This is a genomic window from Streptacidiphilus sp. ASG 303, assembly GCF_020991365.1.
Classification (GTDB): Bacteria; Actinomycetota; Actinomycetes; order Streptomycetales; family Streptomycetaceae; genus Peterkaempfera.
Genome location: NZ_JAJLRA010000005.1, coordinates 229413 through 287083, shown reverse-complemented (window position 1 = coordinate 287083; position 57671 = coordinate 229413). Strand labels below are relative to the sequence as shown.

Annotated in this window: 45 protein-coding genes and 3 tRNA genes; 36 read left to right on the top strand and 12 right to left on the bottom strand. The window is 75.9% G+C overall.

Translation table 11 applies throughout. The annotated features are described in order from the left end of the window. The first annotated feature begins 125 nt into the window (after nt 1–125). From LO771_RS10025 to LO771_RS09980, 10 genes are all read left to right on the top strand, one after another. Complete coding sequence (locus LO771_RS10025; protein ID WP_230650259.1) at nt 126–926, top strand: TIGR03936 family radical SAM-associated protein; 801 nt, start codon at nt 126–128, stop codon at nt 924–926. Between the two features lie 392 nt (nt 927–1318). Then, nucleotides 1319–4618 carry an Rne/Rng family ribonuclease gene (locus LO771_RS10020; RefSeq protein WP_255744033.1) on the top strand — a complete coding sequence of 1100 codons (3300 nt, stop codon included), beginning with the start codon at nt 1319–1321 and terminating at the stop codon, nt 4616–4618. Between the two features lie 227 nt (nt 4619–4845). Continuing rightward, complete coding sequence (rplU, locus tag LO771_RS10015) at nt 4846–5160, top strand: 50S ribosomal protein L21 (RefSeq protein ID WP_230649998.1); 315 nt, start codon at nt 4846–4848, stop codon at nt 5158–5160. 13 nt (nt 5161–5173) lie between these two features. After that, entirely contained in the window at nt 5174–5431 is a 258-nt protein-coding gene (gene rpmA / locus LO771_RS10010; protein WP_230649996.1) for a 50S ribosomal protein L27, read from the top strand. Between the two features lie 111 nt (nt 5432–5542). Beyond that, the gene (gene obgE, locus LO771_RS10005; protein ID WP_230649993.1) at nt 5543–7006 is read left to right on the top strand and encodes a GTPase ObgE; all 1464 of its coding nucleotides are present in this window, start codon (nt 5543–5545) and stop codon (nt 7004–7006) included. 315 nt (nt 7007–7321) lie between these two features. Then, nucleotides 7322–8455: a glutamate 5-kinase gene (gene proB, locus LO771_RS10000; protein ID WP_230650256.1), complete on the top strand. Its 1134-nt coding sequence runs from the start codon at nt 7322–7324 to the stop codon at nt 8453–8455. A gap of 79 nt (nt 8456–8534) precedes the next feature. Next, nucleotides 8535–9047 (top strand): hypothetical protein, encoded by a 513-nt coding sequence (locus tag LO771_RS09995; protein ID WP_230649991.1) that lies wholly within the window; start codon nt 8535–8537, stop codon nt 9045–9047. 171 nt (nt 9048–9218) lie between these two features. Next, nucleotides 9219–10511, top strand: a complete 1293-nt coding sequence (locus tag LO771_RS09990; RefSeq protein ID WP_230649988.1) for a glutamate-5-semialdehyde dehydrogenase — start codon at nt 9219–9221, stop codon at nt 10509–10511. Between the two features lie 272 nt (nt 10512–10783). Continuing rightward, nucleotides 10784–11359, top strand: coding sequence for a hypothetical protein (locus LO771_RS09985; RefSeq protein WP_230649985.1), 576 nt, complete (start codon nt 10784–10786; stop codon nt 11357–11359). A 306-nt stretch (nt 11360–11665) separates the two neighbouring features. Then, nucleotides 11666–13069, top strand: coding sequence for a hypothetical protein (locus LO771_RS09980; protein WP_230649983.1), 1404 nt, complete (start codon nt 11666–11668; stop codon nt 13067–13069). An 82-nt stretch (nt 13070–13151) separates the two neighbouring features. Here the strand turns inward: LO771_RS09980 and LO771_RS09975 are convergent, their stop codons facing one another. After that, on the bottom strand, nt 13152–14255 hold the full coding sequence (locus tag LO771_RS09975; RefSeq protein ID WP_230649980.1) for a M48 family metallopeptidase: 1104 nt from the start codon (nt 14253–14255) through the stop codon (nt 13152–13154). A gap of 221 nt (nt 14256–14476) precedes the next feature. Here LO771_RS09975 and LO771_RS09970 point away from each other — a divergent pair, with 221 nt between their 5' ends. From LO771_RS09970 to LO771_RS09930, 9 genes are all read left to right on the top strand, one after another. After that, nucleotides 14477–14629: a hypothetical protein gene (locus tag LO771_RS09970; protein WP_230649977.1), complete on the top strand. Its 153-nt coding sequence runs from the start codon at nt 14477–14479 to the stop codon at nt 14627–14629. A 186-nt stretch (nt 14630–14815) separates the two neighbouring features. After that, nucleotides 14816–14962: a hypothetical protein gene (locus tag LO771_RS09965; RefSeq protein ID WP_230649975.1), complete on the top strand. Its 147-nt coding sequence runs from the start codon at nt 14816–14818 to the stop codon at nt 14960–14962. A 110-nt stretch (nt 14963–15072) separates the two neighbouring features. After that, entirely contained in the window at nt 15073–15717 is a 645-nt protein-coding gene (gene nadD / locus LO771_RS09960) for a nicotinate-nucleotide adenylyltransferase (RefSeq protein WP_230649972.1), read from the top strand. Nucleotides 15718–15757: 40 nt separating this feature from the next. Beyond that, complete coding sequence (locus LO771_RS31300) at nt 15758–17698, top strand: LCP family protein (RefSeq protein ID WP_308188871.1); 1941 nt, start codon at nt 15758–15760, stop codon at nt 17696–17698. 92 nt (nt 17699–17790) lie between these two features. Further along, the gene (rsfS, locus tag LO771_RS09950; protein WP_230649969.1) at nt 17791–18234 is read left to right on the top strand and encodes a ribosome silencing factor; all 444 of its coding nucleotides are present in this window, start codon (nt 17791–17793) and stop codon (nt 18232–18234) included. Further along, nucleotides 18231–18878: a histidine phosphatase family protein gene (locus LO771_RS09945; protein ID WP_230650250.1), complete on the top strand. Its 648-nt coding sequence runs from the start codon at nt 18231–18233 to the stop codon at nt 18876–18878. Before rsfS ends, LO771_RS09945 begins: the two co-directional genes overlap by 4 nt. A 247-nt stretch (nt 18879–19125) precedes the next feature. Beyond that, nucleotides 19126–19198: transfer RNA gene (locus tag LO771_RS09940), tRNA-Ala, on the top strand. Between the two features lies 1 nt (nt 19199). Then, nucleotides 19200–19272: transfer RNA gene (locus LO771_RS09935), tRNA-Ala, on the top strand. A 163-nt stretch (nt 19273–19435) separates the two neighbouring features. Further along, a tRNA-Ala gene (locus LO771_RS09930) sits at nt 19436–19508 on the top strand. A 94-nt stretch (nt 19509–19602) separates the two neighbouring features. Here the strand turns inward: LO771_RS09930 and LO771_RS09925 are convergent. Both LO771_RS09925 and LO771_RS09920 read right to left on the bottom strand, forming a co-directional pair. Further along, a complete protein-coding gene (locus LO771_RS09925) occupies nt 19603–21117 on the bottom strand; it encodes an NADH-quinone oxidoreductase subunit NuoF family protein (protein ID WP_230649967.1) in 1515 nt (504 codons plus the stop codon). Then, complete coding sequence (locus tag LO771_RS09920) at nt 21117–22871, bottom strand: hypothetical protein (RefSeq protein ID WP_230649964.1); 1755 nt, start codon at nt 22869–22871, stop codon at nt 21117–21119. The genes LO771_RS09925 and LO771_RS09920 overlap by 1 nt, the downstream gene beginning before the upstream one ends. 709 nt (nt 22872–23580) lie before the next feature. On the opposite strand from LO771_RS09920, the gene leuS reads away from it, so the two are divergent. From leuS to LO771_RS09895, 5 genes are all read left to right on the top strand, one after another. After that, nucleotides 23581–26472 carry a leucine--tRNA ligase gene (gene leuS / locus LO771_RS09915; RefSeq protein WP_230649961.1) on the top strand — a complete coding sequence of 964 codons (2892 nt, stop codon included), beginning with the start codon at nt 23581–23583 and terminating at the stop codon, nt 26470–26472. A gap of 355 nt (nt 26473–26827) precedes the next feature. Next, the gene (locus tag LO771_RS09910) at nt 26828–27568 is read left to right on the top strand and encodes a hypothetical protein (protein ID WP_230649958.1); all 741 of its coding nucleotides are present in this window, start codon (nt 26828–26830) and stop codon (nt 27566–27568) included. Between the two features lie 90 nt (nt 27569–27658). Next, entirely contained in the window at nt 27659–28504 is an 846-nt protein-coding gene (locus LO771_RS09905; RefSeq protein ID WP_230649955.1) for a DegV family protein, read from the top strand. Between the two features lie 196 nt (nt 28505–28700). Then, a complete protein-coding gene (locus LO771_RS09900; RefSeq protein ID WP_230649952.1) occupies nt 28701–29789 on the top strand; it encodes a ComEA family DNA-binding protein in 1089 nt (362 codons plus the stop codon). Between the two features lie 28 nt (nt 29790–29817). After that, nucleotides 29818–32352 (top strand): ComEC/Rec2 family competence protein, encoded by a 2535-nt coding sequence (locus LO771_RS09895; RefSeq protein WP_255744031.1) that lies wholly within the window; start codon nt 29818–29820, stop codon nt 32350–32352. 328 nt (nt 32353–32680) lie between these two features. Here LO771_RS09895 and LO771_RS09890 read toward each other — a convergent pair whose 3' ends face one another. Further along, nucleotides 32681–33166, bottom strand: a complete 486-nt coding sequence (locus tag LO771_RS09890) for a MarR family winged helix-turn-helix transcriptional regulator (RefSeq protein WP_230649950.1) — start codon at nt 33164–33166, stop codon at nt 32681–32683. Between the two features lie 97 nt (nt 33167–33263). On the opposite strand from LO771_RS09890, the gene LO771_RS09885 reads away from it, so the two are divergent. Then, nucleotides 33264–33827: a carboxymuconolactone decarboxylase family protein gene (locus LO771_RS09885; protein WP_230649948.1), complete on the top strand. Its 564-nt coding sequence runs from the start codon at nt 33264–33266 to the stop codon at nt 33825–33827. 119 nt (nt 33828–33946) lie between these two features. On the opposite strand, the gene LO771_RS09880 is transcribed toward LO771_RS09885, so the two are convergent. After that, nucleotides 33947–34240: a hypothetical protein gene (locus tag LO771_RS09880; RefSeq protein ID WP_230649946.1), complete on the bottom strand. Its 294-nt coding sequence runs from the start codon at nt 34238–34240 to the stop codon at nt 33947–33949. Between the two features lie 275 nt (nt 34241–34515). On the opposite strand from LO771_RS09880, the gene holA reads away from it, so the two are divergent. Further along, nucleotides 34516–35508: a DNA polymerase III subunit delta gene (holA, locus tag LO771_RS09875; RefSeq protein WP_230649943.1), complete on the top strand. Its 993-nt coding sequence runs from the start codon at nt 34516–34518 to the stop codon at nt 35506–35508. 496 nt (nt 35509–36004) lie between these two features. On the opposite strand, the gene rpsT is transcribed toward holA, so the two are convergent. Both rpsT and LO771_RS09865 read right to left on the bottom strand, forming a co-directional pair. After that, nucleotides 36005–36274 carry a 30S ribosomal protein S20 gene (gene rpsT / locus LO771_RS09870; RefSeq protein ID WP_230649940.1) on the bottom strand — a complete coding sequence of 90 codons (270 nt, stop codon included), beginning with the start codon at nt 36272–36274 and terminating at the stop codon, nt 36005–36007. A gap of 118 nt (nt 36275–36392) precedes the next feature. Continuing rightward, a complete protein-coding gene (locus tag LO771_RS09865) occupies nt 36393–36698 on the bottom strand; it encodes an antibiotic biosynthesis monooxygenase (RefSeq protein ID WP_230649937.1) in 306 nt (101 codons plus the stop codon). A gap of 60 nt (nt 36699–36758) precedes the next feature. Between LO771_RS09865 and LO771_RS09860 the strand changes: the two genes are divergently transcribed. Next, nucleotides 36759–37181, top strand: coding sequence for a hypothetical protein (locus LO771_RS09860; RefSeq protein ID WP_230649935.1), 423 nt, complete (start codon nt 36759–36761; stop codon nt 37179–37181). A gap of 68 nt (nt 37182–37249) precedes the next feature. Continuing rightward, nucleotides 37250–39124 (top strand): translation elongation factor 4, encoded by a 1875-nt coding sequence (gene lepA, locus LO771_RS09855; protein WP_230649933.1) that lies wholly within the window; start codon nt 37250–37252, stop codon nt 39122–39124. Nucleotides 39125–39277: 153 nt separating this feature from the next. Here the strand turns inward: lepA and LO771_RS09850 are convergent, their stop codons facing one another. Both LO771_RS09850 and LO771_RS09845 read right to left on the bottom strand, forming a co-directional pair. Next, nucleotides 39278–41176: an ABC transporter ATP-binding protein gene (locus tag LO771_RS09850; RefSeq protein ID WP_374228127.1), complete on the bottom strand. Its 1899-nt coding sequence runs from the start codon at nt 41174–41176 to the stop codon at nt 39278–39280. A 59-nt stretch (nt 41177–41235) separates the two neighbouring features. After that, nucleotides 41236–42969: an ABC transporter ATP-binding protein gene (locus LO771_RS09845; RefSeq protein WP_230649930.1), complete on the bottom strand. Its 1734-nt coding sequence runs from the start codon at nt 42967–42969 to the stop codon at nt 41236–41238. 319 nt (nt 42970–43288) lie between these two features. Here LO771_RS09845 and LO771_RS09840 point away from each other — a divergent pair, with 319 nt between their 5' ends. After that, entirely contained in the window at nt 43289–45187 is a 1899-nt protein-coding gene (locus LO771_RS09840) for a long-chain fatty acid--CoA ligase (protein WP_230649927.1), read from the top strand. An 89-nt stretch (nt 45188–45276) separates the two neighbouring features. Beyond that, nucleotides 45277–46506, top strand: a complete 1230-nt coding sequence (hemW, locus tag LO771_RS09835; protein WP_230649925.1) for a radical SAM family heme chaperone HemW — start codon at nt 45277–45279, stop codon at nt 46504–46506. Between the two features lie 33 nt (nt 46507–46539). Here the strand turns inward: hemW and LO771_RS09830 are convergent, their stop codons facing one another. From LO771_RS09830 to htpX, 3 genes are all read right to left on the bottom strand, one after another. After that, on the bottom strand, nt 46540–47379 hold the full coding sequence (locus LO771_RS09830) for a DUF3097 domain-containing protein (RefSeq protein WP_230649922.1): 840 nt from the start codon (nt 47377–47379) through the stop codon (nt 46540–46542). 155 nt (nt 47380–47534) lie between these two features. After that, complete coding sequence (locus tag LO771_RS09825; protein WP_230649919.1) at nt 47535–48119, bottom strand: hypothetical protein; 585 nt, start codon at nt 48117–48119, stop codon at nt 47535–47537. Between the two features lies 1 nt (nt 48120). Continuing rightward, a complete protein-coding gene (htpX, locus tag LO771_RS09820; protein ID WP_255744028.1) occupies nt 48121–49089 on the bottom strand; it encodes a zinc metalloprotease HtpX in 969 nt (322 codons plus the stop codon). A gap of 308 nt (nt 49090–49397) precedes the next feature. Between htpX and hrcA the strand changes: the two genes are divergently transcribed. From hrcA to LO771_RS09790, 6 genes are all read left to right on the top strand, one after another. Continuing rightward, entirely contained in the window at nt 49398–50417 is a 1020-nt protein-coding gene (hrcA, locus tag LO771_RS09815) for a heat-inducible transcriptional repressor HrcA (protein ID WP_230649916.1), read from the top strand. Nucleotides 50418–50447: 30 nt separating this feature from the next. Further along, a complete protein-coding gene (gene dnaJ, locus LO771_RS09810; RefSeq protein ID WP_230649913.1) occupies nt 50448–51590 on the top strand; it encodes a molecular chaperone DnaJ in 1143 nt (380 codons plus the stop codon). Nucleotides 51591–51686: 96 nt separating this feature from the next. Further along, entirely contained in the window at nt 51687–52436 is a 750-nt protein-coding gene (locus LO771_RS09805) for a 16S rRNA (uracil(1498)-N(3))-methyltransferase (protein ID WP_230649909.1), read from the top strand. A gap of 197 nt (nt 52437–52633) precedes the next feature. Next, a complete protein-coding gene (locus LO771_RS09800) occupies nt 52634–56050 on the top strand; it encodes a S41 family peptidase (protein ID WP_230649907.1) in 3417 nt (1138 codons plus the stop codon). Between the two features lie 120 nt (nt 56051–56170). Beyond that, the gene (locus tag LO771_RS09795; RefSeq protein ID WP_230649904.1) at nt 56171–56533 is read left to right on the top strand and encodes a histidine triad nucleotide-binding protein; all 363 of its coding nucleotides are present in this window, start codon (nt 56171–56173) and stop codon (nt 56531–56533) included. A 15-nt stretch (nt 56534–56548) separates the two neighbouring features. After that, nucleotides 56549–57469 carry a ribonuclease Z gene (locus LO771_RS09790; protein ID WP_230649902.1) on the top strand — a complete coding sequence of 307 codons (921 nt, stop codon included), beginning with the start codon at nt 56549–56551 and terminating at the stop codon, nt 57467–57469. Nucleotides 57470–57671 lie beyond the last annotated feature (202 nt).

The following is a 57671-nucleotide window of genomic DNA, read 5'->3' as shown; positions in this document are numbered from 1 at the left end:
CCGTCCCGCCGCGTACCCTTGGTGGTGCAAGGGTTCCGGTCCGCGAGGGCCGGACACGGCCACTCACGAGGGACTGAACGACACTGGCACGCCGCATGCCCGAAGGCCCGCCCCCCGCTCCGGCGGTGCAGCGCATCCGGCTGCGCTACACCAAGCGCGGACGCCTCCGGTTCACCAGCCACCGCGACTTCCAGCGGGCCTTCGAGCGGGCGCTGCGGCGCTCCGCGGTCCCCATGGCCTACTCGGCGGGCTTCACCCCCCACCCGAAGGTCTCGTACGCCAACGCCGCACCCACCGGCGTCGCCAGCGAGGCCGAGTACCTGGAGATCGCCCTCACCGAGGAGCGCGACCCCGAGCGGCTGCGCGCGCAGCTCGACGCGTCGCTCCCGCCCGGCCTGGACGTCGTCGACGCGGTCGAGGTCCGCACGCCGAACCTCGCCGACCGGCTGCAGGCCTCCGTCTGGCGGATCAGGCTGGACGGCGTCTCCCCGGAGGAGGCTGAGAGGGCCGCCGCGGCGTTCCTCGCCGCGGAGTCCGTGGAGGTGGAGCGGCTCACCAAGAACGGGGTCCGCGTCTTCGACACGCGCGGCGCCGTGGCCTCCCTGGAGGTGTCCGACGGGCGGTCCGGGGACGGCGCCCGCGGGGGTGCCGAGGGTGGTGCCGATGTTCGGCCGGGCCGGGCCTGTGCGATACTGCGGCTGGTAGTGCGGCACGCCACACCCGCCGTACGACCTGACGACGTCCTGTCCGGTCTCCGTGCGACGGCCGACCTGGCGCCGCCGGTCCCCGCAGAGGTGACCAGGCTGGCGCAGGGGCCGCTCGACGAGGAGTCCGGCACGGTGACCGACCCGCTGGCGGCCGACCGCGCCGCAGCCTCGGCCGTCCCACCCGCGACCGCCGGGCCGCGCGCCACCGCGACCGCCTAGCGCCGGCCCCGCCGCTCAGCCGAGTGCGCGAGCGTCGTCGAACGAGGGACCAGCCCTCCTGCCCCGCCACCGGGGCGGGAGGCCCACCCCGCACCCGCACCGGGTGCGGGAACCCTCCCCCGCCGCGCGGCCCAGAGCCCGCAGGGCGCGGGGAGTGGTCCCGGCCCCAGGGAGCCACCCGGGGTTGGGGACCGTGCACTTTGAGAAGACTGGTCAGACCAGAAGACTTTCGGCCTCCCGCCCAGGCGGGGCGCCGAGCGAGACAACGAGCCCCCGTGCGGCCCCGCGCCCGCGCGGCGGCGCCGAGCGACCGCCGAGCGTACGACCCGGCGGCACCGGCGCCCCGCCGTGCCCGGCCCGGAGCCCGGGGGCCTGACGGGAGATACGCCCGCATGCTCGAGAACAACGAGCCGCAGAACGCGGCGCTGGACGGCACCGCCGGCGGCACCGCGTCGGCGGCCTCCGAGGAGGCCGCCGTGAGAAGCGCGACCGCGCCCGAGGAGGGCGCCGCCGCGGCGCCGCGGCGCCGCCGCCGCGCCGTGTCGCGCCCGGCCGGACCGCCGCAGGGCCCCGAGGCCCCGGCCGCCGGGCAGGCCCCGGCCGCGGAGCCGCAGCCGGCCGCCGGGCAGGCCCCGGCCGCGGAGCCGCAGCCGGCCGCCGCCGAGCCGCAGGCCGCCGAGTCGCAGGCCGGGGCCGCGGTGGCGGAGGAGGCTGCTCCGGAGAAGCCGAAGCGCGTCCGCCGTACCCGCAAGAAGGCCGAGACCGCGCCCGAGCCGGCCGCCGAGCAGGCCCCGGCCGCGGAGCCGCAGGCCGAGGCGCCCGCCGCCCCGCAGCCGGCCGCCGCCGAGCCGCAGGCCGAGGAGGAGCAGGAGGAGGCCGCGCAGGCCGAGACCGCGCAGCCCGAGCCCGCCGTCGAGCTGGAGCCCGAGCCCGCCCCGCGGCCGCGCCGCCGCGTCGTCCGCCCGCCGACGGCCGTCTTCCAGCCCCCGGTCTTCCAGGAGCCCGTCGCCCCGGTCGCCCCCGCCGCCCCGGCCCGCCGCCGGGACGAGGAGGAGGAGACCGCCGAGGAGTCCGAGCTGGGCGGCCGCCGCCGTCGCCGCCGCCGCGCCGCGGCCCCTGCCGGTCCCGCCTTCGCCGAGGAGGCCCGCGCCGAGCTGCCCGCCGAGGCCCGCGTCGAGCCGCCCGCCGAGGAGGAGCCCGCCGAGGAGGAGCCCGAGGACCGCGAGGCGGAGTACGGCGAGGACGAGGGCCGCCCCTCGCGCCGCCGCCGCCGCGGCGGACGCCGCCGCCGTCGCGGGGACGCCGAGGACCGCGCCGACGAGGACCGCGACGAGTCCGAGGAGGAGTCCGGCGAGGAGGCCTCCGCGGAGGGCGACGACGAGGAGGAGGACGAGCTGGCCGCCGGCCTGGCTTCCTCGCGCCGTCGCCGCCGTCGCCGCCGCCGCGGCGGCGACACCGGCGCCGACCTGGAGGACGTGGGCTCCGACGCCCCGGAGCGCACCGTGGTCAAGGTGCGCGAGCCGCGCAAGAAGGCCTCGCACGAGCCGTCCTTCGACCCGGACGAGGTGCAGTCCATCAAGGGCTCCACGCGTCTGGAGGCCAAGAAGCAGCGCCGCCGTGAGGGCCGCGAGCTGGGCCGCCGCCGGGTGCCGATCATCACCGAGGCCGAGTTCCTGGCCCGCCGCGAGTCCGTGGAGCGGGTGATGGTCGTCCGGCAGAACGGCGAGCGCACCCAGATCGGCGTGCTCGAGGACGGTGTGCTCGTCGAGCACTACGTCAACAAGGAGCAGGCCACCAGCTACGTCGGCAACGTCTACCTGGGCCGGGTCCAGAACGTCCTGCCGTCGATGGAGGCCGCCTTCGTCGACATCGGCAAGGGCCGCAACGCCGTGCTGTACGCGGGCGAGGTCAACTTCGGCGCGCTCGGCCACGGCGGCCCGCGGCGCATCGAGTCGGTGCTCAAGTCCGGCCAGCCGGTCCTGGTGCAGGTCACCAAGGACCCGATCGGCCACAAGGGCGCCCGGCTGACCAGCCAGGTCTCCCTCCCGGGCCGCTACCTGGTGTACGTGCCCGAGGGCTCGATGACCGGCATCAGCCGCAAGCTGCCCGACACCGAGCGCACCCGGCTGAAGCAGATCCTCAAGCGGATCGTCCCCGACGACGCGGGCGTCATCGTGCGCACCGCCGCCGAGGGCGCCAGCGAGGAGGAGCTCACCCGCGACGTGCAGCGGCTGCAGGCGCAGTGGGAGGAGATCCAGAAGAAGTCCTCCTCCGGCAACGCCCCGTCGCTGCTCTACGGCGAGCCGGACATGACCGTCCGCGTGGTCCGCGACATCTTCAACGAGGACTTCACGAAGGTCATCGTCCAGGGCGGCGACGCCTGGTCCACCATCCACGAGTACGTCAGCCACGTCGCCCCCGACCTGGCCGACCGCCTCCAGCGGTGGACCTCGGACGTGGACGTCTTCGCCACGTACCGGATCGACGAGCAGCTGATGAAGGCGCTGGACCGGAAGGTCTGGCTGCCCAGCGGCGGCTCGCTGGTGATCGACCGCACCGAGGCCATGGTCGTGGTCGACGTCAACACCGGGAAGTTCACCGGCCAGGGCGGCAACCTCGAGGAGACCGTCACCCGGAACAACCTGGAGGCGGCCGAGGAGATCGTCCGCCAGCTGCGGCTGCGCGACCTCGGCGGCATCATCGTCATCGACTTCATCGACATGGTCCTGGAGTCCAACCGCGACCTGGTGCTGCGGCGCCTGCTGGAGTGCCTGGGCCGCGACCGCACCAAGCACCAGGTCGCCGAGGTCACCTCGCTGGGCCTGGTGCAGATGACCCGCAAGCGGGTCGGCCAGGGCCTGCTGGAGTCGTTCTCGGAGCAGTGCGTGCACTGCAACGGCCGCGGCGTCATCGTCCACATGGACCAGCCCTCCACCGTCGGCAACGGCTCCGGCGGCGGTGCGGCCGGCAGCAAGCGCCGCCGGCGCGGCAAGGGCGGCGTCGCCGCCGAGCAGCTCCACGAGCACGACCACGACCACGAGCACGACCACGACCACGAGCACGAGCACGAGCACGAGGAGGAGCTGGAGGCGGAGGAGGAGGCCCCCGAGGCGCCCGCCGCCGAGGTCCAGGTCGCCGAGCCCGTCGCCGAGCCGGCGGCCGAGGCCCCCGCCGCGGAGGCCGCGCCCGAGCCGGCCGCGGCGGAGCCGGAGGCGGCGCCCGTCAGCCTGGTGGAGCTGCCCGCCGCGGCGGCCCCCGGCGGCCGCACCCGGCGCCGGGCGGTCCGCAAGGCCACCGCGCCCGCCGGTCCGCCGGTGGAGGCGGAGGCCGCGGTGCTGGTGCTGCCGGCGCGTCCGGCGGAGGCCGTGCCGGACGGGGCCGTCCCGGCCCCCGCCGCCGAGGTCCCGACCGCCGAGGTCCCCACCGCCGAGGCCCCTGCGGTCTCCGGTGCCCCCGCCGAGGCGGAGGCCCCGGCCGAGGCGGAGCCCGAGGCGGAGGCGCCGCGCAAGCGGGCCGCCCGCAAGACGGCCGCGAAGAAGACCACCGCGGCCAAGAAGACGGTGGCGGCCAAGAAGACCACCGCCACCCGCAAGACCGCCGCCAAGCGGACCACGGCCGCCAAGAAGGCCGCTGCCCCGGCGGAGGGCGGGTCCTCCGCCCCGGCCGAGGCGACCGCCCCGGCGGCCGAGTAGCGGCCCTCCGGCGGCCGCGCCGGACGGCACCGGGCCTCTCCGCGACACCCGCGGGGAGGCCCGGTTTGCTCCCTGGTGGGCCGGTCCGTATCCTTGGCCTTCGGCGTGTCTGCGCCATGCTCCCGAGCAACCCGCCTCCCGGGGTCCCCCCGGGGGAGGCCTCCTGTGTACTCGCCAGGAAGGCTGGCGTCGGGAGTTCCGACCGAGTAGCAGAAAGCAGGTACCGCGTGTACGCGATCGTTCGCGCCGGCGGCCGCCAGCACAAGGTCGCCGTCGGCGACGTGCTGGAGATCGACCGTGTCGATGTCAAGCCCGGTGACTCGGTCGAGCTCTCGACCATTCTGGTCGTCGACGGCGACACCGTGACCAGCGACCCGTCGGTCCTGGGCGGCGTCAAGGTCCACGCCGAGGTCGTCGACCACACCAAGGGTGACAAGATCACCATCCTGAAGTACAAGAACAAGACCGGTTACCGCAAGCGCATGGGCCACCGCCAGCAGCACACGGCCGTGCGCGTCACCGGCATCGACTCCGCGAAGTAAGGGGCAGGGAGACATGGCACACAAGAAGGGCGCAAGCTCCACCCGCAACGGCCGCGACTCCAACGCCCAGCGCCTCGGCGTGAAGCGCTTCGGCGGCCAGGTCGTCAACGCCGGCGAGATCATCGTCCGCCAGCGCGGCACCCACTTCCACCCGGGTGCCAACGTCGGCCGCGGCGGCGACGACACGCTGTTCGCGCTGACCGCCGGCGCCGTCGAGTTCGGCAACCGCCGCGGCCGCCGCGTCGTCAACATCGTCGCCGTCGCCGAGTGACCCTGGCGACAGCCTGACGCAGCACCAGCAGCATCACGAGGGGTGGACCGGAATGCCCGGTCCACCCCTTCTGTTTCACCCCGCAATGACCCATCCCTGGAGGCACATCCCATGACCACCTTCGTGGACCGCGTCGAGCTGCACGTCGCCGCGGGTAACGGAGGCCACGGCTGCGCCTCCGTCCACCGGGAGAAGTTCAAGCCGCTGGGCGGCCCCGACGGCGGCAACGGCGGCCGCGGCGGCGACGTCGTCCTCGTGGTCGACCCCGACGTCACCACGCTGCTCGACTACCACCACTCGCCGCACCGCAAGGCCACCAACGGCAGGCCCGGCGCCGGCGGCAACCGCTCCGGCGCCGACGGCCAGGACCTGGTCCTGCCCGTGCCGGACGGCACCGTGGTGATGGACGCCCACGGCGAGGTGCTGGCCGACCTGGTCGGCGCCGGCACCAGCTACGTCGCGGCCGCCGGCGGCCGCGGCGGCCTCGGCAACGCCGCCCTCGCCTCCGCCCGCCGCAAGGCCCCCGGCTTCGCGCTGCTCGGCGAGCCCGGCGACGTCCTCGACATCGTCCTGGAGCTCAAGACCGTCGCCGACGTGGCCCTCGTCGGCTACCCCAGCGCCGGCAAGTCGTCGCTGATCTCGGTGCTCTCCGCCGCCAAGCCGAAGATCGCCGACTACCCCTTCACCACCCTGGTCCCCAACCTGGGCGTGGTCACCGCCGGCGAGGTCGTCTACACCGTCGCCGACGTCCCCGGCCTGATCCCCGGCGCCAGCGAGGGCCGCGGCCTCGGCCTGGAGTTCCTGCGCCACGTCGAGCGCTGCTCCGCCCTGGTGCACGTCCTGGACTGCGCCACCCTGGAGCCCGGCCGCGACCCGCTCTCCGACCTGGAGACCATCGAGGCCGAGCTCGCCGCGTACGGCGGCCTGGAGGACCGGCCCCGGCTGGTCGCCCTCAACAAGACCGACGTGCCCGACGGCCAGGACCTCGCCGACATCGTCCGCGCCGACCTGGAGGCCCGCGGCCTGCGCGTCTTCGAGGTCTCGGCCGCCTCCCGCAAGGGCCTGCGCGAGCTCTCCTTCGCCATGGCCGGCCTCGTCGCCGAGGCCCGGGCCGCCAAGCCGGTCCAGGAGGCCACCCGCATCGTGCTGCGGCCCAAGGCCGTGGACGACACCGGGTTCACCGTCACCGTCGAGGACGGCTTCTTCCGGGTGCGCGGCGCCAAGCCCGAGCGCTGGGTCCGCCAGACCGACTTCGCCAACGACGAGGCCGTCGGCTACCTCGCCGACCGCCTGGCCCGCCTCGGCGTCGAGGAGCAGCTGTGGAAGGCCGGCGCCAAGGAGGGCGCCGAGGTCGTCATCGGCCCCGACGAGAACGCCGTCGTCTTCGACTGGGAGCCCACCATGGCCGCCGGCGCGGAGATGCTCGGCCGCCGCGGCGAGGACCACCGCCTCCAGACCCAGCGTCCCGCCGTGGACCGGCGCCGCAACCGCGCCCGTGACGAGGTCGATGCCGAGTACGCGGCCTTCGACCCGCTGTCCAGCGGCCGCGCCGCCGAGGACGACGAGGACGTCTGACCTGCACCACCGTGCGCCCCCGGCGCCCGTCCGAGGCGTGAAATGCCGGACGGGCGCCGGGGGCGCATCGCGTAGATTGCGGGAGGCGGGCGCCGCACGGTGCGCCCGCGGCCGGGTGCGGCGCGACCGGACGCCCGGCGGCCGGACCCGGCGGCACGGAGCCGGGCGGCCGGACACCGGGCGGCGGGGCGCACCGCCGCACGTCCGGCACGGACGGGCGCGATCTGCACGGGAGATGAGGGCGTGGCGGTGGCCGCAGCGGGAGCCGGGGACGGGAACACCGGCGGGAACGACGGCGGGAACGACGGCGGGGGCCTGCGGGAGGACGTCCTGCGGGCGCGGCGGATCGTGGTGAAGGTGGGGTCGTCCTCGCTCACCACCGCCTCCGGCGGCCTGGACGCCGACCGGGTCGACGCCCTCGTCGACGTGCTCGCCCGGGTGCGCGCCCCCCGCAGCGGCGACGAGCCGCCCACCGAGGTCGTCCTCGTCTCCTCCGGCGCCATCGCCGCCGGCCTCGCCCCGCTCGGCCTCGGGGCCCGCCCGGGCGACCTCGCCCGGCAGCAGGCCGCCGCCAGCGTCGGCCAGGGCCTGCTGGTGGCCCGCTACACCGCCTCCTTCGCCCGCTACGGCATCCGGGTGGGCCAGGTGCTCCTCACCGCCGAGGACGCCGGCCGGCGCGCCCACTACCGCAACGCCTACCGCACCCTGGAGCAGCTGCTGGCGATGGGCGCGGTCCCGGTCGTCAACGAGAACGACACCGTCGCCACCGCCGAGATCCGGTTCGGCGACAACGACCGGCTGGCGGCCCTGGTCGCCCACCTGGTCCGCGCCGACCTGCTCGTCCTCCTCTCCGACGTGGACGGCCTGTACGACGGCGACCCGGCCCGGCCCGGCACCCGCCGCATCGCCGAGGTGCGCGGCCCCCACGATCTGGAGGGCGTCGAGATCGGCAGCGCCGGCAGGGCGGGCGTGGGCACCGGCGGCATGGTCACCAAGGTGGAGGCCGCCCGGATCGCCACCGGCGCGGGCATCCCCGTGGTCCTCACCGCGGCCAGCAGCGCCGCCGACGCCCTCGCCGGGCGCCCCACCGGCACCCTCTTCCACCGCACCGGCCGCCGTGCCGCCGACCGCCTCCTGTGGCTGGCGCACGCCAGCAGCCCGCGGGGGGCGCTCAGCCTGGACGCGGGCGCCGTCGACGCGGTGGTCCAGCGCCGCAAGTCGCTGCTGCCCGCGGGCCTGACGGGCGTCCGCGGGGACTTCAGCGCGGGCGACCCCGTGGACCTTCTTGACGAAAACGGCCACATCGTCGCCCGCGGACTGGTCAACTTTGATGCGAGGGAGTTGCCCCACCTGCTGGGCCGGTCCACCCACGACCTGGCCCGGGAGCTGGGTCCCGCGTACGAGCGCGAGGTCGTCCACCGCGACGACCTGGTGGTGCTGCGCGGCTGAGGCGCGGCGGGAGCAGGGGTGTGAGCGGGCCCGGAGGCGGTCGGGCCCGGCGACGACAGCGCCGGACAGGAGGCCCCCGGTGGGACGCAGGCGTCAGGAAGCGCTGTCCGGAGGACCGGTGGAGCGGCCCCTGACCGGCATCGACGGAGGCCGTGCCCTGAGACCCGCACCCGGGCGGGGCCCCGCGCCCGTGCCCGCCCCCGTGACCGTGCCCGCGCAGGCACAGGGGGCCGCCGCGGTCCCCTCCGAGCAGGGGCGGCTCTGGCACGTCGTCCTCAGCGTCGCCGGCCGCAGCACGCCGCTGCCCGAGCTGCGCAGCGGCCTGGAGCGGCTCGCCCAGGACCACCCCTTCCTGCTCACCGCCCGCTACGCGGCCGACCACGCCGAGGTCCGCTACTGGGAGCAGGCCCGCGACCTCCACGACGCGGCGGCGATCGCGCTGCGGCTCTGGGGCGAGCACCGGGCCACCGCCGGGCTGCCGGCCTGGGAGATCGTGGGCCTGGAGGTCGTGGACCGGGAGACGTACCTCACGCGCGCCGCACAGGGGCACGGCGGCCCCCCGGCCCCCGTGGGCGGCGTCCACCCGTACTGAGCGGACGCCCGTCCCGGGCGCCCGACGGGCCCGGTCCGTCCGGCCCGGCAGGCCCGGCCGTCCGTTCGCCCGGCCCGCCGCCCCCCGCCCGCCCCGTCCGCAGGGCGACCCGCCGTCTCAGCGGGTGGAAAGAACCGTGGACCGCGCCGCCCGGCTCAGTACCCTTCGGTCATGACCAGCACTGACGCCCACGCCGCAGAGTCGCCCGTCCTCGCCGCCGCGCGCCGCGCCCGGGAGGCGGCCGCCGCGCTCGCCCCGGTCCCGCGCGCGGCCAAGGACGCCGCGCTGCTCGCGATCGCGGACGCGCTGGAGGCCCGCACCCCGGAGATCACCGCCGCCAACGCCGAGGACGTCGCCCGCGCCCGGGAGGCGGGCACCCCCGACTCCATGGTCGACCGGCTCACCCTCACCGCCGAGCGGGTGGCCGCCATCGCCTCCGACGTCCGCGACGTGGCGGGCCTGACCGACCCGGTCGGCGAGGTCGTCCGCGGCTACACGCTCCCCAACGGCCTGGACGTCCGCCAGGTGCGGGTGCCGCTCGGTGTGGTCGGCATCATCTACGAGGCCCGTCCCAACGTGACGGCCGACGCCGCCGCCCTCTGCCTGAAGTCCGGCAACGCCGTGCTGCTGCGCGGCTCCTCCTCCGCCTACCGCTCCAACACGAAGCTGGTGGAGGTGCTGCGCGACGCGGTGGCCTCGGCCGGCCTGCCCGCCGACGCCGTGCAGCTGGTGCCGGGGGAGGGCCGCGACTCGGTCAAGGAGCTGATGCGGGCCCGCGGCCTGGTCGACGTGCTGATCCCGCGCGGCGGCGCCTCGCTGATCCGCACCGTGGTGGAGGAGTCCACCGTCCCCGTCATCGAGACCGGGACCGGCAACTGCCACGTCTACGTGGACGCCGGCGCCGACCTCTCCATGGCCGTGGACGTCCTGCTCAACTCCAAGGCGCAGCGGGTCAGCGTCTGCAACAGCGCGGAGACGCTGCTGGTGCACCGGGACGCCGCCCCCGCCTTCCTGCCGCTCGCGCTGGACGCCCTCGCCGAGGCCGGGGTGACCGTGCACGGCGACCCGGCGGTGGTCGAGGCCGCGCGGGCGCACGGTGGTCCGGCGGTGGTCGTCCCGGCCACGGACGAGGACTGGGAGACCGAGTACCTGTCGTACGACATCGCCGCCGCCGTGGTCGACTCGCTCGACGACGCGGTGGCCCACATCCGCCGCTGGTCCTCCGGCCACACCGAGGCGATCGTGACCGGCTCGCAGGCCTCGGCCCGCCGCTTCACCCGTCTGGTCGACTCCACCACGGTCGCCGTCAACGCCTCCACCCGCTTCACCGACGGCGGCCAGTTCGGCTTCGGCGCGGAGATCGGCATCTCCACGCAGAAGCTCCACGCCCGCGGCCCGATGGGCCTGCCGGAGCTGACGTCGACGAAGTACATCCTCACCGGCGACGGCCACGTCCGTCCCTGACGGGCGGCGGGGTGCGCGCACCCCGGGCCGCCCCTCCGGCGGTCTCCCGGCCGGTCCCCCCGGGCGGTCCCCCCGGCAGCCGGAGGGACCGCCCGGGGCGGCGCACGGGGGCGGCCCGCGGCCGTACGGGGGCGGCGCGGAGGCGGGCCCGGGGGCGGACGCGGTGCCCGCGCGCCGGTCCGCGCGGGCGCACCGCTGCGGGGTCCGGCCGGGTCGGAGGGGCTTTGGGACGAGCCACAGACAAACGGCCCCCGCGGTAATACGCTGAGTCCGTGCCCGAGGATGTGGGGGATTCGCCGTACCCGGACGGCGCCGACCACGGCGGTGCGGACGACGCGTTCGCAGCCGTGGTCTTCGACGAGGCCTTCGTCCGGGCCGCCACCGTGCACGAGCCCTCCGCCCACGAGCGGATGCTCGCCGCCGTCGAGGCCCGGCTGGAGCTGGAGGCCACCGGCGCCGGCCGCGCGTACGGCGGCGCCGACGACCCCCGCGACCCGGCCGACGACGGCCTGCCGGAGGAGCTGCGCCCGTACCGGGGCGACGAGGACGACCTCGACTGGCCCGGCCCGGCGGTGCACCGCAGCCGCCTCTCCGGCCGCCGCGCCCCCGGTCCGCGCGGGCGCCGCGCCTCCGCCCACGTCCGCTGGCACCGGCCGGTGGCCTGGTTCCTCGCCGTGGTCATGGGGCTCGGGGTGGTCGCCGTCGCCGTCGCGGCCGTCTACCGGGGCACCACCGGGCCCGCCGCGCCCGCACCGTCGCGTCCCGACAGCGGCAGCTTCGGCAGCCCGGCCGCCGACGTGCCCCGTCCCCCCGTGGTCAGCGCCCCCTCGGCCGCCTCCGGCGGCTGACCGCCGGCACGCCCGGCTGCGTGCGCGGCCCGGTGCTCCGGCGCGGGGTCCCGTCCTTCCGCCGTCGTCCTGCCGTCCTCTCCTCCTGCCGTCCTCTCCTCCTGCCGTCCTCTCCTCCCGCCGTCCCGCCGTCCCGCTGTCCCGTCGGCCGTCCGGGAGCCGCCCGGCGTACGGCCGGACAACGGCCCGGGAACGCCGCCCTGCACCCCGACTGCCGTGTCCCGCAAGGGACTTCGGTGATTCCGTGTCAGAACGTGACCGGACCGGCATCGTTCGCAGACGCCCGGGAGACTTACCCTTGTGGGCATGGGTGGCCGGGAGGAGCCTCCGGAGGGCGCGCCCGAGGGCGTTCCCGGCGGGGATGACGAGTTCCGATCCGTCGTGTTCGACGAGTCGTTCGTCCGTGCTGCCCGGATCCGCGAGCTGTCCGCCCGGGAGCGCCTGGGCTTCACCGACCGCAGGCCGTCCGGCCGCGGCCCCCGGTCGGCCGCGCTGCTGCCCCGGCAGGCCTTCGCACTGATGCTGCTGATAGCGGTCGCGTTCGCGGCCGCCGTCTACATGGGCGTCCGCCACCCCTACCGCCAGCCCGAGCGGAGCCGGACCCTCCTCACGACGACGGTGGTCCCCCTGGCGCCGCGCTCGGCGCCCCGGGCGGCGGGCGGCAGCACGACCGACGGCCCCTTCGCCCGCTTCGACCGGCGCACGGACGGCGCGGGCTTCGCCGACGGCATGGTCGGCCTCACCCTGCCGGCCCCCACGGCGACCAAGCGGTTCCCGGAGGAGCAGGTCACCCGCGCCCTGGCGGCCGTGCAGCAGTTCCTCTTCGCCTCCTCGCTGGACTCCAAGGTCCTGGTGGAGGGCGGGACGGGCGCCGTCCGCGACCTGCTGGTGCCGGCGCAGCGCGCCCAGTTCGACGACAGCGTCGGCAACCCGAGGGACGACCTGCACCACGCGGCGACCGGCTGGATGGTGCGCTTCGACCCCGCGCAGGTCACGCTCGCGGTCTCCAAGGTGAAGGTCACCGGGACCATGTCCTTCCGCGACGCCGACGACGACACCCTCGAGGTGCTCACCGACCACACCTTCGTCTACGCCCTGCAGGCGGCGCCGCGCACCGGTCCGTCCTCCCCGGCGGACGGCACCGCCGCATCCGTGCCCGGTCCTGCGGGGCCGACCGTCCTCGGGCCGACCGCCTCCGGGTCGCCCGCCTCCGGGTCGCCCGCCTCCGGGTCGGCCGTCCCCGGGCCGGCCCTCCCCGGGTCGGCCGCGGCTCCCGCCGCCCCGGGCGGCACCGCCACCGCCCTCCCGGGCGGCACAGCACCGGGTCAGGGGCCGTCGGCTGCGGGGTCGCCCGCCTCCGGTTCGCCGTCGGCCACCCCCACGACGGCGTTCGACCCCGACCAGCTCTCCGTGCCCGGTGCGCCGGTGACCCTCTTCACCGTCCGCCGCGAGCTGCGCTTCCGCTTCGACCGCGACGACATCGCGGCCTCCCAGGTGCGGCTGGTCGACTCCGTGGTCCAGGCCGGGCCGATGGCGTGCGACGCGGACACCAGCCGCTACCTGCGCCCCGTCCTGGCCGGGCAGCCCGCCGCGGGCGCCGTCGCCGGCCCGGCCGCCGGGATCGACCCGCTGGACCGCCTGCACCGCCCCGCCTGGCAGGTGTGCGGGGTCCTCGGCGGGCCGATGGCCGATCTGGCCGCCGCCGGCTGAGCCACTCCACTCCGGCCGGGGGTGCGGCCGCGGGGGCGCGCCCGCCCGTTCCCGGGACGGGTGCGGCCCCCGCGGCCGGCGCTCAGCTGCCGCCGGAGCCGGAGCCCTTGCCCTCCGCGGCGCCGTCCGCCCCGGAGCCGTCCGTCCCCGCGCCGCGCGCCCCGGAGCCGCTGAAGACGTCGCGGATCCTGCCGCCCACGTCCCCCGCGCCCCCGGTGATGTCGCGGATCAGGCCCATCAGCGGGTCCTTGCTCTCCTTGACCGACCGGGCGTACGACTCGGCGGTCGCCCGCCACTGCTCGCCCACGGAGGTGTCCGGGTCGTCGGCGCGCCGCGGGTAGGCCCCGGCCATGATCGACCGGTACTCCTCGCTCTCCGCCCACTTCTTCAGCCGGGCCACCCGGACCGTCGCGAAGGGGTGGCTCTGCGGCAGCAGCTGGAGCAGCTTGAGCACGCCGTCGCGCAGGTCCCCGGCGCGCTCGTACTCCTCCGCCTGCTCGATGAACGCGTCCACGTTCATCTCCGCCAGGTGGTGGCCGCCCGCCAGCTTCATCAGCCCGCGCATGGACGCCTGGAGGTCCTGGCCGACCAGCAGCCCGGCCCGGTCGCAGGAGATCTCCGACTTGCGGAACCACTCCTTGAGTGCCGTGATGAGCGCCGTGATCGCGATGTTGCCGAGCGGCAGCCAGGCGATCCGGGCGGCGATGCCGGTCAGGATCAGCAGCATCGTCCGGTAGACGGCGTGGCCGGACATCGCGTGCCCCACCTCGTGGCCGACGACCGCCCGCAGCTCCTCCTCGTCGAGCATCTCCACCAGGCCGGTGGTCACCACGAGGACCGGCGTCTCCATGCCGATGCACATGGCGTTGGGCCGGGGGTCCTGGGTCACGTAGAGCTCCGGGACCTTCTCCAGGTCCAGGACGTACGCGGCGTCGCGCACCATGTCGTGGATGTGCGGGAACTGCCGCTCCGATGCCCTGACGGCCGTCGCCAGGAACATCAGCCGCACGCTGCGCTCGGACACCAGCCCGGCGAGCTTCTTCAGCACGTCGTCGAACCCGGAGAGCTTCCGCAGGGCCACCAGGGCCGAGCGGTCGGCCGGGTGCTCCCAGGCCCGGGTCGAGATGCCGGGGAACCTCTTGCGCGCCCGGTCGGGCACGCCGCTGCCGCGGGTGGGGTCGGTCATGTCGTGAGTACCTCCTGCGCGGCGCGGTTCCCCGTGAGGTACGGGCCCCCCGCCGTCCGCCTCGTCCGTCGCCTGCTCGTACTCGTCCCCGCCGGCCACCCTACGGCGCCGGGGGCCGCCCCGTCGCCCCTGTCGGCGGGGCGGGGCGGGGCCGCTGTCCGGTACGCCCCGGTCTACGCTGGGCAGTGCACCCCGACCGAGGAGCCCTGACCATGCCGCCCGTGCCGTCCGAGACCCTGACCGTGCTCGCCAGCCCCATCTCCGGGGAGGGCGGACCGGGCCTCTTCCTGCGCATCGTGCTGATCGCCGCCGTGGTCGGCGTCGTCCTGCTGGCCTGGGCCATCGCCAAGGCCGGCCGCGACAACGACCGCTGAACGGCTGCCGGTCGGCCGCCTGACGGCCGCTGACCTGCCGCCGCCGCCGGCCGCGGTCCGGCCCATTGGCCGGGACCGGTGCCCCGCACACCGGCTGAGACGCGCGGAGCCGCCGCGCGGTTGCGCGGGCCCCACCCGTACCATGAGCACGCATCCGCCCTCCGAGCCGAGAAGGTCCAGCAGACGATGACCACTGCCGCAGCCCACGCCCTGAGCCTGCTCGCCGAGGGCGGCAACCACGACAGCCTCAACCCCGCGCTCACCGGGGGCGGCGCCCTGCTGGCCCTCCTGGTCCTGCTCTTCATCACCACCCGCTTCAACCGCGACCGCTGAGCCGCAGTCCGGCCGTCCGACGCCGGCCGCCGACCCCGGCCGACCGGCCCTCCGCCCGACGGGCGGAGGGCCGGTTCCGCACCCGGGCGCATCCCGTAAGGTGAGGCGGCATGGAACAGCAGGCCGAGGACGGCGGTGCGCCGGTGAAGCGGCGCATCGGCGTGATGGGCGGAACCTTCGACCCGATCCACCACGGGCACCTGGTGGCCGCCAGCGAGGTGGCCAGCCTGTTCGCACTGGACGAGGTGGTCTTCGTGCCCACCGGCCAGCCCTGGCAGAAGAGCGACCGGGCGGTCTCCCCGGCCGAGGACCGCTACCTGATGACGGTCATCGCCACCGCCTCCAACCCGCAGTTCTCGGTCAGCCGGATCGACATCGACCGCGAGGGCCCCACCTACACCGTGGACACCCTGCGCGACCTGCGGGCCGAGCACCCGGACGCCGACCTCTTCTTCATCACCGGCGCGGACGCCCTGGACCAGATCCTGTCCTGGCGGAACGCCGAGGAGATGTTCGGCCTCGCACATTTCATCGGAGTCACCCGTCCGGGGCACACTTTGACGAACCCCGGACTGCCCGAGGGCGGGGTGTCCTTGGTCGAGGTGCCGGCACTGGCCATCTCCTCCTCGGACTGCCGCTCGCGGGTCGCCCGCGGGGAGCCGGTCTGGTACCTGGTCCCCGACGGCGTTGTCCGGTACATCGACAAGCGCAGGCTCTACCACCGCAGGGGCGGCCAGACCGCCAGCGGCGGCTGACGGCCGGCACAGAGGCAATCGGAAGACCTTGAGGGGCGGCGTGACCGGATCGGCAGACCGCAGGGGACCGGGGGGCGACGACTGGTCCGGGGGGCGCTACGTGCCCGCGGACCGGCAGGACCGGGAGGGCTGGGACGACCCCGGCGACTGGTCGCCGCCCGGCGCCCCCGGCGGCCCGGCGCCGTACCGGCAGGACGGCCGGGGCGCCGGTCCGTACGCCGCCGACCCCTACGGCGGGCAGGGCGGCGGCTACGGCGCGGACCCATACGGCGGGCAGGGCGGCTACGCCCCGCAGCAGCCCCAGCAGCAGCCCGGCCAGGGTGGCGGGTACGGCGACGGGTACGGCACCGGCCAGTACCCGGCCGTGGACCCCTACGGCGGGCAGGGCGGCTACGCCCCCCAGCAGCCCCCGCAGCAGCCCGGCCAGGGGGGCGGGTACGGCGACGGGTACGGCACCGGCCAGTACCCGGCCGTGGACCCCTACGGCGGCCAGGGCGGCTACGCCCCCCAGCAGCCCCCGCAGCAGCCCGGCCAGGGGGGCGGGTACGGCGACGGGTACGCCACCGGCGGGCACCCCGCCGCCGGCCCCGCGGCGGCGCAGGCCCCCCAGGACGCCCGGCAGGCCGCCGCCACCGCCGCCGCCCCGCCGCGGCAGCGCACCGCCCAGGCCCCCCGGCGGCCCGGCGCCCGGCCGGGCACCGCGCCCGGCCCCGGTGCCGCCCCCGGCTCCTCCTACGACGGCGAGGAGTTCACCTTCGTCGACGACGAGGAGGAGTCCGAGGACGTCATCGACTGGCTGAAGTTCGCCGAGACCCGCACCGAGCGCCGCGACGAGCGCAAGCGCCGCGGCCGCAACCGCGTCGTCGCCCTGGTCGTCGCGCTCGCGCTGGTCGCGCTGGGCGCCGCCGGCTACCTCTGGAAGTCCGGGGTGCTCGGGGGACCGGCCGCCGACGGCGGGCCGGCCGGCAAGCGCGAGGTGATCGCCCTCCACCTGCACGACCTCAAGGGGAGGACCACCACCGCCCTCTTGGTCGACGACCCGGCCGGGGACAAGGGCACCGCCCTCCTCCTCCCCGGCGCCCTGCTGCTCCCCGACGACGGCGGCGGCTCCGGCTCCACCACCCTCGGCGCCTCCCTGGCCGCCCAGGGCGCCGGCGGCACCCAGGACGCCCTCGCCACCACCCTCGGCGCCCCCGTGGCCGGCACCTGGCGGCTGGACACCCCCTACCTGCAGATCCTGGTGGACCAGCTCGGCGGCATCACGGCCGACGTCGACGCCCCCGTCACCCAGAACGGGAAGACCCTGGTGCAGGCCGGCCCGTCCCGCAGCCTCAACGGCCAGGCCGCCGTCGCCTACGCCACCCTCCTCGCCCCCGGGGAGCGGCCCGCCGCGCAGCTCGCCCGCTTCGGCAAGGTGCTGGCCGCCGTCGTCAAGGCCATGCCCGCCGACTCCTCCGCCGCCACCGACGTGGTCAAGCGGATGAACGCGGTGATGGACCCGTCCCTCTCCGAGAAGCAGCTCGGCGCGTCCCTCGCCGCGCTCTCCGCGCACGCCGCGAAGGACCGGTTCGCCGTCCGCACCCTCCCGGTCAAGGCCGACGGGACCGTCGACGAGGCCACCGCCGGGGCGCTGGTCAAGGAGGTCCTGGGCGGCACCGTCCACAACGCCGACCGCGGCTCCGGACCGGCCAGGGTGGCCGTCCAGGACGCCACCGGCATCCGCGGCCGCGCGGCCGACGCGCAGGTCCAGGTGGTCAACGGCGGCTACACCTTCGTGCCGCCGGTCGGCAGGGCCGCCGCCACCGCCGCCCGCACCGAGATCCGCTACACCGACGACGCCCGGGCCGGGGACGCCAGGCAGCTGGCGCTCACCCTGGACGTGCCCGCCACCTCGGTGAAGAAGGCCCCCGGCGGCCAGACGGCCGACATCCTGGTGGTGCTCGGCCAGGACTACAAGGGCAGGCCGAAGGCCCCGCAGTAGCCCGGCGGCGGGGAGGGGCCGGTACGGACACCGGCCCCTCCCCGCGCCGTGAGATCCTGGGAGGCGCATCCACCTCCTACCGAAAGCAGATCGTGACCGCTACCGACCGGGCCACCGAGCTCATCACCACCGCCGCGCAGGCGGCTGCCGACAAGCTCGCCCACGACGTCGTCGCCTACGACGTCAGCGAGGTGCTCGCCATCACCGACGCCTTCCTGCTGGCGTCCGCCCCCAACGACCGCCAGGTCAAGTCCATCTCGGACGAGATCGAGGAGCGGCTGCTGAAGGAGTGCGGCGTCAAGCCGGTGCGCCGCGAGGGCGAGCGCGACGGCCGCTGGATCCTGCTCGACTACATCGACGTCGTCGTCCACGTGCAGCACTCCGAGGAGCGCTCCTTCTACGCCCTCGAGCGCCTCTGGAAGGACTGCCCCGAGCTGGACCTGCCCGAGGACGCCAAGGCCACCCGCAACCGCCCCGACGCCCGTACCGACGCCGCGGGCAACGCCGTCGAGGCCGCGGACGGGAGTCTCAGCTGAACGGCCCGGGGCGCGGTCCGCGCGTCGTCTTCTGGCGGCACGGGCAGACCTCGTGGAACCTCGAGGGCCGCTTCCAGGGCACCACCGACATCGCCCTGACCGAGACCGGCGTGGCGCAGGCGCGCCGCGCCGCCCGCCTGCTGGCGGCCCTCGGTCCGGACGCCGTCATCGCCTCGGACCTGCGGCGCGCCGCGGACACCGCGGCGGAGCTCTCCGCGGTCACCGGCCTGCCGGTCGCCCGCCACCAGGCCCTGCGGGAGACCTACGCCGGCGTCTGGCAGGGGCTCACCAACGCCGAGATCCGCCAGAAGTACGGCGAGGACTACGCCGCGTGGAAGCGCGGCGAGCCGGTGCGGCGCGGCGGCGGCGAGCTGGAGACCGAGGTCGCCGACCGGGCCGTGCCGGTGATCCTGGAGGCGGTGGAGAAGCTGCCGGCGGACGGCACCCTGGTGGTGGTCAGCCACGGCGGCACCATCCGCACCAGCCTCGGCCGGCTGCTGGGGCTGGAGCCCTTCCACTGGGAGTCGCTGGGCGGCCTCTCCAACTGCTGCTGGTCCGTCCTGGGCCGCGGCGCCCGCGGCTGGCGGCTGCTGGAGCACAACGCGGGCACCCTGCCCGAGCCGGTCATCGGCGACGACACCTGAGGCGGTGCCTGAGGCGGTACCCGGGGCGGCGCCCGGGGTGACGCGCGACGGCGCCGTCCGGCGGCGCCGCGCGAGGGGCGGGCCGGGCCGCGGAGCACGCCGCACCCCGGCGCCGCGCCCCGTCCTCCCTCCCTGCCCGCCCAGGCGGGGAGGGGCGAGAGGCCAATTGGCCAAATGCCGAGGCCACCCGTTAAAGTCTTCCTCGTTCGCAGCGCCGACCGGAAGGCCGGAAGGCGCGGGGGAACACGGGGCCTTAGCTCAGTTGGTAGAGCGCTTGCATGGCATGCAAGAGGTCAGGGGTTCGAATCCCCTAGGCTCCACGGGGCTTTAGCTCAGTTGGTAGAGCGCTTGCATGGCATGCAAGAGGTCAGGGGTTCGAATCCCCTAAGCTCCACAGCGACCGCGAGACGGGCCGCCTCCCAGACCGGGAGGCGGCCCGTTCCGCGTTCGCCCCCGCGCCGGTAAGGGATTCGTGGACCGGCCCCGCGACCGTGTAGAGTGAGCGGTGTCGCCGGGGAGGTCCGAAAGGCCTCCGGACCGGCGGCGCAGCAGGTCGAGGGGCTTTAGCTCAGTTGGTAGAGCGCTTGCATGGCATGCAAGAGGTCAGGGGTTCAAATCCCCTAAGCTCCACAGGATTCGCGAAGGCCGCCTCCCCGATGGGGAGGCGGCCTTCCTGCTTCCCCGGGGTGCCGGCACCCCGGGGTCCGGGCCCCGGACCCCGGGGTCAGCGGTCCCTGCCGAAGCGGAGCGCCAGCGCCGGGCACTGGTTGACGGCCCGCTTGGCCTCGCTCTCCAGCCAGACCGGGATGGGGGCGTTGCTGACCACGGGGAAGCCGTGGGCGTCCAGGCTGAACAGCTCGGGTGCCAGGGCGGCGCACAGCCCGTGCGCCCGGCACCGCTGCCAGTCGACCACCAGGGTGGGGCCGCCGAGGTGGTCCTGGTCCTGTCCCGGCCCCCACGGGGAGAGCGGCATCACCCCCCGCACCCGGCGCCCGCAGCCGCCGCGCAGGCTGTGGTTGGCCAGGTCGTCGGTGAAGGCGGTGAGCGCGGAGAGGATGAAGCGGGACGAGCCGTCCGGGTGCGAGCAGGCGCCCTGCCCGATCACACCGCCCGCGATCCGGCGGGCCTCCTCCAGGGCGCGGGTGCCGCCGCCGCCGTTGGCGAGGTCGGTGAGGACCCGGGCCAGGTCGGGCAGGCCCATCCGGCACGGCCCGCACTGCCCGGCGGACTGGACGGCCAGCCACTCGGCGATCCGCGCGGCCTCGCCCAGCGGGCAGGTGTCCTCGGGGACGGGGATGACGATGCCCGCGCCGAAGGAGCCGCCCGCGGCGGACATGCCGGCGCGGGAGCAGGGCGCCCTCACGGCGGCGTCGGCGTCCAGGAACATGCCGTGGTACCCGCCGACCAGCACGCCCTGTCCGGGGGAGACCCCGGCGGCGTCCAGCACGTCGCCGAGGAGGGTGCCCGCGGGGGCCTCCACGACCAGCGGCCGGCCGGCGTCGGGGCGGTTGACCGTGAGCAGGACGGTGCCGGGCTCGGCCGCGGTGCCGATCACCGCGTAGGCGTCGGGGCCGAGGCGGGCCGCGATGCCCAGCTGCGCGAAGGTCTCCGCGTTGGACAGCAGGGTGGGGCGCCCGTCGACGCCGCCGTTGCCGCCGTCCGAGGTGCGGATCTTGCGGCTCGGGGGGATGGCGGGCAGGCCGTTGACGCCGCGGACCAGGGAGCCGCCCTCGCCGGAGGTGAACCGGTCGGGCTGGCAGACCACCCGTACCGGGATGTCCCAGCTGCGCTCGGCCACGGCGGGCGGCATCGAGGTGACGCCGGGGCTCCCCTCGTCGACGCCGATCGCGAGGGAGGCCGCGCCCAGGGCGTCCGCGACCAGGCCCGCCCCGTCGAGGATGACGTGCGGGGCGCGGGCCAGCAGCATGCGGTCCTTGGCGCTGCCCGGCTCGCCCTCCGTGGCGTTGACCACGACGGCGGGGGCGATCCGCTGGCGCTCCACCGTCCGGACGACGGCCTGGAGCTTGCGGGCGAAGGGGAAGCCCGCGCCGCCCTTGCCCTTCAGCTTGATCTTCTCGGCGAGCGCGATCAGGCCGTCGAGGTCGTAGCGGGGGAGGGGGCCGTGGGCGCGCTGGTGCGCGGCGTGGTCGAGCCGGAGGTCGGCGTCCAGGCCGGCGGTCAGCCGGGCGGGGCCGATCCGGAGGACCTCCGGGACGTCGGTCACGGCGGGGGTGGTCATCAGCGGGCCTGCCAGGGGTCGGCGGAGTAGGCGGCCGGGACCTGGCCGTAGGCCGGTCCGGCGCCGGGGGCGGCGGGAGCGGGGCCGGGCATCGGGGCCGGCTGCGGCTGGGGGGCCGCGGGGTAGCCGTACCCGGTGGCCGGCATCTGGGGGAAGGAGCCGGTGGCGAAGGGGTCCGCCGGGGCGGTCGGCGGGAGGTACTGCAGCGGGGCCGCGGCCGCGCCGAGGGTGACGCCCGGGGCCTGCACCTGCGGCACGGCGCCCGTGGAGAACGGGTCGGCGGCGTAGCCCGCGTAGGGCTGCTGCCCGGCCGCCGGGTACCCGCCGGCGGCGTACGCCTGCGGTGCGGCGTACGCCTGCGGTGCGGCCTGGGGCGCCGTCGGCTGGGAGGCCGGCGCGGGCACGGGCTGCGCCATCGCGGGCTGGGGCATCACGGGCTGCGCCGTCAGGGGCTGGGAGGCCTGGTACTGCGCGGCCGCCTGCTGCGCCGCCACCGCCTGCTGGGCGGCGGCGTAGGGGTCGCCGGTGTACGGGACGCCCGCGGCCTGCGCCGCCGCGTACTGCCGCTGCCCGGCGTCGAGCAGCGCGTTGAGCTCACCGGTGTCCCACTCGGCGGCGAAGCGCGCGGAGAACTCGCCCGTGTCGACCACCGACCCGGTCGGCTGGAGGACGGGCTGCTGCTGCGCCGCGACGGGCTGTGCGTACAGCGGCTGCTGCGGCTGCACGGGCTCCGGCTGCTGCACGGCCGGCCGGACCGGTTCGGCGGCCGGGACCGCCCCGGGCTCCGCCGCGTACGACGGCGCGGCCGGCATGACGGTGGTCGGCTCCGGTGCGGAGGGGGCCGCGGGCTCCGCCCCGGTCGGCCCGGGGATCGGGAGGTCGCGGGTGAGCGGGATGTCCCGGGCGGTGCCGGCGGCCGCCCCGCTCCGCGCCGCGGCCGGGCGGCGGTCGGCCCCGCCGGGGCCGACCACCAGGTCGCGGGCCATCAGCCTGCGGGTCGACTCCAGCTCCGCCGCGCTCTTGCCCGTGTTGCCGAGGGCGCGGACCAGCACGGCGAGCGCGACGGCCGCCACGCAGAGCCCGTAGCCCCACAGGACGTACCACTTGCCGGGCCGTCCGGCGGTGAGCCCGTGCGTGAGGCCGATGAGCCAGGACGCGTAGCCCATGACGTGGACCGGCCGCCAGATCCACGGGTACCGGCCGTGGGCGAACCTGCTGCGCAGGATGCCGGTGACGGCGACGCCGACCATCAGGTACGCGGCGACGGTGCCCAGCCCCACGGCCACCGGTGTGCCGACCCCGCCCAGCGGGATGACGCCGTCGACCGGCGCGGCCTCGCCGAACGAGATCTTCACCAGGATGTGGAGGAGGAGCGCCGCTAGGGCCGCGGTGGAGATGCCGCGGTGCACGGCCTGCGAGAAGACCCGCTGGTGCGGCTTGAGGACCGACTGGTTGGTCGAGATCAGCCCCCACACCACCGAGCCGGTGAGCGAGACGAGGGTGACCACGCCGATGAAGAAGTCGAGGAAGTTGAGGACCCCGAGCGACGCGCTGTCCATCCACGACTTGCCGGCCGGGCTGGAGAAGGCCCGCACGGCCGTCGACGTGATGGTCACCGAGACGGTGACGAGCACCAGGAACAGCGGGAACGGCAGGCGTTTGAGGCCGCCGCCCCCTCCGGTGGCTGCGTCGCGGAGGCGGGCCGCGCCCCGCAGTGCGGCGCGCCGGCGCGGCTGGGTGCTCTTGGTGTTCACGAGGGGCCCTCCAGGGTCTTGGCCCGAAAGCCGATGACACGGCGATGCTATAGCCGCGGCAGTGGCCGGAACGGCCCCGGAGGCATTGCCGGGAATTCTCCACCGCCACCGTTAGGGGCCTCTTAGGACTCACTTAGGGTAGGGGTCGCGGCCGGTGCTTATGACCGTTTTGCGGGCATGTTGCGCGCCTTCCGTTGCCGTCAGGGGCCTCCAGTCGTCATTCCTCCGTAAGGAGTCCCGGGAAAGGGGAATCCTCCGGGGAATTCCCCGGCCGCCTTTCCGGAGGATTCCCTGGGTATTTCCGGGGGGATTCCCCGGCGGCCTCCGGTGCGCATCCGCCCGGTGCGCGCGGCCCGCTCCCGCGACGCCTCGCCCGCTGCCCTGTGCCGGCCCGCCCCGTCGCCGGGTGCGGCCGGTCCGGCCCGGCGCGCGGCCGCTTCCCGCGCGCCCCGTCCGCGCGGTGCGGCGCGCCCCTCCCCGGTGCGGCTCCGGCGCCCCGCCGGCGGTCCGAGCGGGCCGTGGCGCCCCTGCGGTACCCTGACCCCGTGCGAACCGTGCGCCTGCTCCTTAGCCGGCCGCGCTGACCAGTACCGGCCGACGCCTGGCGGACAGGCCGGAGTCGGCGCGGCGACCCCTCATGCAGAGGGGTTTTTTCATTTCCGGCTGACGTGACGGTCCGCAACCTGACACCGATGGAGTCCTGAGGACGATGAGCGAGACGACCCCTGCTGCGGGCGCGGCCGAGACCGCCGCCGGCGAGCCCTTCCGGTACACAGCCGCGCTGGCTGCCGACATCGAGGCGCGCTGGCAGGACCTCTGGGAGAAGGAGGGGACGTTCCACGCCCCCAACCCGGCCGGTCCGCTGGCCGACCCGGCGGCCGGCGACGTCTCCGCGAAGCCGCACGCCTTCATCATGGACATGTTCCCGTACCCGTCCGGGTCGGGCCTGCACGTCGGCCACCCCCTGGGGTACATCGCCACCGACGTCTACGCCCGCTACAAGCGGATGACCGGGCACAACGTCCTGCACACCCTGGGCTACGACGCCTTCGGCCTGCCCGCCGAGCAGTACGCGGTGCAGACCGGCACCCACCCCCGGGTCTCCACCGAGGCGAACATCGAGGTCTTCCGCGCCCAGCTGCGCCGCCTGGGCCTGGGCCACGACAGCCGCCGGTCGGTCACCACCATCGACCCGGACTACTACCGCTGGACGCAGTGGATCTTCCTGCAGATCTTCGACTCCTGGTACGACGGGTCCGCCGGCCGCGCCCGCCCCATCGCCGAGCTGGTCGCGCAGTTCGCCTCCGGCGAGCGCCCCACCCCCGACGGCCGCCCCTGGGCCGAGCTGAGCCCCGCCGAGCGCGACGAGGTCCTGGGCGACCACCGCCTGGCCTACGCCAAGGAGGTGCCGGTCAACTGGTGCCCCGGCCTGGGCACCGTGCTGGCCAACGAGGAGGTCACCGCCGACGGCCGCTCCGAGCGCGGCAACTTCCCCGTCTTCAAGGCCAAGCTGCGCCAGTGGATGATGCGGATCACCGCCTACGCGGACCGCCTGATCTCCGACCTGGACCTGCTGGACTGGCCCGAGGCCATCAAGCTGCAGCAGCGCAACTGGATCGGCCGCTCCGAGGGCGCCCGCGTCGACTTCGCCGTGGACGCCGACGGCGGGGCCGCGGTCACCGTCTTCACCACGCGCCCCGACACCCTGTTCGGCGCCACCTACATGGTGCTGGCGCCCGAGCACGACCTGGTCGACCGCATCGTCCCCGCCGCCTGGCCCGAGGGCGTCCGCGAGGACTGGACCGGCGGCGCCGCCACCCCCGCCGAGGCCGTCGCCGCCTACCGCGCCGAGGCCGCCGCCAAGTCCGACGTCGAGCGGCAGGCCGACGCCAAGGTGAAGACCGGCGTCTTCACCGGCGCCTACGCCGTCAACCCCGTCAGCGGCGAGCGGGTCCCCGTCTTCGTCGCCGACTACGTGCTGATGGGCTACGGCACCGGCGCCATCATGGCCGTGCCCGCCCACGACCACCGCGACTTCGCCTTCGCCCGCGCCTTCGGCCTGCCGATGCGCTGCGTCGTGCAGCCCGACGACGGCCGCGGCACCGACCCCTCGACGTGGGACGACGCCTTCACCTCCTACGACGCGGCGATCGTCCACTCCGCCAACGACTCCGTGACCCTGGACGGCCTGGGCGTCGTCGAGGCCAAGAAGCGGATCACCGCCTGGCTGTCCGAGCGCGGTCTGGGCGAGGGCACCGTCAACTACCGCCTGCGCGACTGGCTGTTCAGCCGCCAGCGCTACTGGGGCGAGCCCTTCCCGATCGTCTACGACGAGGACGGCGTCGCCCACGCGCTGCCCGAGTCGATGCTGCCGGTCGAGCTGCCCGAGATCGACGACTACTCGCCGCGCACCTTCGACCCCGACGACGCCGACACCTCCCCCGAGACCCCGCTGTCCCGGGCCGAGGAGTGGGTCAACGTCGAGCTGGACCTGGGCGACGGACCGAAGCGCTACCGCCGCGAGACCAACACCATGCCCAACTGGGCCGGCTCCTGCTGGTACGAGCTGCGCTACGTCGACCCGGTCTCCGCCGACCGCGTCGTCGACCCCGCCGCCGAGCAGTACTGGATGGGCCCGCGCCACGGCAAGCCCGCCGGCGGCGCCGACCTGTACGTCGGCGGCGCCGAGCACGCCGTGCTGCACCTGCTGTACGCCCGCTTCTGGCACAAGGTCCTGTTCGACCTGGGGCACGTCTCGTCCTTCGAGCCGTTCCACAAGCTGTACAACCAGGGCATGATCACCGCCTACGTCTTCCGGGACGAGCGCGGCTTCCCCGTCCCCGCCGCCGAGGTCGAGGAGCGCGACGGCCGGTACTACTGGGAGGGCCGGGAGGTCCGCCGCGAGGCGGGCAAGATGGGCAAGTCCCTGAAGAACACCGTCGCCCCCGACCAGATCGCCGAGCAGTACGGCGCCGACACGCTGCGCCTGTACGAGATGGCGATGGGCCCCCTGGACGTCTCCCGCCCCTGGGAGGAGCGGGCCGTCGTCGGCTCCTACCGCTTCCTGCAGCGGCTGTGGCGCAACATCGTCGACGAGGAGACCGGCGAGACGGTCGTCACCGACGAGGAGCCGGACGACGCCACCCTGCGCGCCCTGCACCGCGCGGTCGACGGCATCCGCGGCGACATGGAGGGGCTGCGCTTCAACACCGCGGTCGCCAAGGCCACGGAGCTCAACAACCACCTGGTCAAGCGCGGTTCCACCCCGCGCTCCGTCGCCGAGCGGCTGGTGCTGCTGGTGGCCCCGCTGGCGCCGCACATCGCCGAGGAGCTGTGGCGCCGCCTGGGCCACGGCGAGTCGCTGGCCTTCGCCGACTACCCGGTCGCCGACCCGGCGTACCTGGTCGACGAGACCGTCACCTGCGTCGTCCAGATCAAGGGCAAGGTCAAGGCCCGGCTGGAGGTGCCGCCCGGCATCGGCGACGCCGAGCTGGAGGCGCTGGCCCTGGCCGACGAGGCCGTGGTCCGGGCCGTGGGCGGCGCGCCGGTGCGCAAGGTCGTCGTGCGGGCGCCCAAGCTGGTCAACATCGTCACCGGCTGACGGCCGGGGACCGGCCGGATCGGCGGCGGGGCCGGACGCAGGGGTTCTGCCCCTGCGGCCGGCCCCGCCGCATGTCCGGCCCCGGGCCGGTGGCGGTCCGCCCCGGTCCCGGCCTGCTCCGGCCCCGGCCTGCTCCGGCCCCGGCCTGCTCCGGCCCCGGCCTGCTCCGGCCCCGGCCCGCTCCGTGCGGGTTCTGCCGCACGTCAGGGGTGCCTCGCGTCAGGGACAACCCCCACTCGTCCCTGAACTCCTCCGCTCCGCCCGGATTGCCGGGTCCCCCGGGGCGGACCTCGGGCTACCGTGGGGGGACCGCCCCGGACGACGGACCGGGGCAGCCCGCACGGAGGTGGCACCCATGGAGGCGGTCGGCATCGTGGTCGGCGTCATCGCGCTGCTCGTCCTCGGCCTGCTCGCCCTCCTGGCGGTGGCCGCGGTCAAGGCCGGCAGGGCGGTGGGCCGCAAGGTCGAGGAGCACGGCGACCGGGCCCGCCGCGCGGTCGAGGACGCGGCGCTGAAGGCCCGCAAGTACACCCAGGCCGGTCCGCAGGGCCGGATCGCCGCCCTCCGTCTGGAGGTCCGCGAGTCGCTCACCGCCACCCGCCGCATGCTGGAGTCCGGCGTCGGTGCGGACCCCCAGCTCGGCGACGCCCTCCAGCTCCTCGCCCGCCTCGACGAGCACGCCCGCGCCCTCGACGGGGAGCTGCGCCTGCTGGAGCGGGAGCCCGGAGCCCCGCGGGTCGACGCACGGCTGCCCGAGCTGCGCGAACGGGCCGGACGCCTCACCCACGCGGCCGAGTCGCTGCGCTGGGCGGCCCAGGACCGCGCCCACCACTTCTCCGACAGCGACCTGGCGCGGCTGGGCCGGGAGTGCGAGACGGAGGCCGGGGCGCTCCGCCACTGGGCCCCGGCCGCTCCGCCGGCCCCCGGGGCCCCCGAGCCCGCCTCCGCCCCGGCCCCCGCGCCCGCCGATGCGGCCGGTCCCCGCCCGCGGCGCGGGATCTCCGCCGGGCGCGCGCCGAGCGCGGCCGACGCCCTGGGGCTCGCGGACCGCCTCCGCAAGCCCCGCCCCGAGCCCGGCGCTCCCACCGCCGGCTGACCGGGGACCCGCCGCCACCTGCGGGGGAGCGTCCTCCGTCCTCCCGGGCCCCCTGTCCCGCGCCGCCCCCCTGCGGGTAACCTCCCGCACATGCCCGCCCACGTCGCCCTCGTCACCGATTCCACGGCCTACCTGCCGCAGGACGCCGTGGACCGCCACCGGATCGGCGTGGTGCCGCTCAGCGTGGTGGTCGGCGACGAGGTCCTGGCCGAGGGGATCGAGGCGTCGCCCAAGGACGTCGCCCAGGCCCTGCGGGCACGCCGGACGGTGACCACCTCCCGGCCGGGCCCGGAGGCGTTCGCCGCCGCCTACCGCGCCGCCGCCGAGGCCGGTGCGGACGCCGTGGTGTCGGTCCACCTCTCCGCCGAGCTCTCCGGCACCCACGAGGCCGCGCAGCTCGCCGCGGCCTCCGCCGGGCTGCCCGTCCAGGTCGTCGACACCCGCCTGGTCGGCATGGCGCTGGGGTACTGCGTGCTCGCCGCGGCCGAGGCCGCGGAGCGGGGCTGCGGGCCGGAGGAGGTCGCGGAGGCCGCCGGGCGCCGTGCGGCCGGGGCCGCGGGCTACTTCTACGTCGACACCCTCGAGTACCTGCGGCGCGGCGGGCGCATCGGTGCGGCCCGCGCGCTGCTGGGCTCCGCGCTGGCCGTCAAACCGCTGCTCCACCTGTCGGGCGGCCGCATCGAGCCGCTGGAGAAGGTCCGCACGGCCTCCCGGGCCATCGCCCGGCTGGAGGAGCTCGCCGTGGAGCGGGCCGGCGAGGCCGAGGTCGACGTCGCCGTCCACCACCTCGCCGCGGAGGACCGCGCCGAGCCCCTCGCCGAGCGGCTGCGCGGCCGCATCCCCGGCCTGCGCGACCTGTACGTCGGCGAGGTCGGCGCCGTCATCGGCGCCCACGTGGGGCCGGGCCTGCTGGCGGTGGTGGTGTCGCCCCGCTGACGGTGGTGGCGGTGGTGGCGGTGACGGTCGCAGCGGTGGCGGTGGCGGTGGTGGCGGTGGTGAGGCCGGCGGGACCGGGCCGGGCGGGCTCCTTTTCACCCCCACGGGTGAACGGAGTCGTCCACACCCCGGGGTTGTCCACAGCCTGCCGGCCGTTCCGCCCACGGGTCGCCGGCCTCGCCTAGCGTCCCGGGGCATGAGTCCCACGACCCCGTCCGGCACCCGCCGCCGGGAGGTGAGCGCGCTCGTCCGCCACCGCCTGGAGGCCGTCCTGCCGCAGCCGCAGCCGCAGCCGCAGCCGCAGCCGCAGCCGCAGCCGCAGCCGCAGCCGTCCCCGCTCCCGTCCGGGGGGTCCGGGCCGCTGTCCTCAGCCGCCCCCGCCTCCGCGGCGGGGGTCGGCCAGCCGCACGCCCTCCACGATGCCGGTCCCCGTCCCGGCCCCGGTTTTCCCTCTCGCCCGGATCCGCACCCGGCTCCTCCCGCGACCCTGCTCCCGCCTCCGCCTGAATCCGACGGCGAGGGCGGCGACGGCACGGACGAGGCCCGCGCCGCCGTACGCACCCGGGCCCGGGCCGGAACCCCTCCCTACCGGTGGGCCGCGCGACTCGCCCGCGCCCTGCCCGACCTGCCGGACCTCGACCGCCGCGCAGTCGCCGGACTGGTGGTGCTCCTCCTGCTGGCCGTCGGCTACGGCGTGCAGCACTTCCGGTCCGCCCGGCCCCGCTCCGTCCCGGTCCCGTCGGTCGCGGTCCCCGGCGGCGTTCCCGGCCCCACCCCGGCGGCCGCCGCGCTCGCCCCGCCCGGCGCGGATCCGGCCGGCGCCCCTCCCCGCCCCTCGCCCGGGCCCGCCGCCCAGGTGGTGGTGGACGTCTCCGGCAAGGTCCGCAGTCCGGGGCTGCGGACCCTGCCGCGCGGTTCGCGGGTGGCGGACGCCCTCCGGGCCGCCGGCGGTCCGCGACGCGGTGCCGACACCACCGGCCTCAACCTCGCCCGCGTCCTCGTCGACGGCGAGCAGATCCTCGTCGGCGCGTCCGCCGCACCGGGTTCACCGGCTGCGCCATCACCCCGGGGTGCGGCGGGCGGCCGTCCCACCGCCCCGGTCAGCCTCAACACCGCCAGCGCCGAGCAGCTCGACTCCCTGCCGGGCGTGGGACCCGTCCTCGCCGGCCACATCGTCGAGTACCGCGAGGCCCACGGAGGCTTCACCGCCCTGGACCAGCTGCGGCAGGTCGCGGGCATCGGAGCCCGCAAGTACGCCGACCTCCGTCCGCTGGTCACCCTCTGATGACGGGTCGTCCCGGACCCGGTCCCGCATGAACAGCCCTCCTCCCGCCCCCGCACGGCGCACGGGCCGGCCCCCGTCCCCGAACCCCGGCCCTGCCCCCGGCCGCGTCCGGGATCCCCGCCCGGACCCGGACCCGGATCCGGCGCTCCGCCCCGACCTGCGGCTGCTGCCGCCCGCGGCCGCCGCCTGGGCCACCACCGCGGTGCTGCTCACCTCCGGCCCCGGCCGCACCCCGGCCGTCCTCGCCGGCGCCGCGGCGGCCGTCCTCACCGCCGCCGTGCTCCTGGTCCGCGGCCGCCGCCATGCCCTTCCCGCCCTGCTGCTGACCGCCGCGGCCGCCGCCGTGACCACCACCCTCCACACCGCCGACCTCCACCGCGGTCCGATCCCCGCCCTCGCCCGAATCCAGGCCCACGCCGCCGTCGACCTCACCCTCACCGGGGACCCGGTCGCCCACGGCCCCCGCGTCCGCGGCTCCGGGCGCGGTCAGGGCACCGTCACCGTCCACGCCCGGGCCGACCTGGTCACCTCGGGAGGCGCCGCGACCGCCACCCGCACCCCCGTGGTCCTGACCGCCCAGGGCCGGGAGGCGGCCCGGTGGCTCACCCTGGTCCCCTCCACCCGCCTCGCCGCGGACGTCACCGTGCTCCCGTCCGACGACCCGTCCGAACCGGTCGCCGCCGTCCTGCTGACCCGGGGCCCGCCCCGGCTGATCGCCCCGCCCACGGCCGTGCAGCGGGCGGCCGCAGGCCTGCGCGCCGGGCTGCGCCGTGCCGCGGACCCCCTCCCGCCCGACGCCCGAGCCCTGCTGCCGGGCCTCGTCACGGGCGACACCTCCCGCATCCCCGACGACCTCCACGACGCCTTCCGCGCCACCGACCTGGCGCACGTCCTCGCCGTCAGCGGTGCGAACCTCTCGATCCTGCTCGCCGTCCTCCTCGGCGCCCCCGCCCGCGCCGCCACCCCCGAGCGCGGCGGACTGGCCGCCCGGCTCGGCCTGCCGCTCCGCACCACGGCCGCCCTGGGCGCCGCCCTCACCGCCTCCTTCGTCGTCCTCTGCCGCCCCGAGCCCAGCGTGCTGCGGGCCGCCGCCACCGGGCTGGTCGGCCTGCTGGCCGTCGCCACCGGACGCCGCAGCCACGCCCTGACCGCACTCGCCGCAGCCGTCCTGCTGCTCGTCCTCTCCGACCCGTGGCTCGCCCGGGACTACGGCTTCCTGCTCTCCGTGCTCGCCACGACAGGGCTGCTCACCCTGGGGCCGCGCTGGTCCGCGGGCCTGCTCCGCCGCGGCTGGCCAGCCCGCCTCGCCGAGGCGACCGGCGCCGCCTGCGCCGCGCAGGCGTTCTGCGGCCCGGTCATCGTCGTCCTGACCGCCCGGGTCAGCCTCGTCGCCGTCCCCTGCAACCTGCTCGCCGAACCGGCCGTGGCCCCGGCCACCCTGCTCGGCTTCGCCGCCCTCGCGGCCGCCCCCGTCTCCGGCACCGCGGCCGCCCTCCTCGCCCGCCTGGCGGGCGTGCCCGCCGGCTGGCTGGCCACCGTGGCCCGGCACGGCGCGGCCCTGCCCGGCGCGGAGGCCGCCTGGCCCGCGGGCGTGCCGGGGGCGGCCCTGCTCGTCGCGGCCACCGCCGCCGCGGCCTGCGCGCTCCCCGCCGTCCTGCCCCGGCTGCGCCGCCACCCCGCCCTGGCCGCGCTGCTCGCCGCCGCCGTGCTCGCCCTCCTGCTCCGGCCGCCCGCCCTCACCCGGATCACCACCGGCTGGCCGCCTCCCGGCTGGCGGCTCGTCATGTGCGACGTCGGCCAGGGCGACATGGCCGTCCTGCCCGCCGGACCGGGCACGGTCCCCGGCACCGCCGTCGTCGTCGACACCGGCCCGGACCCGCACGCCGCCGACGCCTGCCTCCGCTCACTCGGCGTCACCCGGATCGCCCTGGTGATCCTCACCCACTTCCACGCCGACCACGTCGAGGGGCTCCCCGGGGTGCTGCGCGGCCGCTCCGTCGGCGCCGTCCAGACCACCGTGCTGGACGACCCGCCGGGGGAGGAGGCCAGGGTGCTGCGCTGGACCGCCCGCGCCGGCGTGCCCGTCGTCCGCGCCCTGCCCGGCGAGCACCGGACCGCCGCACCCGGCGTGGCCTGGGACGTCCTCTGGCCTGCCGGTCCGCCCACCCCGGACACCCCCGGGCCGAACAACGCCAGCGTTGCCGCGGTGGCGACCGTCGGCGGCCTGCGGATCGCCCTCCTCGGCGACCTCGAACCGGCCGCCCAGGCACGGCTGCTCGCCGCCGACCCGGCCGCGCTCCGGGGGGTGGACGTCCTGAAGGTCGCCCACCACGGCTCGGCCCGCCAGGACTGGTCCCTCGCCGCGCTCCTGCACCCCCGCCTCGCGCTGGTCTCCTGCGGGAAGGACAACCCCTACGGGCATCCGGCCCCCGGCACCGTCGCCCGGCTCCACGCCCTGGGCGCCACGGTGCTGCGCACCGACACCTCCGGCGACATCGCCGTCCTCGGCGGCGGCCGGGCGGCCCTCCGCGCCGTCGTCCACCCCCACCACCCCGGCGGGTGAGCGCCCGCGGCACGGCCCGGACGGTCCGCACGGTCCGCCTGCCGTCCTCGCCGGCCGGACCGGGCGCGCCACGGGCCCGGTCGGGGCACGGGCCCGGTCGGGGCACGGCGGCGCTCCGGGCCGCGCGTCCCGACGGCCGCCGCCCCCGGTCCCGCCGCGTCGTGCGGCCGTCTCCTCCGGGCCGCCCGCCCGGACTGCACCGGACCGCCCGGACTGCACCGGACCGCCAAGACCGCCCGGACCGCCAAGACCGCCCGGACCGCCGCGACCCGGTCGCGGGGGCGACCGCCGGCGGCGGCTGGCCGGACCGGGCGCTGCGCGCGCCGGGTCAGCCGCCGAACCACCCCGCCGCATCGAGCCGGAAGGCCGGTCCTGGGACGACCGTCCGCAGGGCGTCCTCCAGGTCGCCCAGGCGTTCCGCGCCCAGGGACTCGGCCCAACTGGCCCGCAGTTCCTCGAACACGGCCGCCGAGCGGACGAGCGCGTCGACGCCGTGCGGGGTGAGCCGGATGATCCTGCGCCTGGCGTCCGCCGGGTCGTCGGTCCGCTCGACGTAGCCCAGCGCCTCCAGCCGGTCCGCCGTCTTCCCCGCCGCCTGCTTGGAGACGCCGAGGCGCCGCCCCAGCTCGCCGGCGGTCGTGCCGGCCGTCCCGACGGCCTGCAGGGCGAACCCGTGGGCCGGCCGCAGGTCGGGGTGGCCTTGGACGGCCAGTTCGGCGTGGAGCTGGTCGATGAGGGAGCGGAACCCCGCGAACAGCAGCAGGGGAAGTTCGAACCCGTGGGTGGCCTGGCGGTCCTGTGGAGCGTCAGCCATTGCGCAACCCGACAACCTGGTTTACCTTTTCGTCAACCATGTTGTCCATCTTAGGGCGCTGCCCCTCCGGCTGCACCCTGTGGAGGATCGATCCGCCATGACCCCGAACCTCTTCACCGACCACACGCCCGACTCCGCGCCCGCCGGTTCCCGCAGGCTGATGGAGGCGACCGAGCGCCACCTGGGCCGCCTCCCGGCCGCGGTCGCGCGCCTGGCCGAGTCGCCGCAGCTGCTGGAGGGCTTCCAGCGGCTCAGCGGACTGTTCGAGGCGTCCACCCTCGACCCGCTCGCCCGCGAGGTCGTCATCCTCACCGTCGCCACCCGCAACGCCTGCCACGTCTGCGTGGCCATGCACACGGCCAGGCTCGACGCGATGGGCGCCGGACCGGACCTCGTCGCGGCACTCCGCGAAGGACGCGTCCTGGACGACGCCCGGCTGGAGGCGGTCCGTGTCTTCGCGCTCCACGTCCTCGCCACCGCCGGGGAGGCGGACCCCGAGGAGCTGCGGGCCTTCCTCGCGTACGGCCACACCGTCCGCAACGCCCTGGAGGTCGTCCTCGGCATCGGCGCGTACACCCTGTCCACGCTGGCCAACCGGATGACCCGGGCGCCGCTCGACGAGGAGCTGGCGCCCTACGCCTGGGACGGCGCCGCGGCCTGACCCCGGCCGTCCCCGCGTCCGGCCGCTCCCGCGTCCGCCCGCCCCGGGGTCGGCGGGAGCAGCCCCGGGGCAGGCACCCCGGCCGCCCGCGGCGCGCCGGCGGACGGCCGGGGTGCGCGTCAGGCGTCCTCGCACCAGCCCCCGTGGTCGGCGGCGAGCCGCTCCAGGTCGTCCCGCCGCGCCTCCGCCCACGCGGCGCCGGGCTGCTCCAGGACGACCAGCCACTGGGCGTCCTCGGCGTCGTCCTCCCCGGCGAGCGCCTCGCGCACCAGCTCCGGCTCGCCCAGCTCGGGCCACCGCTCCACCGCCTCGGCCGCGGTCTCCTCGGCGGCGTCGCGGTCGGGGAGCACGAGCAGTCGGCGGACGGCGCCGCCCGGGTGGGCGGGTCCTGCGAGGTCGGCGTGTTCGGTCACCCGGCCATTCTCCCCGACCCGGATGCGGGGCCCCGGCGGCAGGCCTGGGCACTCCACGGCGGCGGGGGCGGTGCCCGCCCGCCACCGGACCGCACGGCCGCCCCGGCCCTCCGCTGCCGACCGCCGCTCGTGCCCGTCGGTCCCGGTCCCCTCTGCGCCGTCGCGGGCCGGCCTGCTGCCCCTGCCTCTGCCCCTGCCCTGGCCCCGCCTCCGGCCCTCCGGAGGCGGGCCCCGCCGCTTCGGCGCTGTCGGCGCCGCATGGGATGCTGGGCGCGATGGCCAGGAAGAGCGCACCCGACGACCTGCTCGCCCCGCTGACCCTCGCGGTCGGCCAGGAGGAGCTGCTGCTGGACCGCGCCGTCGCCCAGGTGGTGGCGGCCGCGAGGGCCGCCGACCCGGACACCGACGTGCGCGACCTCGCCCCCGGCGCGCTCCAGCCGGGCACCCTGGCGGAGCTCACCACCCCGTCGCTCTTCGCCGAGCGCAAGGTGGTCGTGGTCCGCGCCGCCCAGGACCTCGCCGCCGACACCGTGAAGGACGTCAAGGCGTACATCGCCGCCCCGGCCGACGAGGTCGTCCTCGTGCTGGTCCACGCGGGCGGCGCCAAGGGCAAGGGCCTGCTGGACGCCGCGCGCAAGGCGGGCGCCCGCGAGGTCGCCTGCCCGAAGATGGCCAAGGCGGGGGAGCGGCTGGCGTTCGTCAAGGGGGAGTTCCGCACCGCCGGGCGCTCGGCCTCCGAGGAGGCGTGCCGGGCCCTGCTGGACTCGATCGGCAGCGATCTGCGCGAGCTGGCCGCCGCCGTCGGCCAGCTCGCCGCCGACACCGACGGGCCGATCGACGAGGCCGTGATCGCCCGCTACTACAGCGGCCGGGCGGAGGCCACCGGCTTCGAGGTGGCCGACCTGGCCGTGACCGGCCGCACGGCCGAGGCGCTGGAGCGGCTGCGCTGGGCGCTGGCGGTGGGCCAGCCCCCCACCGGCATCACCTACGCGCTGGCGTCCGGTGTGCGCAGCATCGGCCGGCTGGCGACCGCCGGGCGCGGCATGCGGCCCGCCGACCTGGCCCGGGAGCTGGGCATGCCCCCGTGGAAGGTCGACCGGGTGCGCCAGCAGATGCGCGGCTGGACCGGTGACGGCGTCGCGACGGCGCTGACCGCGATCGCCGCGGCGGACGAGGCGGTCAAGGGAGGGTCGGACGATCCGGCCTATGCGCTGGAGCGGGCGGTCGTCACCGTCTCCCGCGCGGCGCGCTCCGGCCGGAACCACTGACGGTCCGTCGGCCCCGCCCGGCCGTTCCCTCGCGCTGCCCGACGGACTGACGGCATGACCGGCTGACGGACTGACCGGCCGACGGACTGACCGGCCGATCGCCTCAGCGTCGTCGCCGCCGCCCTTCGCCGTCGCCGCCCCGTCGCGGCGCGTGCCAGGGCCGGTCCCGCCCGCACCCCCGGCCGGCGACGGGCCCGCGGCGGCCGGCAACGACCGGCGGCGGCCGCGAGGGGAGCCGGGAGGGCCCGGGACAGCGGAAAGGCGCCGCGGCCGCCCTGGGGAGGGACTGCCGCGGCGCCTTGCCGTCAAGCGGTGTGCACCGCACCCGCGTGGCGAACGCAGGCCGCGTGCGGTGCGAGGTCGTGCTGCCGCGGGGGGACCGGGTAGAGGGCCGGTCCGTGCCGGGCGGGTGGCCGTCGACGGGGGCGGTTGAGAGGGACCGCCGGGTCCGTCCGGCCGGAGCGCCGCAGGGGCGCCGATCAGGCGTCGGCCGTGATCAGGCGTTCTGGGCGGAGTGGACGCGCTGGGCCAGGGCCGACTTCTTGTTGGCGGCCTGGTTCTTGTGGATGACGCCCTTGCTCACGGCCTTGTCGAGCTTCTGGGAGGCCTCGCGGGCCAGCACGGTGGCCTTCTCGAAGTCGCCGGCCTCGGCGGCCTCGCGGGCCTTGCGGACAGCGGTCTTCAGCGAGGACTTGACGGCCTTGTTGCGCAGGCGCGCCTTCTCGTTGGTCTTGTTCCGCTTGATCTGGGACTTGATGTTCGCCACGAAGGAGCCTCAGTCTGAGTTGGTCGGTCTTGACGGCGCGCCCGCACGGAGTGCAGGCGCAGCAGGCCACGTTACCAGGGGCGCAGCGGCCGCCCAAACCCGTCCGGGCCGGACCGCCTCACGCGTCGGCCAGCGGCTCGCCGTAGTGCTCCACCTCGGGGAACGGGTCGTAGAAGCGGTGCAGCAGCTCCCGCCAGCGTGCGTACTCCGCGGACCGCCGGAACCCCTCGGTGTGGTCCTCCAGCCGCTCCCACCCCACCTGGAGGAGGAAGCGGGAGCCGCGCCCCTCGTCCAGGCAGCGCCGCAGCTCCAGGTGCAGGAAGCCGGGCTGCGCGGCGATGAGGGGGCGGGCCTCGCGGAAGGCGGCGACGAACGCCTCCTCCTCGCCGGGCAGGACGTCGAGCAGGGCCGATTCGAGGATCACGGGGTGTGATCCTCGCCGGACCGGCCCCCGCCGCGCCACCCCCTGTGCCAAGGTGGCCCCATGGTCCCCGTGATCCCCGGCACCGTCCGCCGTCTGCGCGGGGCCGCCTCCGGCCGCCGCTCCGCCCTCCTCCTGTCCGGCCTGCTCGCGGCCGCGGGGACGCTGCACTTCGTGCGGCCCGAGCCGTTCGACGCCCTCGTGCCGAGGGCGCTGCCGGGCGGCCCGCGCCTGTACACGCAGCTCAGCGGCGCCGCCGAGCTGGCCTGTGCCGCCGCCGTGGCGCTGCCCCGCACCCGCCGCCTGGGCGGCCTCGCCGCGGCCGGACTGTTCGCCGTGGTCTACCCGGCCAACGTGAAGATGGCGTACGACTGGCGCCGGGCCTCCCCGGCCAGGCGCGCCGTGGCGTACGGGCGGCTGCCGCTGCAGGCGCCGCTGGTCGGCTGGGCGCTCGCGGTGCGGCGCGGGGGAGCGGCGGCGCGCTGAGCGGGCCCGCCTCGGCTCGTGGGACTATGGGAGCGACGTATCGATCCCCTGAGAATCTGGACCCCCAGTTGCCCGCGACGCCGAACACCGTGCCGGAGCCCAGCCGCACCGACCCTGCGCTGATCCGGAACTTCTGCATCATCGCCCACATCGACCACGGCAAGTCGACGCTCGCCGACCGGATGCTGCAGCTCACCGGTGTCGTCGACCAGCGGCAGATGCGCGCCCAGTACCTCGACCGGATGGACATCGAGCGTGAGCGCGGCATCACCATCAAGTCGCAGGCGGTCCGCCTGCCGTGGGCGCCGGGGAGCGGCGAGGGTGCGGGACGCACCCACGTCCTCAACATGATCGACACCCCCGGCCACGTCGACTTCACCTACGAGGTGTCCCGGTCCCTGGCGGCCTGCGAGGGCACCGTCCTGCTGGTGGACGCGGCCCAGGGCATCGAGGCGCAGACCCTCGCCAACCTGTACCTGGCGCTGGAGAACGACCTCACGATCATCCCGGTCCTCAACAAGATCGACCTGCCGGCCGCGCAGCCCGAGAAGTACGCCGCCGAGCTGGCGCACATCATCGGCTGCGACCCCTCCGACGTGCTCAAGGTCAGCGCCAAGACCGGCATGGGCGTCGAGGCGCTGCTGGACGAGGTCGTCGCCAAGATCCCCGCCCCGGTGGGCAACGCCGACGCCCCCGCCCGCGCCATGATCTTCGACTCGGTGTACGACGCCTACCGCGGCGTGGTCACCTACGTCCGGGTGGTCGACGGCAACCTCGCCAAGCGCGAGCGCATCGCCATGATGTCGACCGGCGCGACCCACGAGCTGCTGGAGATCGGCGTCATCTCGCCCGAGCCGAAGGCCTCCGACGGCCTGGGCGTCGGCGAGGTGGGCTACCTGATCACCGGCGTGAAGGACGTCCGCCAGTCCAAGGTCGGCGACACCATCACCTCGATGCACAAGGGCGCCACCGAGGCGCTGGGCGGCTACAAGGACCCCAAGCCGATGGTGTTCTCGGGGCTGTACCCGCTGGACGGCTCGGACTACCCGCTGCTGCGCGACGCCCTGGACAAGCTGCGCCTCAACGACGCGGCCCTGGTGTACGAGCCGGAGACCTCGGTGGCGCTGGGCTTCGGCTACCGCTGCGGCTTCCTCGGCCTGCTGCACCTGGAGATCATCCGGGAGCGGCTGGAGCGCGAGTTCAACCTCGACCTCATCGCCACCGCGCCCAACGTGGTCTACCGCGTGGTGATGGAGGACGGCGTCGAGCACATCGTCACCAACCCCAGCGAGTTCCCCACCGGCAAGATCGCCGAGGTGCACGAGCCGGTGGTGCGCGGCACGATCCTGGCGCCCAACGAGTTCGTCGGCGCGATCATGGAGCTCTGCCAGGCCCGCCGCGGCAACCTCCAGGGCATGGACTACCTCTCCGAGGACCGGGTGGAGCTGCGCTACACCCTGCCCCTCGCCGAGATCGTCTTCGACTTCTTCGACCAGCTGAAGTCCAAGACCCGCGGCTACGCCTCGCTCGACTACGAGCCCATCGGCGAGCAGCAGGCCCAGCTGGTGAAGGTCGACATCCTGCTGCACGGCGACAAGGTCGACGCCTTCTCCGCGATCGTCCACAAGGACAAGGCCTACAACTACGGCGTGCAGATGGCCGGCAAGCTGCGCGAGCTCATCCCGCGCCAGCAGTTCGAGGTGCCGATCCAGGCCGCCATCGGCTCCCGGGTGATCGCCCGTGAGACCGTGCGCGCGATCCGCAAGGACGTCCTCTCCAAGTGCTACGGCGGCGACATCTCCCGCAAGCGCAAGCTGCTGGAGAAGCAGAAGGAGGGCAAGAAGCGGATGAAGATGGTGGGCCGCGTGGAGGTCCCGCAGGAGGCCTTCATCGCCGCGCTCTCCACCGACTCCGACGGCCCCGCCGACAAGAGCAAGAAGTAGCGGCCGGGAGCGGCGCGGTCCCACCGCACGCGAAGGGGGCGCACCGGCCGAGCCGGTGCGCCCCCTTCGCCGTTCCCCCGGGCGGCCCGCCGCCCGGGCCGTCCGCCGCCTGCGGCGCGGTGCAGCCCGTGGCGCCGCGCCGCCGCGCCGCCGTCAGTCGACCTCGGCGACCGCCTCGGAGAACTGCGCCGCGTACAGCCGGGCGTACGCGCCGCCCGCCGCCAGCAGCTCCTCGTGGGTGCCCTGCTCGACGATCGCGCCGGACTCCATCACCAGGATCACGTCCGCGTCCCGGATGGTGGAGAGCCGGTGGGCGATGACGAAGCTGGTCCGCCCGGTCCGCAGGGTGGCCATGGCCCGCTGGATCAGCACCTCGGTGCGGGTGTCCACCGAGCTGGTCGCCTCGTCCAGCACCAGGATCACCGGCTCCGCCAGGAAGGCGCGGGCGATGGTGACCAGCTGCTTCTCGCCGGCGCTGACGCCGGAGCCCTCCTCGTCGAGCACCGTGTCGTAGCCGTCGGGCAGCGTGCGCACGAACCGGTCGACGTGCGCCGCCCTCGCCGCCGCCACCACCGCGTCGCGGTCGGCGCCCTCGGCCCCGTAGGCGATGTTCTCCGCGATGGTCCCGCCGAAGAGCCAGGTGTCCTGCAGCACCATGCCGATGCCGGACCGCAGCTCCTCCCGGGACATGGCGGCGATGTCCGTCCCGTCCAGGGTGATCCGGCCGCCGGTGGTCTCGTAGAACCGCATCAGCAGGTTGACCAGGGTGGTCTTGCCGGCGCCGGTGGGCCCCACGATGGCGACGGTCTGGCCCGGCTCGACCTTCAGCGAGAGGTTCTCGATCAGCGGCTTGTCGGCCTCGTACCGGAAGGAGACGTCCTCGAAGGCCACCCGGCCGCGCAGCTCGGCGGGGCGCAGCGGCGCGGCGGGCTCCGGCGACTGCTCCCCCGCGTCGAGGAGGTCGAAGACCCGCTCGGCGGAGGCGACGCCGGACTGCACCAGGTTGGCCATGCTCGCCACCTGGGTGAGCGGCTGGCTGAACTGCCGCGAGTACTGGATGAACGCCTGTACCTCGCCGATGGACAGCGCGCCGGAGGCGACCCGCAGGCCGCCGACGACGGCCACCAGCACGTAGTTGAGGTTGCCGATGAACATCATCGCGGGCTGGATGATCCCGGAGATGAACTGCGCCCGGAAGCTCGACGCGTACAGCTCCTCGTTGTGCCGCCGGAAGGTCTCCGCGGCCTCCCGCTGCCGGCCGAAGACCTTGACCAGCGCGTGCCCGGTGTACATCTCCTCGATGTGGCCGTTGAGCACCCCGGTGGTCCGCCACTGGGCGACGAACTGCGGCTGCGCCCGCTTGCCGACCGCGGTCGCCACCACCACCGAGACCGGCACGGTGACCAGGGCGATCAGGGCCAGCAGCGGCGAGATCCAGAACATCATCGCGAGGACGCCGACGATGGTCAGCAGCGAGTTGACGATCTGGCCCATGGTCTGCTGGAAGGTCTGGGCGATGTTGTCGATGTCGTTGGTGGCCCGGCTCAGCACCTCGCCGCGCGGCTGCCGGTCGAAGTAGCCGAGCGGCAGCCGGGACAGCTTGGCCTCGACCTGTTCGCGCAGGCGGAAGACGGCGCGCTGGATGACGAGTGCCGCCAGCCGGCCCTGCAGGACGCCGAGGGCGCCCGCGGCGAGGTACACCACCAGCGCCCAGAGCAGCACGTGGCCGACCGCGCCGAAGTCGATGCCCCGCCCCGGGGTGAGGTGCATGGAGGCGAGCATGTCGGCGAGGGTGCCCTGGCCCCGCAGCCGCAGCTGCGCCACGGCCTCGGCCTGGGTGGTCCCGGCGGGCAGGCGGCGGCCCACCACGCCGGAGAAGATGAGGTCGGTCGCGTGCCCGAGGATGCGCGGACCGGCCACCGACAGGCCCACGCTGAGCACGCCGCAGGCGAGCACGGCGGCCACCAGGGCGCGCTGCGGGCGCAGCGTGCCCAGCAGCCGCTTCCCCGAGCCCTTGAAGTCCATGGACTTCTCCACCGGCCCGCCGCCCATGAAGCGGGCGGGGCCCGCCATGGGCGCCGGGCCCCGGCGCGGTACGGACTTCGGCGTACTCACGCGGCCTCCTCCTCGGTGAGCTGGGAGAGCACGATCTCCCGGTAGGTCGGGTCGCCGGCCATCAGCTCGGCGTGGGTGCCGGTGGCGACCACACGGCCCTCGTCCAGGACGACGATCCGGTCCGCGTCGCGGATGGTGCTGACCCGCTGGGCGACGATCACGACGGTGGCGTCGGCGGTCTCCCGGGCGAGGGCGGCCCGCAGGGCGGCGTCGGTGGCGTAGTCCAGGGCGGAGAACGAGTCGTCGAAGAGGTAGATCTCCGGACGGCGCACCAGGGTCCGGGCGATGGCCAGGCGCTGCCGCTGCCCGCCGGAGAGGTTGGTGCCGCCCTGGGCGACGGGCGCCTCCAGCCCCTCGGCCAGCCCCTCGACGAAGTCGCGGGCCTGCGCGACCTCGAGGGCGTGCCACAGCTCCTCGTCGGTGGCGTCCGGGTTGCCGTAGCGCAGGTTGGAGGCGACGGTGCCGGAGAAGAGGTACGGCCGCTGCGGCACCAGGCCGACGGTGCGGGCCAGCAGCGCCGGGTCCAGCTCCCGCACGTCGACGCCGTCGACGAGCACGGAGCCGCCGGTGGCGTCGAAGAGCCGGGGCACCAGGCCCAGCAGGGTGGACTTGCCGCTGCCGGTGGAGCCGATCACGGCGGTGGTCTCGCCGGGCCGCGCCACCAGGTCGACGCCGCGCAGCACGGACTCCTCGGCGCCGGGGTAGCGGAAGTCCGCGCCGCGCAGCTCCAGGTGGCCGCTGCGGGCCAGGGTCCGGACGGGGGCGAGCGGCGGGACGACGCTGGAGTCGGTGTCCAGCACCTCCCGGATGCGCTCGGCGCAGACCTCGGCGCGCGGCACCATCATGAACATGAAGGTGGCCATCATGACCGACATGAGGATCTGCATGAGGTAGCTGAGGAAGGCCGTGAGGGCGCCGATCTCCATGCCGCCGGAGTCGATCCGCTTCCCGCCGAACCAGAGCACGGCGACGCCGGAGACGTTGACCACCGTCATCACGACGGGGAACATCAGCGCCATCAGGCGGCCGACCCGCAGCGAGACGTCCATCAGCTCGCCGTTGGCCCCGGCGAAGCGCTCCTGCTCGTGGCGGTCGCGGACGAAGGCCCGGATCACCCGCAGGCCGCCGATCTGCTCGCGCAGCACCCGGTTGACGGTGTCGATCCGCACCTGCATGGTCCGGAACAGCGGCCGCATGCGGCGGACGATCAGGCTGACCAGGACGCCCAGCACGGGCACGATCACGACCAGCAGGGCGGAGAGCGGCACGTCCTGGTTGAGCGCCATCACGATGCCGCCGACGCACATGATCGGCGCCGACACCATGAGCGTGAAGCTCATCAGCACCAGCATCTGGACCTGCTGGACGTCGTTGGTGGTGCGGGTGATGAGCGAGGGGGCGCCGAACCGCCCGACCTCGCGGGCGGAGAAGGACTGCACCCGGTCGAAGACGCCGGCGCGCACGTCGCGGCCGAGCGCCATCGCGGTCCGGGCGCCGAAGTAGACGGCCCCGACCGCGCAGACGATCTGGACCAGGGTGACGGCGGCCATCACCCCGCCGGTGCGGAGGATGTAGCCGGTGTCCCCCTGCACGACGCCCCGGTCGATGATGTCGGCGTTGAGGGTCGGCAGGTAGAGGGTGGCGAGCGTCTGCACCAGCTGGAGCAGGACCAGGAGGGCGATCGGCTGGGTGTAGGGCCTGAGGTGGGCCCGTAGGAGTCTGATGAGCACGGAGGGTCTCTCGGGCGGTGGCGGGCGGTGGCGGAAGGCGGCGGACGGTCGGTCGCGGATTGTGGGGCGAGGGGGTCCCGTCCCCCTGCGGGCCGCTCCATCATCGGCCATCCGGGTGCACCCGGGTACCGGATATCGGCCCCGCGGCCTCCGCGGCACTCCGCACCGCGCTGCGTGCACCGCCTTCCACCGGCGGCTTTCCGGGTCCTGCGCCCCCTTACGTGAGGGCCGGTCTTCCCCCTACGCTGACCGTTGCTTGCGAGTTACCCGCCAGTTAACAGTGTCGTTGCGGCCGGTCGCCGGTCCCCCGGAGGTATCCGTGGATCCCACGCAGTCCCTGATCGAGAACCGGCCCGCCTCCGTGGCCCACCTCTTCCTCTCGCGGGTCGAGGCCACCCCGGACCGCCCCGCCTACCGCTACCCCGTGCCGGTGGACGAGCAGGCCGCCGACAGCGCACCGGGCGCCGAGCAGTGGCGCACCATGACCTGGGGCGGCGCGGCCGTCCGGGTGAAGGCGATCGCCGCCGGCCTCATGGCGGCCGGGATCCTGCCCGAGGAGCGGGTGGCGATCTCCTCCTCCACCCGCCTGGAGTGGGTCCTCGCCGACATGGGCGTGATGTGCGCGGGCGCCGCCACCACCGCGGTGTACCCCTCCACCAACGGCGACGAGACCGCCTACATCCTCTCCGACTCCGGCAGCCGCGCCCTCTTCGCCGAGGACGGCGCGCAGCTCGCCAAGGTCCTCGGACAGCGCGACCACCTGCCCGAGCTGGGCCTCGTCGTCGTCTTCGACGCCCCCTCCGAGCTGCCCGAGGCGGAGGGCGTGGAGGTCCTCTCCCTCGCCGAGCTGGAGCGGCGCGGCGAGGTGTACCTCAAGGACCACCCGGACGCCGTCGACAAGGCCGTCCAGGCCATCGACCGGGAGCAGCTGGCCACCCTCATCTACACCTCGGGCACCACCGGCCGCCCCAAGGGCGTCCGCCTGGTCCACGACTGCTGGGCGTACCAGGCCGCCGCCCAGATCGCCTCCGGGCTGCTCACCGAGGACGACGTGCAGTTCCTGTGGCTGCCGCTCTCCCACGTCTTCGGCAAGACCCTCACCTCCGGCGCCGTGCAGCTCGGCATCGTCACCGCGGTGGACGGGCGGGTGGACCGCATCATCCACAACCTGCCGCTGGTGCGCCCCACCTACATGGCCGCGGCCCCCCGCATCTTCGAGAAGGTCTACAACGGCATCGCCGCCAAGGCCCGGGCCGAGGGGGGCGCCAAGTACCGGATCTTCCGCTGGGCGTCCGGCGTCGCGCGCGCCTACGCGAAGGCGTCGGAGGAGGCCATGGTGCGGACCGGCACCCGCTCCGTGCCGTTCGCCCTCGCCGCGCAGCACGCGGTGGCCGACCGGCTGGTCTACACGAAGATCCGCGACGCCTTCGGCGGCCGCATGCGGGCCTGCATCTCCGGCTCCGCCGCCCTGGCCCCCGACATCGGCTACTTCTTCGCCGGCGCCGGCGTCCACATCCTGGAGGGCTACGGCCTCACCGAGACCAGCGCCGGCTCCACCTGCAACCCCGGCGAGAACTACCGCGTCGGCACCGTCGGCACCCCGCTGCCGGGCACCGAGGTCCGCATCGCCGAGGACGGCGAGATCCTGCTGCGCGGCCCCGGTGTGATGCGCGGGTACCACAACCTGCCGGAGAGGACCGCCGAGGTGCTGGAGAGCGACGGCTGGTTCCACACCGGCGACATCGGCGAGGTGGACGGGGACGGCTTCGTCCGCATCACCGACCGCAAGAAGGACATGTTCAAGACCTCCGGCGGCAAGTACGTCGCCCCCACCGAGGTCGAGGGCCGCTTCAAGGCGGTCTGCCCCTTCGTCAGCAACATCCTGGTCATCGGCAACGGCCGCAACTACTGCACCGCGCTGGTCACCCTCGACGAGACGGCGATCATGCCGTGGGCCGCCTCCCACGGGCTCGGCGGCCGCTCCTACGCCGAGGTCTGCACCTCGTCCGAGGTGCACGAGCTGGTCGGCGGCTTCGTCGAGAAGCTCAACGCCGGCCTGCAGCGGTGGCAGACGGTCAAGCGGTTCACCGTCCTGCCCCGCGACCTCGACATCGAGCACGGCGAGCTCACCCCGAGCCTCAAGGTCAAGCGGCCGGTGGTCGAGCGCGAGTACGCCGACGCCATCGAGGCGATGTACGACGGGGCCCGGGAGGCCTGACCCGCCCGCGGACCCGCGCGGACCCGCACCGCACCGCACCGCCCCGCCCGTCCGGCGGGGCGGTGCCGCGCATGCCGGACAATGGGTCCATGCCCTCCACCCTCCCCGACGGCGAGCCCGTCCCCGCCGACGGCGCCCTGCCCGACTCCGCCCTGGCCGGCGTCGGGGAGCGCCCCCTCGGCTTCTACGTCCACGTGCCGTACTGCGCCACCCGCTGCGGCTACTGCGACTTCAACACCTACACCGCCACCGAGCTGCGCTCCTCCGGCGCCGTCGCCTCCCAGGAGACGTACGCGCAGAACCTCGTCGCCGAGGTGCGGCTCGCCCGCCGGGTCCTCGGCGCCGCCGACGCGCCCGTCTCCACCGTCTTCGTCGGCGGCGGCACCCCCACCCTGCTGCCCGCCGCCGACCTGGTCGCGATGCTCGCCGCGGTCCGCGACGAGTTCGGCCTGGCCGACGGCGCCGAGGTCACCACCGAGGCCAACCCCGAGTCCGTCGACCCCGCCTACCTCGCCGAGCTGCGCGAGGGCGGCTTCAACCGGATCTCCTTCGGCATGCAGAGCGCCCGCCCCCACGTGCTGCGCATCCTCGACCGGCACCACACCCCCGGCCGCCCCGAGGCGTGCGTCGCCGAGGCCCGCGCGGCCGGCTTCGACCACGTCAACCTCGACCTCATCTACGGCACCCCCGGCGAGTCCGACGACGACTGGCGGGCCTCCCTGGAGGCCGCCCTCTCCGCCGGCCCCGACCACGTCTCCGCCTACTCCCTCATCGTCGAGGAGGGCACCCGCCTCGCCGCCCGGGTCCGGCGCGGCGAGATCCCCATGACCGACGACGACGTCCACGCCGACCGCTACCTCCTCGCCGAGGAGATGCTCACCGCCGCCGGCCTGCACTGGTACGAGGTCTCCAACTGGGCGGCCTCCGAGGACGCCCGCTGCCGCCACAACGAGCTGTACTGGACCGGTGCCGACTGGTGGGGCGCGGGCCCCGGCGCGCACAGCCACGTCGGCGGCGTCCGCTGGTGGAACGCCAAGCACCCCGCCGCCTACGCCCGCGCGCTGGCCGAGGGCCGCTCGCCCGGCCAGGGCCGCGAGGTGCTCGCCGCCGAGGACCGCCGGGTCGAGCGCGTCCTGCTGGAACTGCGCCTCGTCGACGGCTGCCCCCTGGACCTGCTCGCCCCCGCGGGCCTGCGCGCCGCCGAGCGGGCCCTCGCCGACGGCCTGCTCCGCCCCGGCCCGTACGCCGACGGCCGCGCCGCCCTCACCCTGCGCGGCCGCCTCCTGGCGGACGCGCTGGTCCGCGACCTGGTCGACTGAGGGCGGCCACCAGCGGCGGGTGCGCCCGGCCGGTCACGGCCGGTCCGGCTCCGTGACGAAGTCGATGAGCTCCTCGACCCGGCCCAGCAGGGCCGGGTCGAGGTCGCGGTAGGAGTCCACCGAGGCGAGGATGCGGCGCCAGGCCGCCGGGGTGTCCACCGGCCAGCCCAGGCGGCGGCAGACCCCCTCCTTCCACGACTCCCCGCGCGGCACCTCCGGCCAGCCGGGGATGCCCACGCTGGAGGGCTTCACCGCCTGCCAGACGTCGACGTAGGGGTGGCCCACCACCAGCACGTCCGCGCCGGTGACGCGGTCGGCGATCCGCTGCTCCTTCGAGCCGGGCACCAGGTGGTCGACCAGGACGCCCAGGCGGCGGCCCGGACCGGGGGCGAACTCCGCGACGATCGCGGGCAGGTCGTCCACGCCCTCCAGGTACTCCACCACCACGCCCTCGATGCGCAGGTCGTCGCCCCAGACCCGCTCCACCAGCTCGGCGTCGTGGCGGCCCTCCACGTAGATCCGCGACCCGCGGGCGACGCGCGCCCGCGCGCCCGGCACGGCGACCGAGCCGGAGGCGGTGCGCCCGGGGCGCCGGGGCACGGCGGGAGCGGCGGCGGCCGGGCGGACCAGGGTGACGGCCCTCCCCTCCAGCAGGAAGCCGCGCGGCGCCATCGGGAAGACCCGGTGCCTGCCGAAGCGGTCCTCCAGGGTGACCGTGAACCCCTCGGCCGTCCTCTCGCAGCGCACCACCGCACCGCAGAAGCCGGTCCCCGGCTCCTCGACCACCAGGCCGGGGTCGGCGGGCACCTCCGGCGCGGGCCGCTGCCGCTTCCACGGCGGGGTCAGGTCGGGGCCGTACTGCCTGCTGCGCATCCGGGGATTGTAGGGGCCGGACCGGCCGGGGCCCGGGAACGCCACGGCCCCGCCCGCCGCCCCGGCCCGCGGCCCCGGGGCAGTCCGGCCCGCGGTCCGGGGCGGCCCGGCCCGCAGGCCGGAGCGGTCCGGCTCACAGCCCGGGGCGGTCCGGCTCACAGTCCCGGGGCGCCCCACACCGGGAACCAGCGGGAGAGGTCCTCCTCCACCCGCAGGTCGTCGCCGACGAGCGCCCGCACCTGGAGCTCCAGCGCGCTGTCCCGCCTCTCCCCGCCGCCCGCGGCCGGGCAGAACGGGTAGAAGGTCCCCCGCTTGTACAGGTACACCAGCGCCAGCGACCGCCCCTGCGGGTCGCGGAAGCCCACGAGCGAGCAGAGCAGCTGCGGGCCGAAGCCGTTCGCCTCCAGCTCGCTGTTGACCGCGTGCAGGTCGTTGACCAGGCCCGGCAGGTCGTCGGGGGAGTGGCGGGCCAGCAGCCAGGAGTAGCCGTAGGAGTCGCGGCTCGCCTCCACCGGCGCGCCGCCGCCCGCGACGTCGGCGTCCAGCAGCGCCCGCACCTGCCGCTCCACCTCGGCGAAGGCGCCGCCCTCGACGGCGGCGAAGCAGACCGACCCCAGCCCGGTCGGCCGGAAACCGGCCGCGGCCTCCAGGGTGACCGCGGCCGACGGCAGGCCGAAGAGCTGGTCCAGGTCGGGCCGCACGGGTCTGCGACGGCCGAGCAGCGCGTCCCAGAGGCCCACCTCAGCGGCCCAGCTCGGTGGAGATCCGGCCGAGCTGCTCCAGCCGCTTCTCCAGGCTCGGGTGGGTCGAGAGCAGCTGCGCTGCGGCGTCCCGGGCGTTCAGCGCGGGCGCGAACCAGAAGGCGTTGTACGGCTGCGCCCGCCGCAGGTCCTCGGTGGGGATGCGGGAGATCTGCCCGGTGACCTTGGTGAGCGCCGACGCCAGTTCGGAGGGCCGCCCGGTGAGCAGCGCCGCCGAACGGTCGGCGGCCAGCTCGCGGTAGCGGGAGAGCAGCCGGGTGAGCAGCACGCTCAGCACGTACACGGCCATGCTGACCAGGGGGATGACGAGCATCGCGATCGCCGCGTTCTGGTCCCGGCTGCCGCGCAGGCCGCCCCACAGGCCGATCCGGGTGAGCGCGCCGGCCAGCACGCCGAGGAAGCCGGCGATCGTCATCACGGCGACGTCGCGGTGGGCGACGTGGGAGAGCTCGTGGGCGAGGACGCCCTCCAGCTCCTCGGGCTCCAGGCGGCGCAGCAGCCCGGTGGTGACGCAGACCACGGCCTTCTGCGGGGTGCGGCCGGTGGCGAAGGCGTTCGGCATGTCGTTGACGGCGACGGCCACCCGGGGCTTGGGCATGTCGGCGAGCGCGCACAGCCGGTCGACCGCGCCGTGCAGCTGCGGGTACTGCTCCGGGGAGGCCTCGCGGGCGCCCATGGCCTTCTCCGCGATGGTGTCGCTGAACCAGAACTGGGCGACGAACAGCACGCCGGAGACCACCACCACGATCGGCCAGGCCCGGCCCAGCAGGGCGATCAGCAGGCCGGTGAAGCCCACGTAGACCAGTCCGATGAGGAACATCGTGGTGACCATCCGCCGGGTCAGTCCGCGGTCGGGCGCGAAACGCGTCCGCTGCGCCGGCGCCCGGCGGCGGTCCTCCCGGTGGCGGTCCCTCCGGTGCCCGCCCTCCCGCTGCCCTGACAGAGCCATGGCTCCTCCTCCGTGGACGGCACCGGCGCGGCCGCGCGGCCGCCGGACCGTCCCTGCTTCGATGCTGCCACCGCCGGGGCCCCGGCGACAGCAGACGCAGGTGCGGCAGACGCGGGGACGTCGGGCGCAGGGGCGGCAGGCTCCGGGGCGGCCGGGGCGGGATCGGCCGACGGCCCGTTCCGGCCGTCGGGGCCGGGCCTTACACTGGCAGGTACGGTCCTGGCACTCGCCCGCGCAGAGTGCCAGAGCCGCAGGGGCCGGGGACCGAACCCTCACTGGTCGAACGACTGACGCCGGAGGTGCGTGCCATGCTCGACGAACGCAAGCTCGCGGTCCTGCGCGCCATCGTCCAGGACTACGTGGGGACCGAGGAGCCGGTCGGCTCCAAGGCCCTCGTGGAACGGCACAACCTGGGGGTCTCCCCGGCGACGGTGCGCAACGACATGGCGGCGCTGGAGGACGACGGCTACATCCACCAGCCGCACACCAGCGCGGGCCGGGTGCCCACCGACAAGGGCTACCGGCTCTTCGTCGACCGCCTGGCCGAGGTCAAGCCGCTGTCGGCGCCCGAGCGCCGCGCCATCCGGCACTTCCTGGACAGCGCGGTCGACCTCGACGACGTGGTGGCCCGCACCGTCCGGCTGCTCGCGCAGCTGACCCGGCAGGTCGCCGTGGTCCAGTACCCCTCGCTGTCGCGCTCCTCGGTGCGGCACGTGGAGCTGCTGGGCCTGGCGCCCACGAAGGTCATGCTGGTGCTGATCACCAACACCGGCCGCGTCGAGCAGCGGATCGTGGACGCGCCGGCCCCGGTCGGCGAGACGGTCCTCGCGGACCTGCGGGCGCGGCTCAACGCCGCCGCCGCGGGCGTGCGCTTCCCCGAGGTGCCCGCCCGCCTGCAGGACCTGCCGGAGGCCTTCGAGCCGGACGACCGGCCGGTGGTCTCGGCCGTCCTCTCCACCCTGTTCGAGACCCTGGTGGAGCGGACCGAGGAGCGGATCATGCTCGGCGGCACCGCCAACCTCACCCGCTTCGGGCACGACTTCCCCCTCACCATCCGGCCGGTGCTGGAGGCGCTGGAGGAGCAGGTGGTGCTGCTGAGACTGCTGGGGGAGACGGCCGAGCCCGGCATGACGACGGTCCGCATCGGTCACGAGAACGACTACGAGGGGCTCAATTCCACGTCGGTCGTCTCGGTGGGCTACGGTTCGGGCGACGAGTCCCTCGCGAAGCTGGGCGTCATCGGCCCCACGCGGATGGACTACCCGGGCACGATGGGAGCGGTACGCGCGGTGGCACGGTACGTCGGTCAGATCCTGGCTGAGTCGTAAGGTCTAGAGGCGGAGCAAGCGGAGTCATTGGTGGCCACGGACTACTACGCGGTACTGGGCGTCCGACGGGACGCGGGTCAGGACGAGATCAAGAAGGCGTTCCGGCGCCTGGCGCGTGAACTGCACCCCGACGTCAACCCCGACCCGAAGACGCAGGAGCGCTTCAAGGAGATCAACGCCGCGTACGAGGTGCTCTCCGACCCGGCCAAGCGCCAGGTGTACGACCTCGGCGGCGACCCGCTGTCGCCCAACGGCGGCGGTGGCGGTGCGGGCGGCTTCGGCACCGGCGCGGGCTTCGGCTTCTCCGACATCATGGACGCCTTCTTCGGCGCGTCGGCCGGGTCGCGGGGGCCGCGGTCGCGCACCCGTCGCGGCCAGGACGCCATGATCCGCATCGAGATCACCCTCGAGGAGGCGGCGTTCGGCACGACCAAGGAGATCCAGGTCGACACCGCCGTCACCTGCACCACGTGCAACGGCGAGGGCGCGGCCCCCGGCACCTCCGCGCAGACCTGCGACATGTGCCGCGGCCGCGGCGAGGTCTCCCAGGTCACCCGCTCCTTCCTCGGCCAGGTCATGACCTCCCGGCCGTGCCCGCAGTGCCAGGGCTTCGGCACCGTCGTGCCCACCCCGTGCCCCGAGTGCGCGGGCGACGGCCGCGTGCGGGCCCGCCGCACCCTGACCGTGAAGATCCCGGCCGGCGTCGACAACGGCACCCGCATCCAGCTCGCGGGCGAGGGCGAGGTCGGCCCCGGCGGCGGCCCCGCCGGCGACCTGTACGTGGAGATCGCCGAGACCGCCCACCGGGTCTTCCAGCGGCGCGGCGACGACCTGCACTGCACCGTCACCATCCCGATGACCGCGGCGGCGCTCGGCACCAAGGTGCCGCTGGAGACGCTGGACGGCCTGGAGGAGGTCGACATCCGGCCCGGCACGCAGTCCGGCCAGTCGATCCCCATGCACGGTCGCGGCATCACCCACCTGCGCGGCGGCGGACGCGGCGACCTCATCGTCCACGTCGAGGTGCAGACGCCGACCAAGCTCGACCCGGAGCAGGAGGAGCTGGTCCGCCGGCTCGCCAAGCTCCGCGGCGAGGAGCGGCCGTCCGGCACCTTCGCACCGGGCCAGCAGGGCCTGTTCTCCCGGCTCAAGGACGCCTTCAACGGCCGCTGACCCGGCCTCCCGGCCGGGGCGCGCGCCCCGGCCGGACCCCGTACCGCCCCCGCCGGGCCCGGCCCGGCGGCCCCACCGCACCGAGGACCCGCCGCGATGACCGCCCCCGTCTTCGTCGTCGACGACGACCGCCTGCAGGGCGCCCGCCCCGGCTCCCTGGTCCGCCTGGACGGCGCCGAGGGGCGGCACGCCGTCGCCGTGAGGCGCCTCACGGTCGGCGAGCCCGTGGTGCTCACCGACGGGCGCGGCCTCGGCGCGTACGGCGCGGTGGCGGCGCTGCACGGGAAGGACGCCCTGGACGCCGAGGTCGCCGAGGTCCGCGAGGAGCCCGAGGCCCGGCCCCGCATCACCGTGGTCCAGGCGCTGCCCAAGGGCGACCGCGGCGAGCTCGCCGTGGAGACCATGACCGAGGTGGGCGTGGACGCGGTGGTGCCCTGGGCCGCCTCGCGGTGCATCACCCAGTGGAAGGGCGAGCGCGGGCAGAAGGCGCTCGCCAAGTGGCGGTCCGCCGCCAGGGAGGCCGGCAAGCAGGCGCGGCGGCTGCGCTTCCCCGAGGTGCACGACCTCATGACGACCCGCCAGGTGGCGGAGCTGCTCGGCGCGTCGGCCCTGGGCGCCGTCCTGCACGAGGAGGGCGCCGACCCGCTCGCCGCCGCCCCGCTGCCGGAGTCCGGCTCCATCGTGCTCGTCGTCGGCCCCGAGGGCGGCGTCTCCCCGGACGAGCTGGCCGCCTTCGCCGGGGCCGGCGCCCGCCCGTACCGGCTGGGCCGCTCCGTGCTCCGCACCTCCACCGCCGGGGTCGCCGCCGGCGCCCTGCTGCTCGGCCGCACCGGCCGCTGGGGCTGACACCGCCGCCGGGCCCGGGGGGTGGCCGGTCCCACAGGGTGGCCGGTCGCACAGGGCTGACGGTTGCACAGGGCTGACGGTCCGGCAGGACCGACCGGGCCGGCAGGGCCCGCGCCCCGCCGAAACCTCCCACCGGTCCGGTTCGCCGAGCGGGAAACCCGTGGCCCGCGCCACACCCCGTGGCTAGGGTGGCAGCCGTGATCACAGCAGCCCACGGCACCTCCGCGCACCCCGGCACCTACCTGCGCCACCCGCACCTCCACGGCGACCTGGTCACCTTCGTCGCCGAGGACGACGTCTGGATCGCACCCCTCGACGGAGGCCGCGCCTGGCGGCTCAGCGCCGACCGGACCCCCGTCGCCCACCCCCGCTTCTCGCCGGACGGCAGCCTGGTCGCCTGGACCTCCACCCGCGACGGCGCCCCCGAGATCCACGTCGCCCCCGTCGACGGCGGCCCCGCCCGCCGCCTGACCCACTGGGGCAGCGCCAGAACGGCGCTGCGCGGCTGGACGCCCGGCGGCGAGCCGGTCGCGATCACCACCGCCGGCCAGTCCACGCTCCGCCGCACCTGGGCCTTCGCCGTCCCGCTGGACGGCGGGGAGCCGCGCAGGCTGCCGTACGGACCGATCGGCGGCATCGCCTTCGAGCCCGGCGCGGAGGGCGACGGCGGCGACGCCCGGGTCCTGCTGCTGTCCGCCGGACCGGTCGGCACGGGCCGGGAGCCCGCGCACTGGAAGCGGTACCGCGGCGGCACCGCGGGCAAGCTGTGGCTCGGCCGCACCGGCGGGGAGTTCCACCGCGTGCACGCGGACCTCGACACCCAGATCGACTCGCCGATGTGGGTGGGCGGCCGCATCGCCTTCCTCTCCGACCACGACGGCACCGCCCGCCTCTGGTCCAGCCTCCCCGACGGCGGCGACCTGCGGCGGCACGGCGAGGGCGGCTTCTACGCCCGCAACGCCACCACCGACGGCACTCGGACCGTCTGGCACGAGGCCGGCGAGCTGTGGCTGCTGGACTCCCTCGACGGCGGCGCGCCCCGCCGCCTGGACGTCGCGCTCGGCGGCCCCCGCACCGGCCGCCAGCCGTTCCCGGTGCCCGCCGGGCACCACCTGGGGGTTCCCTCCCCCGACCGCACCGGCCGCGCGAGCGCCGTCACCGTGCGCGGCACCGTCCACTGGGTCACCCACCGCGACGGACCGGTCCGGGCCCTGGCCGCGGAGCCCGGCGTCCGGGCCCGCCTCGCCCGCGTCGTCCCCGTCCCCGCCGCCCCCGTCCCCGCCGCCCCCGTCCCCGCCGCCCCCGCCGGGGACGCCCGGGGCGGGGACGTCGAGGCCGTGGACGCCCAGGACGGCGCCGCCCCGAGCCGGGAGGCCCGGGCCGGCGGCGCCCCCGGAGGGGACCAGCCGCAGGGCGTCGTCTGGGTGACGGACGCCGAGGGCGAGGACGCCCTGGAGTACGCGCCTTCCACCGGCGCCGCCCCGGGCGCCGCGCCCCGCCGGATCGCCGCCGGGAGGCTCGGCCGCGTCCTGGACCTCGTCGCCGCCCCCGACGGCCGCCGGGTCGCCGTCGCCTCCCACGACGGCCGGGTGCTGCTGGTCGGGCTGGAGGACGGCGAGGTCCGCGAGGTCGCCCGCAGCGAGGACGGCGACGTCTGCGACCTGGCCTTCTCGCCCGACTCCGGCTGGCTGGCCTGGTCCCACCCCGGCCCCTGGCCGCTGCGGCAGCTGAAGATCGCCGACACGGAGAGCCTGGAGGTGGCCGACGCGACCCCGCTGCGCTTCAACGACACCTCGCCGTCCTTCACCGCCGACGGCCGCCACCTGGCGTTCCTGTCCATCCGCAACTTCGACCCGGTCTACGACGCCCACGTCTTCGACCTGTCCTTCCCGACCGGCTGCCGCCCGTACCTGCTGACCCTGGCCGCCGACACCCCCTCGCCGTTCGGCCCGCAGCGGGACGGCCGCCCGTTCGGCGGCGGCGACGGCGGTGCGGAGCCCAAGGGCGGCGGGGACGCCGAGGACGGCGGCGCCGGACGGGCGCCCGCCACCCGGGTGGACCTCGAAGGCCTGGCCGACCGCATCGTGCCCTTCCCGGTCCCCGGCGGCCGCTTCGGCGACCTCCGCGCCGCCGGCGACGGCGTGCTGTGGACGCGGCTCCCCGTCGCCGGGGTCCTCGGCGACGACCTGGCCTCCCCCGAGGCCGACGAGCTGCGCCCCGTCCTGGAGCGGTACGACCTCAAGGCCCTCAAGGACGAGGAGCTCCTCGACGGCCTCGACGCGTTCGCGGTCTCCGGCGACGGCAGCCGCATCGCGGTCCTCGACCACGGCCGGCTGCGGATCCTGCCCGCCGACCGCAAGGTGGCCGGCGACGGCTCCGACGACGACCTCACCGTCGACCTCTCCCGTGTCCGCGCCACCGTCGACCCGGGCGCCGAGTGGCGGCAGATGTTCGACGAGAACGGCCGCCTGGCCCGCGACAACTTCTGGCGCGAGGACATGAACGGCGTCGACTGGGACGGCGTGCTCGCCCGCTACCGCCCCCTCGTCGACCGCCTGGGGAGCCACGACGACCTGGTCGACCTCCTCTGGGAGGTCCAGGGCGAGCTGGGCACCTCGCACGCCTACGTCTCCCCGCCCGGCCGCGCCACCGATGAGGCCCGCCGGCAGGGGCTGCTCGGCGCCGACCTGGTCCGCGACGGCGACGTGTGGCGGGTCGCCCGGGTGCTGCCCGGCGAGTCCTCCGACCCGCGTGCCCGCTCCCCGCTGGCCGCGCCCGGTGTCGCGGTCCGGACCGGCGACGCGCTGACCGCCGTCGACGGGCGGCCCGTCGACCCGGTCACCGGCCCCATGCCGCTGCTCGCCGGGGCCGCCGGCCGCCCCGTGGAGCTCACCGTCGCCCCGGCCGGCGGCGGCGCGCCCCGGCAGGTCGTCGTGGTGCCGCTCGCCGACGAGGAGCCGCTGCGCTACCACGACTGGGTGGCGGGCCGCCGCGCCGAGACCCACCGCCTCTCCCAGGGGCGGGTCGGCTACCTCCACGTGCCGGACATGGTCGGCGCCGGCTGGGCCCAGCTCCACCGCGACCTGCGGGTGGAGATGGCGCGCGAGGGCGTGGTCGTGGACCTGCGGGAGAACCGCGGCGGCCACACCTCGCAGCTGGTGGTCGAGAAGCTCAACCGGCGCGTCGTCAGCTGGGGCCTGACGCGCGGCGTCCGCTCCGCCGAGCCGTACCCGAGCGACGCGCCCCGCGGCGCGGTGGTGGCGCTGGCCAACGAGTTCTCCGGCTCGGACGGCGACATCGTCAACGCCGCCATCCAGGCGCTCGGCATCGGACCGGTGGTCGGCGTCCGCACCTGGGGCGGCGTCATCGGCATCGACGGCCGCTACTCGCTGGTGGACGGCACCGGCGTCACCCAGCCGAAGTACGCGACCTGGTTCGAGAACTACGGCTGGGGCCTGGAGAACCACGGCGCGGACCCCGACGTCGAGGTCGTCATGGCGCCGCACCACTGGGCCGCGGGGGAGGACCCGCAGCTGGCCGAGGGCGTGCGGATCGCCCTGGCCTCCCTCGCGGAGCGGCCCGCGAAGCGGCCCCCGGCGCTGCCGGAGCTGTGACGCCCGGGGGCGGGGCCGCGGTGCGCCGCGGCCCCGCCCCCGCGGACGCCCGGCCGGGGGCCGATAGCATGCGGCGGGTACGGCCCGGCCAGGGCGCGGAGCGCGGAGAGTGGAGGCCCGATGACGGGTGAGCCGCAGGCGGACTGCCTGTTCTGCAGGATCGTGGCGCGGGAGGTCCCCGCCGAGGTGGTCCGCGAGACGGAGACCACCCTCGCCTTCCGCGACATCAGCCCCCAGGCCCCCGTGCACGTCCTCGTGGTGCCCAAGGCGCACTACCCGAACGCGGCGGCGCTGGCCGCCGGCGACCCGGCGCAGGCGGCCGCGGTCCTGGCGGAGGCGGGCGAGGTCGCCGCCCTGGAGAAGGTCGACGGGTCCGGCTACCGGATCATCTTCAACACCGGTGAGGGCGCCGGGCAGACCGTCTTCCACGCGCACGCGCACGTCCTGGGCGGCGGCGACAGCCTCCACGCCATGCTCGTCTGAGGGGGCGGCGCAGCCGTGTCCTCCCGCGAACTCGTCGTGCTCGGCACGGCCAGCCAGGTGCCCACCCGGCACCGCAACCACAACGGCTACCTGCTGCGGTGGGACGGCGAGGGCCTGCTCTTCGACCCGGGCGAGGGCACCCAGCGGCAGATGCTGCACGCCGGGGTCTCGGCCACCGACGTCACCCGGATCTGCGTCACCCACTTCCACGGCGACCACTGCCTGGGGCTGGCGGGCGTCGTCCAGCGGCTCAACCTCGACCGGGTGCCGCACCCGGTGGACTGCTGGTTCCCCGCCTCCGGAGGCCACTTCTTCGAGCGGCTGCGGCACGCCAGCGCCTTCCACGAGACGGTGGAGCTGCGGCCCCGGCCGATCGCCGCCGCCGGGCCGCTGGAGGCGCCGGGGATGCCGTTCGCCCTCGGCGCGGTGCGCCTGAGCCACCCCGTGGAGTCGTTCGGCTACCGGCTGGTCGAGCCCGACGGGCGGCGGATGCTGCCCGAGCGGCTCGCGGCGCTCGGCATCGCCGGACCCGACGTGGGCCGGCTGCAGCGGCAGGGCGTCCTCGTGCTGCCGGACGGGCGCACGGTCGGCGTGGCCGAGGTCAGCGAGCCGCGGCCCGGCCAGAGCTTCGCGTTCGTCATGGACACCCGGCTCTGCGAGGGCGTCGCCGCGCTCGCCGACGGGGTGGACATGCTGGTGATCGAGGCGACGTTCCTGGAGGCCGACGCGCGGCTCGCGGAGGACCACGGCCACCTCACCGCCGCGCAGGCCGCCCGCACCGCGGCCGAGGCCGGGGCGCGCACCCTGGTCCTCACCCACTTCTCGCAGCGCTACCCCGACCTGGAGGGGCACCTCGCCGAGGCCCGCGCGCACTTCGACGGCGAGATCGTGCTCGCCGCGGACCTCGCCCGGGTGCCGCTGCCGCCCCGCCGCTGACCGCGCGCCCCGGTCCCTGCTCCGGCCCCGGGCCGGATCCGGGCGGAGGACTGCGGGCCGGGGCGTGCGGGAGGCGGAAAAGAACTGGCGTGCGCGGCCCCCGTGGCGGAGCATCGACGGGCGGCGGCCGACCCGGCCGCCCGGTACCGCCGTCGGTGCCTCGGCGTACCCTTGGGGGTACCAGGCCGGAAGCGGCGGACCG

What these genes read in the sequence shown, in the direction of transcription:
- LO771_RS10020 (WP_255744033.1), top strand. Translation starts at nt 1,319, where the DNA reads ATGCTCGAGAACAACGAGCCGCAGAACGCGGCGCTGGACGGCACCGCC.
- rpmA (WP_230649996.1), top strand. Translation starts at nt 5,174, where the DNA reads ATGGCACACAAGAAGGGCGCAAGCTCCACCCGCAACGGCCGCGACTCC.
- obgE (WP_230649993.1), top strand. Translation starts at nt 5,543, where the DNA reads ATGACCACCTTCGTGGACCGCGTCGAGCTGCACGTCGCCGCGGGTAAC.
- LO771_RS09990 (WP_230649988.1), top strand. Translation starts at nt 9,219, where the DNA reads ATGACCAGCACTGACGCCCACGCCGCAGAGTCGCCCGTCCTCGCCGCC.
- LO771_RS09980 (WP_230649983.1), top strand. Translation starts at nt 11,666, where the DNA reads ATGGGTGGCCGGGAGGAGCCTCCGGAGGGCGCGCCCGAGGGCGTTCCC.
- LO771_RS09975 (WP_230649980.1), bottom strand. Translation starts at nt 14,255, where the DNA reads ATGACCGACCCCACCCGCGGCAGCGGCGTGCCCGACCGGGCGCGCAAG.
- LO771_RS09965 (WP_230649975.1), top strand. Translation starts at nt 14,816, where the DNA reads ATGACCACTGCCGCAGCCCACGCCCTGAGCCTGCTCGCCGAGGGCGGC.
- nadD (WP_230649972.1), top strand. Translation starts at nt 15,073, where the DNA reads ATGGAACAGCAGGCCGAGGACGGCGGTGCGCCGGTGAAGCGGCGCATC.
- LO771_RS09925 (WP_230649967.1), bottom strand. Translation starts at nt 21,117, where the DNA reads ATGACCACCCCCGCCGTGACCGACGTCCCGGAGGTCCTCCGGATCGGC.
- leuS (WP_230649961.1), top strand. Translation starts at nt 23,581, where the DNA reads ATGAGCGAGACGACCCCTGCTGCGGGCGCGGCCGAGACCGCCGCCGGC.
- LO771_RS09910 (WP_230649958.1), top strand. Translation starts at nt 26,828, where the DNA reads ATGGAGGCGGTCGGCATCGTGGTCGGCGTCATCGCGCTGCTCGTCCTC.
- LO771_RS09905 (WP_230649955.1), top strand. Translation starts at nt 27,659, where the DNA reads ATGCCCGCCCACGTCGCCCTCGTCACCGATTCCACGGCCTACCTGCCG.
- LO771_RS09900 (WP_230649952.1), top strand. Translation starts at nt 28,701, where the DNA reads ATGAGTCCCACGACCCCGTCCGGCACCCGCCGCCGGGAGGTGAGCGCG.
- LO771_RS09895 (WP_255744031.1), top strand. Translation starts at nt 29,818, where the DNA reads ATGAACAGCCCTCCTCCCGCCCCCGCACGGCGCACGGGCCGGCCCCCG.
- LO771_RS09890 (WP_230649950.1), bottom strand. Translation starts at nt 33,166, where the DNA reads ATGGCTGACGCTCCACAGGACCGCCAGGCCACCCACGGGTTCGAACTT.
- LO771_RS09885 (WP_230649948.1), top strand. Translation starts at nt 33,264, where the DNA reads ATGACCCCGAACCTCTTCACCGACCACACGCCCGACTCCGCGCCCGCC.
- holA (WP_230649943.1), top strand. Translation starts at nt 34,516, where the DNA reads ATGGCCAGGAAGAGCGCACCCGACGACCTGCTCGCCCCGCTGACCCTC.
- LO771_RS09860 (WP_230649935.1), top strand. Translation starts at nt 36,759, where the DNA reads ATGGTCCCCGTGATCCCCGGCACCGTCCGCCGTCTGCGCGGGGCCGCC.
- LO771_RS09850 (WP_374228127.1), bottom strand. Translation starts at nt 41,176, where the DNA reads ATGGGCGGCGGGCCGGTGGAGAAGTCCATGGACTTCAAGGGCTCGGGG.
- hemW (WP_230649925.1), top strand. Translation starts at nt 45,277, where the DNA reads ATGCCCTCCACCCTCCCCGACGGCGAGCCCGTCCCCGCCGACGGCGCC.
- LO771_RS09830 (WP_230649922.1), bottom strand. Translation starts at nt 47,379, where the DNA reads ATGCGCAGCAGGCAGTACGGCCCCGACCTGACCCCGCCGTGGAAGCGG.
- htpX (WP_255744028.1), bottom strand. Translation starts at nt 49,089, where the DNA reads ATGGCTCTGTCAGGGCAGCGGGAGGGCGGGCACCGGAGGGACCGCCAC.
- hrcA (WP_230649916.1), top strand. Translation starts at nt 49,398, where the DNA reads ATGCTCGACGAACGCAAGCTCGCGGTCCTGCGCGCCATCGTCCAGGAC.
- LO771_RS09805 (WP_230649909.1), top strand. Translation starts at nt 51,687, where the DNA reads ATGACCGCCCCCGTCTTCGTCGTCGACGACGACCGCCTGCAGGGCGCC.
- LO771_RS09795 (WP_230649904.1), top strand. Translation starts at nt 56,171, where the DNA reads ATGACGGGTGAGCCGCAGGCGGACTGCCTGTTCTGCAGGATCGTGGCG.